Annotated in this window: 52 protein-coding genes and 1 other annotated feature (1 of these 53 running past the window's edge); of the genes, 3 read left to right on the top strand and 49 right to left on the bottom strand. The window is 56.3% G+C overall.

Going from position 1 to position 57671, the window contains the following annotated elements:
• From PT964_RS07075 to PT964_RS06940, 28 genes are all read right to left on the bottom strand, one after another.
• On the bottom strand, positions 1 to 1983 hold the 5' portion of the coding sequence (locus PT964_RS07075) for a SpoIID/LytB domain-containing protein (protein WP_274362643.1). 150 nt of this gene lie to the left of the window's left edge; 1983 of the gene's 2133 nt are visible here — the first part of the coding sequence; it begins with the start codon at positions 1981 to 1983; its stop codon lies beyond the left edge, outside the window.
• Positions 1980 to 2993 carry a Holliday junction branch migration DNA helicase RuvB gene (gene ruvB, locus PT964_RS07070; protein WP_274362642.1) on the bottom strand — a complete coding sequence of 338 codons (1014 nt, stop codon included), beginning with the start codon at positions 2991 to 2993 and terminating at the stop codon, positions 1980 to 1982. The genes PT964_RS07075 and ruvB overlap by 4 nt, the downstream gene beginning before the upstream one ends.
• Positions 2994 to 3013: 20 nt before the next feature.
• A complete protein-coding gene (ruvA, locus tag PT964_RS07065; RefSeq protein ID WP_274362641.1) occupies positions 3014 to 3667 on the bottom strand; it encodes a Holliday junction branch migration protein RuvA in 654 nt (217 codons plus the stop codon).
• Positions 3664 to 4167, bottom strand: a complete 504-nt coding sequence (gene ruvC / locus PT964_RS07060; protein ID WP_274362640.1) for a crossover junction endodeoxyribonuclease RuvC — start codon at positions 4165 to 4167, stop codon at positions 3664 to 3666. Before ruvC ends, ruvA begins: the two co-directional genes overlap by 4 nt.
• A 356-nt stretch (positions 4168 to 4523) precedes the next feature.
• Positions 4524 to 5159, bottom strand: a complete 636-nt coding sequence (locus tag PT964_RS07055; RefSeq protein ID WP_274362639.1) for a BofC C-terminal domain-containing protein — start codon at positions 5157 to 5159, stop codon at positions 4524 to 4526.
• 166 nt (positions 5160 to 5325) lie between these two features.
• Positions 5326 to 7719: a LysM peptidoglycan-binding domain-containing protein gene (locus tag PT964_RS07050; protein ID WP_274362638.1), complete on the bottom strand. Its 2394-nt coding sequence runs from the start codon at positions 7717 to 7719 to the stop codon at positions 5326 to 5328.
• A gap of 158 nt (positions 7720 to 7877) precedes the next feature.
• Complete coding sequence (gene pheA / locus PT964_RS07045; RefSeq protein ID WP_274362637.1) at positions 7878 to 8783, bottom strand: prephenate dehydratase; 906 nt, start codon at positions 8781 to 8783, stop codon at positions 7878 to 7880.
• Positions 8777 to 9772, bottom strand: coding sequence for a homoserine kinase (thrB, locus tag PT964_RS07040; protein WP_274362636.1), 996 nt, complete (start codon positions 9770 to 9772; stop codon positions 8777 to 8779). Before thrB ends, pheA begins: the two co-directional genes overlap by 7 nt.
• Positions 9765 to 10841, bottom strand: a complete 1077-nt coding sequence (thrC, locus tag PT964_RS07035) for a threonine synthase (RefSeq protein ID WP_274362635.1) — start codon at positions 10839 to 10841, stop codon at positions 9765 to 9767. Before thrC ends, thrB begins: the two co-directional genes overlap by 8 nt.
• A gap of 31 nt (positions 10842 to 10872) precedes the next feature.
• Positions 10873 to 12159, bottom strand: a complete 1287-nt coding sequence (locus PT964_RS07030; protein WP_274362634.1) for a homoserine dehydrogenase — start codon at positions 12157 to 12159, stop codon at positions 10873 to 10875.
• 104 nt (positions 12160 to 12263) lie between these two features.
• Entirely contained in the window at positions 12264 to 12731 is a 468-nt protein-coding gene (locus PT964_RS07025; protein ID WP_274362633.1) for an ACT domain-containing protein, read from the bottom strand.
• 181 nt (positions 12732 to 12912) lie between these two features.
• Complete coding sequence (gene obgE / locus PT964_RS07020; RefSeq protein ID WP_274362632.1) at positions 12913 to 14220, bottom strand: GTPase ObgE; 1308 nt, start codon at positions 14218 to 14220, stop codon at positions 12913 to 12915.
• Between the two features lie 45 nt (positions 14221 to 14265).
• Complete coding sequence (locus PT964_RS07015; RefSeq protein ID WP_274362631.1) at positions 14266 to 14901, bottom strand: Spo0B domain-containing protein; 636 nt, start codon at positions 14899 to 14901, stop codon at positions 14266 to 14268.
• Between the two features lie 503 nt (positions 14902 to 15404).
• Positions 15405 to 15716 carry a 50S ribosomal protein L27 gene (rpmA, locus tag PT964_RS07010; RefSeq protein ID WP_274362630.1) on the bottom strand — a complete coding sequence of 104 codons (312 nt, stop codon included), beginning with the start codon at positions 15714 to 15716 and terminating at the stop codon, positions 15405 to 15407.
• Between the two features lie 32 nt (positions 15717 to 15748).
• Entirely contained in the window at positions 15749 to 16075 is a 327-nt protein-coding gene (locus PT964_RS07005) for a ribosomal-processing cysteine protease Prp (RefSeq protein ID WP_337995011.1), read from the bottom strand.
• A 24-nt stretch (positions 16076 to 16099) separates the two neighbouring features.
• Positions 16100 to 16411, bottom strand: coding sequence for a 50S ribosomal protein L21 (rplU, locus tag PT964_RS07000; protein ID WP_274362628.1), 312 nt, complete (start codon positions 16409 to 16411; stop codon positions 16100 to 16102).
• Between the two features lie 169 nt (positions 16412 to 16580).
• Complete coding sequence (locus PT964_RS06995) at positions 16581 to 17822, bottom strand: Rne/Rng family ribonuclease (RefSeq protein ID WP_274362627.1); 1242 nt, start codon at positions 17820 to 17822, stop codon at positions 16581 to 16583.
• Between the two features lie 42 nt (positions 17823 to 17864).
• Entirely contained in the window at positions 17865 to 18737 is an 873-nt protein-coding gene (locus PT964_RS06990; RefSeq protein WP_274362626.1) for a site-2 protease family protein, read from the bottom strand.
• Positions 18730 to 19605, bottom strand: coding sequence for a M23 family metallopeptidase (locus PT964_RS06985; protein WP_274362625.1), 876 nt, complete (start codon positions 19603 to 19605; stop codon positions 18730 to 18732). Before PT964_RS06985 ends, PT964_RS06990 begins: the two co-directional genes overlap by 8 nt.
• Positions 19606 to 19768: 163 nt before the next feature.
• Positions 19769 to 20923, bottom strand: coding sequence for an FtsW/RodA/SpoVE family cell cycle protein (locus PT964_RS06980; protein WP_274362624.1), 1155 nt, complete (start codon positions 20921 to 20923; stop codon positions 19769 to 19771).
• Between the two features lie 10 nt (positions 20924 to 20933).
• Positions 20934 to 21725 carry a septum site-determining protein MinD gene (minD, locus tag PT964_RS06975; protein WP_274362623.1) on the bottom strand — a complete coding sequence of 264 codons (792 nt, stop codon included), beginning with the start codon at positions 21723 to 21725 and terminating at the stop codon, positions 20934 to 20936.
• Positions 21726 to 21731: 6 nt separating this feature from the next.
• A complete protein-coding gene (minC, locus tag PT964_RS06970) occupies positions 21732 to 22412 on the bottom strand; it encodes a septum site-determining protein MinC (protein WP_274362622.1) in 681 nt (226 codons plus the stop codon).
• Between the two features lie 87 nt (positions 22413 to 22499).
• Positions 22500 to 23033 carry a rod shape-determining protein MreD gene (gene mreD / locus PT964_RS06965; RefSeq protein WP_274362621.1) on the bottom strand — a complete coding sequence of 178 codons (534 nt, stop codon included), beginning with the start codon at positions 23031 to 23033 and terminating at the stop codon, positions 22500 to 22502.
• An 11-nt stretch (positions 23034 to 23044) separates the two neighbouring features.
• Positions 23045 to 23905, bottom strand: a complete 861-nt coding sequence (gene mreC, locus PT964_RS06960; protein ID WP_274362620.1) for a rod shape-determining protein MreC — start codon at positions 23903 to 23905, stop codon at positions 23045 to 23047.
• Between the two features lie 51 nt (positions 23906 to 23956).
• A complete protein-coding gene (locus PT964_RS06955; RefSeq protein WP_274362619.1) occupies positions 23957 to 24994 on the bottom strand; it encodes a rod shape-determining protein in 1038 nt (345 codons plus the stop codon).
• Positions 24995 to 26014: 1020 nt separating this feature from the next.
• Complete coding sequence (gene radC / locus PT964_RS06950; protein WP_274362618.1) at positions 26015 to 26704, bottom strand: RadC family protein; 690 nt, start codon at positions 26702 to 26704, stop codon at positions 26015 to 26017.
• A 121-nt stretch (positions 26705 to 26825) separates the two neighbouring features.
• Positions 26826 to 27425: a Maf family protein gene (locus PT964_RS06945; protein WP_274362617.1), complete on the bottom strand. Its 600-nt coding sequence runs from the start codon at positions 27423 to 27425 to the stop codon at positions 26826 to 26828.
• Between the two features lie 71 nt (positions 27426 to 27496).
• On the bottom strand, positions 27497 to 27739 hold the full coding sequence (locus tag PT964_RS06940) for a DUF4321 domain-containing protein (RefSeq protein ID WP_274362616.1): 243 nt from the start codon (positions 27737 to 27739) through the stop codon (positions 27497 to 27499).
• Positions 27740 to 27949: 210 nt separating this feature from the next.
• Here PT964_RS06940 and PT964_RS06935 point away from each other — a divergent pair, with 210 nt between their 5' ends.
• Positions 27950 to 29314, top strand: a complete 1365-nt coding sequence (locus PT964_RS06935; protein WP_274362615.1) for an N-acetylmuramoyl-L-alanine amidase — start codon at positions 27950 to 27952, stop codon at positions 29312 to 29314.
• Positions 29315 to 29372: 58 nt separating this feature from the next.
• On the opposite strand, the gene PT964_RS06930 is transcribed toward PT964_RS06935, so the two are convergent.
• The 4 genes from PT964_RS06930 to PT964_RS06915 all read right to left on the bottom strand — a co-directional run bounded on the left by PT964_RS06930 (position 29373) and on the right by PT964_RS06915 (position 36316).
• Entirely contained in the window at positions 29373 to 30809 is a 1437-nt protein-coding gene (locus PT964_RS06930; RefSeq protein ID WP_274362614.1) for an SPOR domain-containing protein, read from the bottom strand.
• A gap of 93 nt (positions 30810 to 30902) precedes the next feature.
• Positions 30903 to 32288 carry a UDP-N-acetylmuramate--L-alanine ligase gene (murC, locus tag PT964_RS06925; protein WP_274362613.1) on the bottom strand — a complete coding sequence of 462 codons (1386 nt, stop codon included), beginning with the start codon at positions 32286 to 32288 and terminating at the stop codon, positions 30903 to 30905.
• Between the two features lie 7 nt (positions 32289 to 32295).
• On the bottom strand, positions 32296 to 33636 hold the full coding sequence (locus PT964_RS06920; RefSeq protein WP_274362612.1) for a bifunctional folylpolyglutamate synthase/dihydrofolate synthase: 1341 nt from the start codon (positions 33634 to 33636) through the stop codon (positions 32296 to 32298).
• A gap of 7 nt (positions 33637 to 33643) precedes the next feature.
• Positions 33644 to 36316, bottom strand: coding sequence for a valine--tRNA ligase (locus PT964_RS06915; protein WP_274362611.1), 2673 nt, complete (start codon positions 36314 to 36316; stop codon positions 33644 to 33646).
• 51 nt (positions 36317 to 36367) lie between these two features.
• Positions 36368 to 36606 (bottom strand) — a binding site (T-box leader).
• Between the two features lie 125 nt (positions 36607 to 36731).
• On the opposite strand from PT964_RS06915, the gene PT964_RS06910 reads away from it, so the two are divergent.
• Complete coding sequence (locus PT964_RS06910; protein ID WP_274362610.1) at positions 36732 to 36896, top strand: hypothetical protein; 165 nt, start codon at positions 36732 to 36734, stop codon at positions 36894 to 36896.
• Between the two features lie 52 nt (positions 36897 to 36948).
• Here the strand turns inward: PT964_RS06910 and PT964_RS06905 are convergent, their stop codons facing one another.
• A complete protein-coding gene (locus PT964_RS06905; RefSeq protein ID WP_274362609.1) occupies positions 36949 to 38025 on the bottom strand; it encodes a LysM peptidoglycan-binding domain-containing protein in 1077 nt (358 codons plus the stop codon).
• A 107-nt stretch (positions 38026 to 38132) separates the two neighbouring features.
• Positions 38133 to 39440 carry a glutamate-1-semialdehyde 2,1-aminomutase gene (hemL, locus tag PT964_RS06900; RefSeq protein ID WP_274362608.1) on the bottom strand — a complete coding sequence of 436 codons (1308 nt, stop codon included), beginning with the start codon at positions 39438 to 39440 and terminating at the stop codon, positions 38133 to 38135.
• Positions 39441 to 39518: 78 nt separating this feature from the next.
• Here hemL and PT964_RS06895 point away from each other — a divergent pair, with 78 nt between their 5' ends.
• Complete coding sequence (locus PT964_RS06895) at positions 39519 to 40178, top strand: Crp/Fnr family transcriptional regulator (protein ID WP_274362777.1); 660 nt, start codon at positions 39519 to 39521, stop codon at positions 40176 to 40178.
• Here the strand turns inward: PT964_RS06895 and hemG are convergent.
• The 15 genes from hemG to lonB all read right to left on the bottom strand — a co-directional run bounded on the left by hemG (position 40150) and on the right by lonB (position 57515).
• The gene (gene hemG, locus PT964_RS06890; RefSeq protein WP_274362607.1) at positions 40150 to 41619 is read right to left on the bottom strand and encodes a protoporphyrinogen oxidase; all 1470 of its coding nucleotides are present in this window, start codon (positions 41617 to 41619) and stop codon (positions 40150 to 40152) included. The two genes, PT964_RS06895 and hemG, sit on opposite strands and share 29 nt — an antisense overlap.
• Positions 41616 to 42575 carry a ferrochelatase gene (gene hemH / locus PT964_RS06885; RefSeq protein ID WP_274362606.1) on the bottom strand — a complete coding sequence of 320 codons (960 nt, stop codon included), beginning with the start codon at positions 42573 to 42575 and terminating at the stop codon, positions 41616 to 41618. Before hemH ends, hemG begins: the two co-directional genes overlap by 4 nt.
• Entirely contained in the window at positions 42572 to 43651 is a 1080-nt protein-coding gene (gene hemE, locus PT964_RS06880; protein WP_274362605.1) for a uroporphyrinogen decarboxylase, read from the bottom strand. Before hemE ends, hemH begins: the two co-directional genes overlap by 4 nt.
• Positions 43652 to 43787: 136 nt before the next feature.
• The gene (hemB, locus tag PT964_RS06875) at positions 43788 to 44783 is read right to left on the bottom strand and encodes a porphobilinogen synthase (RefSeq protein WP_274362604.1); all 996 of its coding nucleotides are present in this window, start codon (positions 44781 to 44783) and stop codon (positions 43788 to 43790) included.
• Positions 44784 to 44787: 4 nt separating this feature from the next.
• Positions 44788 to 46344: a uroporphyrinogen-III C-methyltransferase gene (gene cobA / locus PT964_RS06870; protein ID WP_274362603.1), complete on the bottom strand. Its 1557-nt coding sequence runs from the start codon at positions 46342 to 46344 to the stop codon at positions 44788 to 44790.
• Positions 46341 to 47297: a hydroxymethylbilane synthase gene (gene hemC, locus PT964_RS06865; protein WP_274362602.1), complete on the bottom strand. Its 957-nt coding sequence runs from the start codon at positions 47295 to 47297 to the stop codon at positions 46341 to 46343. The genes cobA and hemC overlap by 4 nt, the downstream gene beginning before the upstream one ends.
• A gap of 87 nt (positions 47298 to 47384) precedes the next feature.
• Entirely contained in the window at positions 47385 to 48032 is a 648-nt protein-coding gene (locus PT964_RS06860) for a precorrin-2 dehydrogenase/sirohydrochlorin ferrochelatase family protein (RefSeq protein ID WP_274362601.1), read from the bottom strand.
• Positions 48033 to 48063: 31 nt separating this feature from the next.
• Positions 48064 to 48897 (bottom strand): cytochrome C assembly family protein, encoded by an 834-nt coding sequence (locus PT964_RS06855; RefSeq protein ID WP_274362600.1) that lies wholly within the window; start codon positions 48895 to 48897, stop codon positions 48064 to 48066.
• A gap of 21 nt (positions 48898 to 48918) precedes the next feature.
• Entirely contained in the window at positions 48919 to 50292 is a 1374-nt protein-coding gene (gene hemA, locus PT964_RS06850; RefSeq protein WP_274362599.1) for a glutamyl-tRNA reductase, read from the bottom strand.
• 190 nt (positions 50293 to 50482) lie between these two features.
• A complete protein-coding gene (locus PT964_RS06845; protein WP_274362598.1) occupies positions 50483 to 51004 on the bottom strand; it encodes an S-adenosylmethionine decarboxylase in 522 nt (173 codons plus the stop codon).
• Between the two features lie 103 nt (positions 51005 to 51107).
• On the bottom strand, positions 51108 to 51509 hold the full coding sequence (gene speD / locus PT964_RS06840) for an adenosylmethionine decarboxylase (protein WP_274362597.1): 402 nt from the start codon (positions 51507 to 51509) through the stop codon (positions 51108 to 51110).
• Positions 51510 to 51880: 371 nt separating this feature from the next.
• Positions 51881 to 52468 (bottom strand): non-ribosomal peptide synthetase module, encoded by a 588-nt coding sequence (locus PT964_RS06835; protein ID WP_274362596.1) that lies wholly within the window; start codon positions 52466 to 52468, stop codon positions 51881 to 51883.
• Between the two features lie 310 nt (positions 52469 to 52778).
• The gene (gene yihA, locus PT964_RS06830; RefSeq protein ID WP_274362595.1) at positions 52779 to 53363 is read right to left on the bottom strand and encodes a ribosome biogenesis GTP-binding protein YihA/YsxC; all 585 of its coding nucleotides are present in this window, start codon (positions 53361 to 53363) and stop codon (positions 52779 to 52781) included.
• Positions 53364 to 53388: 25 nt separating this feature from the next.
• On the bottom strand, positions 53389 to 55707 hold the full coding sequence (gene lon / locus PT964_RS06825; protein WP_274362594.1) for an endopeptidase La: 2319 nt from the start codon (positions 55705 to 55707) through the stop codon (positions 53389 to 53391).
• 95 nt (positions 55708 to 55802) lie between these two features.
• Entirely contained in the window at positions 55803 to 57515 is a 1713-nt protein-coding gene (gene lonB / locus PT964_RS06820; protein WP_274362593.1) for an ATP-dependent protease LonB, read from the bottom strand.
• Positions 57516 to 57671: the final 156 nt, after the last annotated feature.

The raw sequence follows: 57671 nt of genomic DNA, 5'->3' as shown, positions 1-57671 counted from the left end.
CGTAGCATATCTGGCGGTACCGTCGCCGGTTGTAATCAAATACCCGTCCGTATTTACCGTGTTCTTGCGCCCTCCGGCTCCGATCACGGTAACCGCCGCTTCGCCGTTCGGGCTCGGGAGTGACGTTAGCTTGCCGCCTGCCCCCAGCACGGTTACCTTGGACGTTTCCTCCACCTCGAACCTTGTGCTTGGCATATTCAGGAGCGTTCGATAATTTTCCGGCCGTTGAACCGGTATAAGCGTATCGTTGGCGGTCATGGCGGTCACTCTGCCTGTCGTGCTTCCTCTGCCGGTAATCTCCAGCTCCCGCAAGCTTGCCATGCCGGAAATGACGGTTGATCCGAGACCGCTCGCTTTCATCAAGCGCAGCAGCTGATCGGCGGAAATCGGCCCGCGAATCCATTGATAAGCGGTGGATTCCATGTCCCGCCCGATGACGGTCACCTTCTCGGAGGCGCTTAAGGTGCCTACCGGACCGTTCGTCTCATTATTAACGTAAGGCGCCGGCCTTACGTTCACGCCGCTCTCCGTCGCCGTCCCGAGGGGCAGCCCTGCGCCGTTCGTCTCCCCGGTAAGCCGAATGTAGTCGGACCGGACGTAGCCGATCTTCGAGCCTCCGAACACAATGCGATACCATAGCAGCCTTCCGCGCTCGGCGCGGTTGTCGAGGCTGGCAACGGACGACATGCCCTCAACGCTCATGCCCCATACTTCCATCGGATCGGCGGTCATATTGCCCGCATTGCTATGATAGAACGCATCGAGCAGCTTCCCGCTGGGCGCAACGAGCACCTCGCCCGCCGTCGCCCGAGCGGCGTCCTGAGCAACGGGGAATTCCCTTTCGATGCCCTTGTACGCTTGGTCCGCCGTTCCGTCGGCGACGTTCGCGATGCCGTACTTCAAGCCTTGCTTCACGACGTAAGTACGGGCAGCGACAGCCTGCGCCTTCAGCACCTCTACCGGCCAGGCGGCGTCCAGCTCGGAGCCGACCACGGAAGCGACGTATGACTCGATCGGCAGCTGATTGACAACGGCTAGCGCATTGTTGTATTTCGACAGCTCTATGACGCCGCGGTACGCCTGATTCGACTTTTCCTTCACGCGGATGCCGGCGGTCGCTTGGAGCGGCTCAGCGATCACTTTGTGCCCTTCGCCCGCAATGATATAGTGAGCTGTTGCCGCCCCTAAGCCTGAAGCGCCGGTACGGTCCGTTCTGCGGATAAGGTGCGGCGCCGCCGGGTCCACCGCCGCCGGCGCGATGCCGGGAGCCTTCTGAACCGCTTGGCTGACCGCCTGCTGCAGCTGCGCATCGGAGGCAGCCTCGCCGATCCATACATAATACTTTTTGTTCCCCGCTTCATCGATTCCAAGCGCGACCTCCGCAAACACCCCTGCGTCCAGCAGCGCTGAAGCGGCCTTTACGGCGTCCGCCTCCGCCGCATGAGCGGACGCGGCGGCATAGAGCGGCCCGGTCAGCTTCCATCCGCTCGCTGAGGCTTGCGCTCCCAAGGCGCTGTTGCCTGCGAGAGCGGTGCGCGCCGCCTCCGCCTGCGCAAGAGTGCCGTACGGGCCCGCATAGACGCGATAAATCGGCTTCCCTTTTACCGTATATTCAAATATCGAAGCTTGCTGTTTGGCGTTCTGAAGCTCCTTCTGGACCGCGGCGGCCTTCGCCGCATCGCTTGTTTCCAGCAGCAACAAGCGAAAGCCGATCGCAGAAAGCCTCGTTTCGCCGGATCCCGCCGTCTCGAGCCAAGGAGCGGAGCTTCCGTCCGGCAGCAGCCGGTTTAGACGCAATCCTCCGTCGGATGACAAGGTTGCCGCGGCGGCCGGCGCGGAATATTTATCGGTTACGATAAACAGCGCCACCCTGACCTCTTGGGGAACGGCGAACGTTCCGGTGTCCGCGGAAGCGGCGTTCGGAAGCAGCAGGCCGAGCGTCAGCAGCACATAAACAATCGAGCGTACAATCTTCGTTTTCATTCGCCTTCCGTTCCTTTCGGCAGAGGTAATCCGAGATGGCGATAAGCGCTCGGCGTCACCGTTCGGCCTCTCGGGGTTCGTTGCAGAAAGCCGAGCTGCAGCAAATACGGCTCATATACGTCTTCGATCGTCTGGCTTTCCTCGCCGATCGTCGCCGCAATCGTATCGAGCCCGACCGGTCCGCCGTTAAAGCTCGTAATGATCGAACGAAGCATCTTGTGGTCAATGGAGTCGAGGCCGAGTCCGTCCACCTGAAGCATTTGCAGCGCCGTACACGCCACATCCTTGGTAATGACGCCGTCGCTGCGAACCTGAGCGTAATCCCTCACGCGCTTCAGCAGCCGATTCGCGATTCTCGGCGTGCCTCTGGAGCGAAGAGCGATTTCCTCAGCCGCCTCGCCAACGATCTGCACGCCGAGAATGTCGGAGGCGCGCGAGACGATATAAGCAAGCTGGTCTACGGAATATAGCTCCAGCCGGCAAACAACGCCGAACCGGTCGCGAAGCGGCGCGGACAGCAGTCCCGCTCTCGTCGTCGCTCCGACGAGCGTGAACGGGGGCAAGTCCAAGCGGACGGAGCGCGCGCTCGGCCCCTTGCCGATAATAATATCGAGTGCGAAATCCTCCATCGCCGGGTAAAGCACTTCTTCCACCGTCCGGTGAAGCCGGTGGATTTCGTCGATAAACAGCACGTCGCCCTCTTGCAGATTGGTCAAAATCGCCGCCAAATCGCCAGGCCGTTCGATTGCAGGCCCCGACGTCGTCCTTAAGTTTACGCCGAGCTCGTTGGCGATAATGTTCGAAAGCGTCGTCTTGCCGAGCCCGGGAGGCCCGTACAGCAATACGTGATCCAAGCTTTCCCGCCGCAGCTTCGCCGCTTCTATGTAAATTTTCAGGTTTTCCTTTACCTGCTCCTGTCCGATATATTCGGACAAATACCGGGGACGAAGACTGTACTCGACTTGACTGTCCTCCATCATCAAGTGAGCGGAAATGATGCGATCCTCCATATGAAGCTCCCTCTCCCGTGTTACTTCCCTTGATACAATGCTTGCAGAGCAAGCTTAATCATAGCGTCGGCGCCGGTTCCTTCCTGAACCTTGCCCCTGATGTCCTTCCACGCGCGTTCGGTTTCGGCGTCGGTGTACCCGAGCGCCTGGAGCGCTTCCTTCGCTTCGCGCCAGACGGCGGCCGTCGATGCCGTGGTGCCCGCAGGGACGCTTCCGCTTACCCCGGGATCGTCCTCCGCACGGGCGCCTGCCGGAACGGATACCGCCCCTCCGAGTCCATCCAGCTTGTCCTTCAAATCAAGCACGATGCGCTGCGCCGTCTTCTTCCCGATTCCGGGCAATCGCGTCAGGAAGGTCAAATCTTCATCCTGTACGGCCCGGACGATCGTTTCCGGCGTGCCGCCGGACAATATGCCGAGCGCCACCCTCGGCCCGATGCCCGTCACGTCGAGCAGCTTGCGAAACAGCGCCTGCTCCTCGCGGGTTGCGAAGCCGAACAACTGAATGGCGTCCTCGCGGACATGGTGATGGATGTACAGCGTAACCGCGGCTTCGCCTTTGCCCGCAAAGGCGTAAGGGTTTGGGCAAAATACCCGGTACCCGACATCGCGGACGTCAAGCACCACAAAATCCGAATCAATGAAAACGGGCTTGCCCCGTAAAAAATCGATCATGGTTTCCGAACCTCTTTAATTTTGTCAAGTAGTGTGGATGAGTGCGCATGGCAAATCGCGATCGCAAGCGCGTCCGCCACGTCGTCGGGTTTCGGCACGGCAACGAGGTTCAGCAGCATCCGAACCATCTCCTGCACCTGCTTTTTCTCGGCTTTGCCGTAGCCGACGACGGCTTGCTTTACTTGCAGCGGCGTATATTCGGCAACCGGAAGCCCCCGCTGCACGGCTGCCAAAATAATGACGCCTCTCGCTTGTCCGACGGTAAGTGCCGTCGTGACGTTCTTGTTAAAATAAAGCTTTTCGACTGCAACCGCATCGGGCTTGTATTTGTCGATCAGAGCGAGCATCGAATCATAAATCGTCTTCAGCCGTTCGCCTGAGTCGGTATCCGCCTCGGTCTGAATGGCTCCGTATTGAATCGGCAGCATGCGGCTGCCTTGTTTGTCCACGAAACCAAAGCCGACGATCGCAAGCCCCGGGTCGATTCCCAATATTCGCATTGCAGCCTCTCCCTTTATATGCGAACATATGTAGTCTATTTTGTTAATCATATCAAAGGAAGACCGGAGCGTCCATCTTCCGTTATTCTCTTTTTTCCCCCCACGTAAGAAAAACGCCTGACGGATCCTTTGAATTCGAGCTCGAACGGACATGGATGCAGTTATTCCGCTTTTTGAACGGAGTTTGCAGTTTTAACGGACACCACAGCAGTTATTGCCTCGAAAAAGCAGGGATCAGCGCCAAAAATCGGGGGTTAACGTCTGTGGTGTCCGTTAGCTCCGCAACTTCAACAGAAAAAGACCTCCTTCGTGGGGCCCGAAAGAGGTCTGTGCCGCTTGCTTTATTGCTTGATCGCCTACTGAGGCTTCATCACTTTTTCCGTCTCGTCCACCGCAAAATCGCTGAATGTGGACAGCACGCTGTTATATTCTGCAAGATCGCGGATCCGAATGCCTCGCCTTAAATCTTCAACCGCTTCCTGCGGCAGGCTGCTTTCCAGATGCTCTACATTGAGCTGAAAAAAGGTTTTGACCGCTCGCTGCTCCTGCGGAGGACCGTCGAACAGCGTCAAGTTCCCGAGCGTGTCGATCCCAATATAGGAATTTAGTTTGCATTGATCGGACAAGTCGTCGACAACCGTTTCGAACGTAATTTTGCCGCCGGCCGCCCCGGTCATCTGCCACTGGGGATGCTCGTCCATCATGCGCTGAATTTCCGCAGGCGTATGGACGCCCAAAGAAGTCAGCTCCTCGCCGCAGACGTAGATTTTGTGAAGCAATACTTCTGTATTTTTATGAACGGGTACGGTTCGTGCAGGCTGCGGCTCCAGCTCTTGGAACGTCCTGACGGCGGTATCGGTGCTTTGGGATTCCGCGGCCGCGTACCAAGCCAGGCTGCAGACAACTACAAGCCATGCCCCAAGCGAAAGCCAACGCCGCTTCAGCCTCATCCGCTTTTTCAATTGTCTTTTAAACGCGCCGAAAAAGCCCATCGCTACTCCCTCACCCCTGTCTAAATTGTAAGCAAGCCGAAAGCATGAACGATATTAGCCATGAAATGTCTGGTATGCTTGCTTACTATTTTAGCCAGCGGGCTTGAGGGATATACGCTGCGAGGTGCGGCGACGGGCTTTTTCCATTTGATTCCTGATCAGAGAATCAGTTATATATCCAAGGTCTGTTTTCCCGGCGTACCGGTTTGCTCTTCGTCTTTCTGGTGCTTAAAAACTTGCGAACCGTCTCCCGGCGGTGCGATACGGACGCATCCTTTCTCGCTTTCGGGTTATTCGCCTTCTTCTCGTCTTCTTTGGACTCGGCTTTCGTTTCTTCGGCGCGGCTCTCAGCGGGAAAACCGTCTACGCTCGCCGTCTCCCGCGTCCCGTCATCGGAACGGGGGAGCGCATAAGGAAGCGGCGGACGTGTGCTGATGCGCATGCCTCCGCAGCCGCAGTCATGCAACGGCATTCCGTAAGCATGGTACGGCATCGCTCCCGGGTATGCAGCGGGATATGCGGGAAATCCGCCGGCAGCCGGCATTAGCGGCGCGGTAGGAACAACGCCGAACTGCGATGCGGCCTGCCCCGGGTATGCGCCCTGCTCAACCGGTCCCATTCCTGCCGGAAACGGCGGATACGGCTGACCGAACGGAGCGGCCGAGGGAACCCCCGGGAATGCGCCGAACGGGTTCATATAGCCGCCCGCTTCCACCGCCGGCGCAGGGAACTGGGCAAACGGATGGACGGCTTCTTCTTCCACCCCCGGCACATTGACATGAAGCGGGGAATAGGCCGATTGCTTCATATTCGTCTTGAAGGCGGACGCGGGCTGTTCCGCGGCGGCGAGTACCGGATTTTCGTTCGGAATCGGCATCATCGGCATATTATTCATCGGCATTTGGCTCAGCGGCATCATCTGGTTCATCGGCATTTGGCTCAGCGGCATCATCTGGTTCATCGGCATTTGACCCATCGGCATCATATGTTCCATCGGCATTTGGCCCATCGGCATCATATGTTCCATCGGCATTTGACCCATCGGCATCATATGTTCCATCGGCATTTGACCCATCGGCATCATATGTTCCATCGGCATTTGACCCATCGGCATCATATGTTCCATCGGCATTTGACCCATCGGCATCATATGTTCCATCGGCATTTGACCCATCGGCATCATATGTTCCATCGGCATTTGACCCATCGGCATCATATGTTCCATCGGCATTTGACCCATCGGCATCATATGTTCCATCGGCATTTGACCCATCGGCATCATATGTTCCATCGGCATTTGACCCATCGGCATCATATGTTCCATCGGCATTTGACCCATCGGCATCATATGTTCCATCGGCATTTGACCCATCGGCATCATATGTTCCATCGGCATTTGACCCATCGGCATCATATGTTCCATCGGCATTTGACCCATCGGCATCATATGTTCCATCGGCATTTGACCCATCGGCATCATATGTTCCATCGGCATTTGACCCATCGGCATCATATGTTCCATCGGCATTTGACCCATCGGCATCATATGTTCCATCGGCATTTGACCCATCGGCATCATATGTTCCATCGGCATTTGACCCATCGGCATCATATGTTCCATCGGCATTTGACCCATCGGCATCATATGTTCCATCGGCATTTGACCCATCGGCATCATATGTTCCATCGGCATTTGACCCATCGGCATCATATGTTCCATCGGCATTTGACCCATCGGCATCATATGTTCCATCGGCATTTGACCCATCGGCATCATATGTTCCATCGGCATTTGGCCCATCGGCATCATATGTTCCATCGGCATTTGACCCATCGGCATCATATGTTCCATCGGCATTTGACCCATGGGCTTCATATGTTCCATCGGCATTTGGCCCATGGGCTTCATATGTTCCATCGGCATTTGGCCCATGGGCATCATCTGGTTCTTCGGCATCGTTTCGGCCATCGGCATCATGTGCTCCATATTCGGCGGTAAGTATGGGGCGCTGGGAAGCGACGACAGCGGGAGCGCCGAAGACGGAGAAGGAACGTTGCCGAAAGGAGCCGGCGGTTCCGCAAGCGGCGACATGCTGGGCATCGGCGAGAAATTGACCATTGGCATCGCGGCGCTTTCCATCGGCTTCTTTTTCGCCTCGGCCGCCTCCGGCATATTCGGCATCGGTGCCGAAAAAACTTCAGGTGCCTTCACAGCCGGCTGGCTAAGCGGCGAATACGTTTCCGCTTCAAAATCCGTCTTCGGCTTTTTCTCGGCAGCCGCTTCCATCTTCTGTTTTTCCGCGGCGGCCTCCACTTTCGGCTTTTCCGCGGCGGCCTCCACCTTCGGCTTTTCCGCGGCAGCCTCAACTTTCGGTTTTTCCGCCATCGCCTCTACCTTCGGCGCCACCGGCCCCGTCGGCACCTTCACCTTCGCTCCAGGCTCAACGCGCATCGGATCCGCAATGTGCGGGTTTGCCGCAACGATTTTATCGACCTCAACGCTGTATCTTTGCGACAGGGAATATAAACTATCCCCTTCCTTTGCGATATGGATTTTCATACGCTCCCTCCTAAGAATCAAAGTCCGTACGGCGGACAGACAAGTGCGTCTGTGCGAACGCCTAATGCACTACATCTTATGCAGGGAGACGGCATTTGACATCATAAAATTTCACAAAAAAAAAGGAAGCCCTTAAAGACTCCCTTCCCGATCGTTTGTTACGCTTTGTCCGATGCTGCGGCGTACGTATAGCTGGGGTACGAGCCCATAATTCTTACCTGGCAGCCGACGGCTTTTATTTCCTCGACGGCTCCTTGCAGCAGCACCGAATCGAGCGAGGCTTGAACATCGATATAAAAATAATAGGTTCCCAGCTTTCGTTTGGTCGGCCGGGATTCGATCTTCGACAAATTGAGGCGCCTCCAAGCGAACGCCGACAGCAGCTGGTGCAGTCCGCCCGGAAAATCTTCGTCGGGCATGAGCAGCAGCGTCGTCTTGTGCTCGACGGGCTTAAGACCCATCGGACCGCTTTGGCCGATGCCCGGAAGCGGCTTCGCTCCGGCCAATACGAACCGCGTAAAATTATTTTGATTGTCCTGAATGCTCGTAGCCAATAGCTCCAGTCCGTACCGGTTCGCCGCCGCCGCGGCGCCGACGGCCGCCGAATGCTTGTCGCCCGATTCCTTCAGCAGCCTGACGGCTTCGGAAGTGGAAGCGGCCTGCTCCTGCTCCGCCCAAGGCAGATGCTCCGCCAAAAATTTTCTGCACTGCGCGAGCGCCACCGGGTGAGAGATCACCTTGCGGATCGATCGCAGCCGCTCTTCTCGTAAACCCGTATGCTCCGCATCCGGAAATGCGATCAAATTGACGGCGATCGGATACGTCCATTCCGCTTGAATCGGGAGCTCCACGTCATGCACGAGCCAATCGATATGCAGCGAGACCGAGCCTTCGATCGTGTTCTCGATCGGAACGACGCTGTAATCCGTTCTCCCCGAAGCGCTTGCTTCAAAAACTTCGGCGATCGTCTTACACGGCAGCAGCTCGCACGAAAGATGCTGCAAAAACCATTCCGCCGACTCCTCAGAGTACGTGTTCGGGCCTAAAACCGCTACCTTCAGCATGGCGCACCTGCTTTCCGAATTACATTCGCGAGCGGTTCTTCCGCCGAAATCACTTCAAGTCCTGCAGAAGACGGCTTCAGCCAAAGCATGTCTGCGGTAACGCCATGCTCCTGCAGCGTCGCCCTCATGAACGTCTCCAGCTCGCCCTTTCGCTCCGATTGTGCGTCAACAAGCGCAAGCAGCGTCGGGCCCGCTCCGCTTAATGCAGCGCCGAGCGCTCCTTGGTCGGCGGCTTGAAGCAAACACTGCTCCATCCCGGGGACTAACGGCGCACGATACGGCTGATGTATCCGGTCCGACATCGCTTCCCGGATCGCCTCCAGGTTCCCCGTCGCCAGCGCCGCGATCAGCATCGAAGCGTGTCCGATATTGTACACGGCATCCGCCCTGCTGACCCGATCCGGCAATACGGTGCGCGCTTTTCCCGTAGACAGCTCGAACGCGGGAATGGCGACAAGCGCTTCGAGGCGAGGATGCGGCTCGATCCGCACGTGCGAAGCCTTCCCGCCGTCCCATACGGCCGCGATGATGCCGCCGAACAAAGACGCTCCGACGTTGTCCGGGTGCCCTTCGATCTCCGTTGCCCATTGGAACAATTCATTCATCCCGAAGGGACTGCCGATCAACGCATTGGCCGCGCCCAGCGCGCCGACGATCGCCGATGCGCTGCTGCCGAGCCCCCTCGTAAGCGGGATCTCGCTGTACATGGTGATGTTCAGTTCTTTCGGCCCTGTTCCGGCCGCCGCAAAAACGCGCTGCGCGATCGTATACAATAAATTCGATTTATCCGTCGGCAGCCCGCTCACGTGCTCTCCGAGCAGCGTGAAGGACGTCGAGTCGGAGGGAGACATTTCGATCCAGCCGTACAAGTTCAGCGCCATGCCGAGCGCATCGAAGCCGGGCCCTAAATTGGCGGAGGATGCGGGCACCTTTACCCGCACCGCCCCCGCGCCGGCCGAAACTTGCATTCGATCTTCGCCGTTACGCATGCCGCCCAGCCTCTTCCGCCTTCGCGATCGCTTCCATCACGGCCTCTTCCGTGTCCGGAACGACGATCGGGTCTCCCGCAACGGTCTTGATCGCAATGTTCGGATCCTTCAAGCCGTGGCCGGTCAATACGCATACTACCGTAGCGCCCGCAGCCAGCGTGCCTTCGCGATGCTGCTTCATAATGCCCGCGATGGAGGCGGCGGATGCCGGCTCGGCAAAGATGCCCTCCGTTGCGGCAATCGTCTTATACGCGTGCAAGATTTCTTCATCGGTTACCGAATAAATGCCCCCGCCCGATTCCGTTTTGGCGTTTACGGCCGTATTCCACGACGCCGGGTTGCCGATGCGGATCGCGGTTGCAACGGTTTCCGGATTCGGGAACGGTTCGCCGGTAACGAGCGGGCTGGCACCCTCCGCTTGAAAGCCGATCATCTTCGGCAGGTTTGCGGAGCGGCCCGCAGCGTGATATTCCTTGAAGCCTTTCCAGTACGCCGATATATTTCCCGCGTTCCCTACCGGAATCGCTAAAATGTCGGGTGCGCGGCCCAAAGCGTCCACGATTTCGAACGCCGCCGTCTTCTGGCCTTCGATCCGATACGGATTGACCGAGTTCACAAGCGTAATCGGATGCTTGGACGTAATGTCGCGGACAATGGAAAGCGCGCGGTCGAAGTTGCCGTCGATCGCGATGACCTTCGCGCCGTAAGCGAACGCTTGCGCAAGCTTGCCTAGCGCAATGTTGCCGTTCGGAATGAGCACGATGCAGCTTAAGCCGCCGCGTGCGGCATAAGCGGCCGCCGCCGCCGACGTGTTTCCCGTCGAGGCGCACATAATGGTGCGGCTGCCTTCCTCCATCGCCTTGGCGACCGCCATGACCATGCCCCGATCCTTGAAGGAGCCGGTCGGGTTCATGCCTTCGAATTTAAAATACAAGTCGATGCCGAGCCGCTCCGACAGCCGGTCGGCGCGCACAAGCGGCGTATTTCCTTCATGCAACGTCAGCATCGGCGTCTTTTCGGTGACAGGCAGCAAGTCGCGGTAACGATCGATCAATCCCATGTATCTCATAGCTTGGATTCCTCTCCCTTTAACGTTGTTGTTATCCGATTACGCGATATACGCTCTTTATTTTGTTGACGACGTCAAGCGTTTCAAATTCGCGGACGACCTTCTTCATGCTCGCTTGATCGGCGTCATGCGTAATGATGATAATTTCGGCGCTCGGATTCGCATCGTTCGGATGCTGGAGCACCGACTCCAAGCTAACGTCGTACGCCGCGAACACCTGCGTAATTTTCGCGAGCACGCCCGCTTTATCCTCCACATGCAGCAGCAGAAAATGCTTCCCGCGGATCGATTCGTCCGGCTGCAGGCGCTTCTCTTTGTAAGCGACGCTGAGCCGCTTGCCGTTCACCTTCAATTTCATATTTTTTACGACCGAAACCAAGTCGGCTACAACGGAGGTCGCCGTCGGCAAAGCTCCCGCTCCCTGCCCGTAGAACATCGTTTCGCCGACCGCTTCGCCGTACACGTACACGGCATTGAACACGCCGTTGACCGAAGCGAGCGGGTGCGTGCGCCGTACCATCGCCGGCTGTACGCTCACCGACACCGATTCGCCTTCGCGCTCAGCGACTCCAAGCAGCTTGACCTCGTAGCCCAGCTTTTGGCCGTACGTAATATCTTCTTTGGAAATGCCGGTAATGCCCTTCACTTCCACGTCGGACAACGCCACGTTCATCCGGAAGCCGAGCGTCGCGAGAATGGCCATTTTGCGGGCGGCATCCAGCCCCTCCACGTCCGAGGTCGGGTCCGCTTCCGCATAGCCGAGCGCTTGCGCTTCTTTCAGCACTTCTTCGTAAGACGCGCCCTCCAGGCTCATTTTGGTCAAAATAAAGTTCGTCGTTCCGTTCACAATGCCGAGCATCCGCGTAATGCGGTCGGAGGAAAAGCTTTCGGTCAGCGCCCGTATAATCGGAATGCCTCCCGCCACGCTCGCCTCGTAATAAATATCGCAGCCGTGCTCCGCAGCGACGGAAAGCAGCTCGGCGCCGTGCAGCGCCATTAAATCCTTGTTAGCGGTCACGACGTGCTTTCCGCTTCGCAGCGCCTTCGTAAGCAGCGGCTTCGTCTGCTCGACCCCGCCCATCACTTCGACGACGACGTCGATGTCGGGATTGCCCACGATTTGTTCCGGGTCCGTCGTCAGCAAGGCGGCGTCTACCTCCACGCCTCTCAACTTATCCGTGGACTGTACCAATACTTTACTGATCTCTATGTTCGATCCGGTCTGGCGCTGCAAATCGTCCTGATGGTTTTCCAGAATTTTAACCACGCCGGAGCCGACGGTTCCAAGCCCCATTAACCCAATGCGTATGGTATTCATAACAACGCTCTCCTCTTCCTGTCATAGCATTCTTGCACGTTTTCCGGCTTCGGCCGAATTGTGCTTTTATCGTCTTACCCTGTTTGCTCCTTGCCTGTTCGCCATTACCCTTGCCCGATCAGACTCGCCCTGCGAACCCCGTCCTCCGATCGGATCGCCTGCATTAAAGCTTCCAGCGTCTCGCCCGCGCCGCTCGTTTCGATCGACAATACGACGTTGGCGAGTCCCTGCAGCGGAATCGTCTGATGAATCGTCAGCACGTTTCCTTCGAAGGAGGCGACGAGAGCCAGCACCCTCGACAGCACGCCGGAACGGTGCTCCAGATCGATCGAGACGGTGACGATCCGCTCTCGTTCGATTCGGTTTAACGGAAAAATGCCGTCTTTATACTTGTAGTATGCGCTGCGGCTTAAGCCGATCTTCTCGGCCGCTTCGCCGACGGTTGCGTACTCTCCCCGAAGAATCGACTCTTTCATTTGCAATGTTTTGAGCAGCGCTTCCGGCAAAATGTCTTCACGGACGAGATAAAACGGCGCCTGCTTGGCCAGCTTGGCGGAATGAGATTCGGACACGCCTTTCGTCCTCCATGAGTAGACTATTGTTCACGTATGAAGGACATTATATCTCATCCCATACCGTTGTTCAATTGTTTTTCATATTAAAGTTTTCACTTCCCGACAAGCAAAAAATCCCCGATCGGCAAAAAGCGCGCTTCCGCCCGGGGACGTCCGTTCTATATTGCGTTATTGTTTGTTATTCATGTTCAACGAATTCGAATTCATAATCGCCGATGCGCACGAAATTGCCGTCCACGGCTCCCCGCTTGCGGAGCTCCGCGTAGACGCCCATCTTACGCAACATATGCGAGAATCGCTGCATCGCGTCATACGTGTTTAACTGGATCCGGCGGGTAAACCGCTCGATCGAAACGCCTTCGACGACGAACGTGTCGTTCTCCCGGCGGATCGTAAAATCGTCGTCGCGCTTCCGGCCTTCGTATGTGTACACCTTCCGCTCCTCGATCTCCGGCGTTTCCTCGACCAGCGGGGCGACAGGCATCGATTCGACCAAATCGGCCAGGCGATACAGCAGCTCCTGGATGCCTTGCCGCGTCGCCGCCGAAATCGGTATGATTTCCATTTCCGGATGGCCGTTTTCCTTCAGCATTTCTTTAAACAGCTCAAGGTTGTCGTGCGCCTCGGGAATATCCATCTTGTTGGCGACGATAATTTGCGGACGTTCTGCCAGCTTCTCGTTATAAAGCCTTAACTCCGCATTGATCGCCACCCAATCGGCATACGGGTCGCGACCTTCGGAGCCCGACATGTCCACGACATGAGCGATGACCCTCGTCCGCTCCACATGCCTCAAAAACTCATGGCCTAATCCGACGCCCTCGTGCGCGCCTTCGATGAGCCCCGGCAAATCGGCCATGACGAACGATCTGCCTTCTTCCACGTCGACAACGCCTAAATTCGGCGTCAGCGTTGTGAAGTGATACGCGCCGATTTTCGGCTGCGCGGCTGAGACGACCGAAAGCAACGTCGATTTTCCGACGCTCGGAAACCCGACGAGCCCGACGTCGGCCATCACTTTCAGCTCGAGGATGACCCAGCGCTCTTCTCCTTCTTCGCCCTTCTCTGCAATATAAGGAGCCGGATTGACGGCCGTCGCGAACCGCATGTTCCCTTTGCCGCCTTTGCCGCCTTTAGCCACGACCACCTCTTGTCCGTGGCGAGTCAAATCGGCGATGACCTCCTTCGAGTCCTCGTCAATGACTACCGTTCCCGGAGGAACGCGGACGATCATATCCTCCGCATTCGGGGCGTGCTGGCTTTTAGGTCTTCCTTTCTCGCCGCGCGGGCCTTTAAAGTGTTTCTGGTACCGGAAATCCATAAGGGTACGAAGGCCTTCGTCGACGCGAAAAATCACGTCGCCGCCGTCGCCGCCGTCGCCGCCGGCAGGTCCTCCCTCCGGCACATACAGCTCGCGCCGAAACGCGATCAGCCCGTCACCGCCGTCGCCTCCCTTTACAAATATCTTTGCTACATCCACGAACATAGGGTAACCTCCATCTTATCCCAATGACTAAACGAATTAATATGATTATTCCCGGTCCTTAAGTCTCGTCTCTGCGGAAGCGAAAGGGAACCGCAGCCATAGCCTTGCGGTACGCTCCTCAAACTCGGCGGAAATGCCGGCCTTAACCGTTGACAGCTCCGGAACCGAACAAAGCCGCTCGACCGCCCGCTTCAACTCCGGCTTGCCGTAAGAGCCTTGAAACGCAAAATCGACGGCGCACCCGTCCGACGTACGGACGAACCTGCAGCGGAGGATGTTTTCCTCCCCCGTTTCGCTCATTTGAGCCGACTGCTCGAAAGCCGTCAGCGAGCTCCTTACCGCCGATTCCACCGCATCGCCGGACGGAATGCACGCCCGGATGTCCATCGCTTCGTCCACCATCAGCTCGAACCGGTACGGATGCGGACGGGACCGGTATGTATAAAGCAGCTCGATCAAGCCGAGATGTCCGAGCCGGGATGCTCGGCTTTCTTCGGCCAGCCTTTGTTTTAGCATATCCACGTAACCGGACAGTTTATCAACCTTTTTCATTTGAACATAGCCCATAAGCAGCTGCAGATCGTTGAGCCAATCATGGCGCAGGTGGTTCATCGTTTCAATCCACAACATTCGATGCTCGTCCAACGCAGCCTGGTGCAAAGAAACCTTTTTACGCGTCATGATTTTTCCCCGTTTCCGTTTGCCTCGTCAAAAAACCCTAAAACATGAAGCGTGTTGCACTAGTATACCAAAGATTACCGTCATCCGACAGCAAGAAAACCCTGACGACATCCTTAAGGTTATAACACGTCTGCAAAAGCCGCTCCATCGGCATATCCTGCACCCGTCCCACTTTTAAGGGCGGGTTCGGAAACGCTGCCGATCGCTCGCCGGTTGCTTTGCCCTTCATGCCGGCAAACCTATCAAATTGGAATGACGGCTCGCTCTAACGGACAGGGATGCAGTTATTCAGCGTTTTAAATGGAGTTTACAGTTTTAACGGACACCACTGCAGTTATTGCCTCGAAAAAGCAAGGATATGCGTCAAAAATCAGGGTTTAGCGTCCGTGGCGACCGTTAGCGAGATGACGGCGGGCAAATCGGTGTTATAACGTCTGTGGTGTCCGTTAACAAAAAAGAAAGCCTCGGCATATAGCAGCCAAGGCTTTCTTAACGAGCGTTAATTACCGTTCCATCGTTGCCGCTACCGGAGCGACTTCAGCAGGGTATACGCTAACTTTCTTACGGTCGCGGCCCAAGCGCTCAAACTTCACGACGCCTTCAACCAATGCGAAAAGCGTGTCGTCGGAGCCTTTGCCCACGTTGTTGCCCGGGTGAATCTTCGTGCCGCGTTGGCGTACGAGGATGCTTCCCGCCGTTACCGCTTGACCGTCGGCACGCTTAACGCCAAGGCGCTTCGCAATGCTGTCGCGGCCGTTCTTTGTGGAACCTACACCCTTCTTGGAAGCGAATAACTGAAGGTTTAATTTCAACATGTCCGTCAACCTCCTTGCTTTCTTAGTAGTAATTACTCATACTGCTTAGTCAAACGTATATATTCACCGTACGAATCTTCAATCGACTCCAGCATGACAACCATGCTTTCCAGCACAATTTGCAACGCTTTTTCCCGCTCCTCCGAAAGTTTTTCGGGCACGGCGACGTGCAGCTTGCCTTCTTCCATCAACGCGTCAAGCTCTACGCCCGCAACCGCTTCAGCGGCGTTGACGGTGCCGACCGTCACGGCCGACACGCCGGCACAGACGATATCCTGCCCGGCATTGGCAAACAGCGCATGTCCGTCTACCTCGAAACCTCGAATCGCTTCCGTTGCGCGGTCTCTGCGTATGTTCACATGTATCAAGACAATTCCTCAGCCTTAGCCTTGAATTTTCTCAATTGTCACTTTCGTGTACGGCTGGCGATGACCTTGCTTACGGCGATAGTTTTTCTTCGGCTTATACTTGAACACGATAATTTTTTGGCCCTTGCCGTGTTTTTCGACTTTGCCGGTAACCGACGCGCCTTCAACGTAAGGAGCTCCCGCCTTCAAGCCTTCGCCTCCGGAAACTGCGAGCACCCGGTCGAACGTCACTTGTCCGCCTTCCGCCGCTTCGAGCTTCTCGATGTAGATGACATCGCCCTCTTGCACTTTGTACTGCTTGCCGCCAGTTTCGATAATTGCGTACATTCTATGCACCTCCCTCGTAATGGTAAGACTCGCCTCAAGCAGGTGGCCCGACCGTTCGAACGGTCCGACTCTTTCGATCAATACCTGTCAAGCGCGGTGGTCGTTAGACGACGCACTTGAATATAGTATCACAATATAGACGAATCGTGCAAGCTTTCATTTCTTGCAATTAAAGGGGATGCGTCTGTATTTTTCCGCGTCCTCCGCAAGCCTTGCAAGGCTCGAAATACAATATGTCCTTATTTTCTCTCACCTTTTTCCTCGTCATCTCGAGCAGCCCGAGCTTCGTCCAGCCGATAATGTGCGTTTTCGTCCGATCGCCTCGAACGGCTTCTCCCAACGTCTCGATGATGCGTTTGCGGTTTTCTTCCAATTCCATATCGATAAAATCTATTATGATAATTCCTCCGATATCCCTTAGTCGAAGCAGACGGGCAATTTCCCACACCGCTTCGATATTCGTCGCAAATACGGTTTCCTCCAGGCTGCTCTCGCCGGTATACTTCCCGGTATTAACGTCAATGACGGTCAGCGCCTCGGTTTGATCGATGACCAAATAGCCGCCGCTCTCCAGCCAAAGCTTCGGCTGAAACGCTTGTTCCAACTGCTTGCGCACGTTATACGCCTCGTTGATCGGCTCCTGCCCGGAGTGCAGCAACAGCCTTTCCTTCAGCCTGGGAGCGATCGTGTCCAATATTTGCTCCGCCTCGATCAGCTGCTCTTCGTTATCGACAATAAACTGATCGGTTTCATCCGAGAAGATGTCGCGGATTAGTCTTGGGACGAGCTCCACGTCGTGAAACAGCTCGCGCGGCGCCTTGGAGCGTTCGCCGCTCTTGACGATGCGCTGCCACCGCTCGCGCAGCACCCGCATGTCCATCTCGAGCGACTGCTCGGACTCGCCTTCGGCGACCGTACGCAGAATAACGCCTTCTCCTTGAAGGCAAAGCCGTTCTCCGATCGCTTTCAGCCGGCGGCGCTCTTCTTCCGATTCGATTTTTTTCGATAGGGCGCAATACCCCGCTTCCGGCATATAAACGAGCCATCGTCCCGTCAGCGCGTAATGCGTAGTCACTCGCGCTCCTTTATTGCCGACAGGCTCCCGCACGATTTGCACGAGCAGCTCGTCTCCGGGCTTTACCAGCGTTTCGATGGGCGGCTTCACTTCGGGCTGCTTGTCGAGATGGGCCGGGAGCAGATCGTCCACGTACAAAAACGCGTTTTTCCCGATTCCGATATCGACGAACGCCGCGCCCATGCCGGGCAGCACGTTTCCGACCCGCCCCTTATATATGTTCCCTACTAATTTACGGACACTCGGCCGCTCTACATAAAATTCGGACAGCTTTCCGTCTTCGAGCAATGCTACTGTCGTTTCTTCGCTATGGCTATGTACAACGATTTGCTTCAAGGCAACACTTCGCCTCTTTTCATGTAATTAATTTCCTCTATTTTACATGAAAAGTTCAATCACTGCACTGTCCTTCTTTTTCTCCAAATAATGGGCGGTGCATTTCTCCTCGGGAATTGCACCCAGAAGCTTCCCTTGCTTGTCCAGTACAAGGACGATGTGAAGCCGCTCGCGCATAAACTTTGTGACGACGTCAGGAAGCTGCGTCTTTACGCCTGCCATGATCGGCTTCGCGGCTGCGCCTTGACGAACCCATTCGGGCACGCGCAGGCTGCGGCTCATCAAAAACCGAAGAAAGCGATAATGGAGCGATCTCCATTCGTGCCAATTCGAATAAAGCAGAAACGCTCCGATCATCGCGAGGTTCAGCTCCAGCGTGTATTTTCCGACGCGGCTGAAGGCGATGCCCAGCATAAGAGCGCTTAGGACCAAGGATGCTGCGGCGCCGAGCTTCATCGTGAAGTGGTAAGGCAATAGGAGGCTTAACCCGGCTTGCAGCAGCTTGCCTCCGTCCAAGGGCAGCACCGGCAGCAGGTTGAAAAGCATCAGCAGCCCATTGGCATGGATCCAGTAGCTCACCCAAGCTTCCGTCCATAAGCCGGATAGCTGCATGGCGTACGCAAAGCCGATCATGATCAGATTCATCGCCGGCCCGCACGCGGCGACGATCGCTTCCTCCCGCGCCGGGATCGAGCCCGCATCGTCAACGACGGCCACGCCGCCGAAGGGCGTCAATTGAATTTCTCTGAATCTCCATCCGAAATGCTTCGCCGCCGCGACATGTCCCAATTCATGAATGAACACGATGCCGAATAACGTAATCAACTCTATAAAATGTCCCGTAAACGCAGACAATATCAACACGATAGTCAGCAGCGGATGAAGCTTCAGCCGGACGCCCAGCAGCTTACTCAAGCGGGACCACATCCTGCGGATCGACAAAGCCGCCGCTTCGGTTGACCGCAAAGTACAGCATCCCGTCCTTGCCTTGCGTTCCGACTCCTTTAACGGTTCCGATCGCCTCTCCCGCTTCTACCCATTCGTCTTTCTTGACGTTGACTTGCTCCAGCCTTCCGTACACTGTCTGCACGCCGCCCGGATGTCTCACTACGACGGTCTTCCCGGTATCCGCCGTTTCCCCCGCAAAGGTGACCAAGCCCGTATCCATCGCGCTGACCTCCGCCCCCGAGCCGGTACGGATAATGATCCCCGCGCCCGCCCTAACGCTTCCGAACGGCTCTACAACGGTACCGGCGGCGGGAATTACATATTCTCTCGCTTGCTTCGCATTCGCGCTTCTCGCTTCCTCGCTTGTCCGGTTCAACGCCGGAATGAACGACGGGGCGCTCCCCAAGTGCTCTTTATACCATGCCGCGTATCGATCCATCGGAAGCTCTTCGGTAAGCGCGGAGCTTATGAACGATTGACTGCCCGCGAGCGCCGGGTGGTTCCATTGAAATAAAGCCCATATGGCCGCAAACAATACGACGGAAACGGTCGCTTGAATCCGCAGCGTTCTTTCCAATCCCGACGGCCGATGCTTCCACGGATTTATTTTGTAGTTCCATTCGTATTCCGGGTCTTCTCGAAGCTTCCGTTCATGCTCGTAGTAAGGATCCCGCATGTTGTCGTCGTCGCGGCCTTGGTAATCGTACCGGTTATTACGATCATACCGGTCGTGCCCATCGTATTGGTCGTATCGGTCGTGCCTGCCCCCTTCGCCGCTAAGGATATGCTCAATCCGTCTTTCGCGCCGCTTGCGCAGATCGTCCATTCGGTCCATCGTGTGTCGCATCCCCTCTCGTGCGTCCGTTCCGGAAATTGAATTACTACCATCCTATGAGTTGTCCACCCGAAATATGTGACGGTTTGTCCCTTCGGCGATGGATCCGAAGGTCAAAAAAGCGCCCGGACGCATGGTCCGAGCGCTTGGAATGAGCCGGCTGTTACTCTTCCGCCGGTTCGTTGCCGTAAATTCGTATGCTGATGGCAAGCCCGATCGACAGCATATTGATTAGCAAGGAAGATCCGCCGTACGAAATAAACGGAAGCGTAATGCCGGTAAGCGGCAAAATTTTAAGAAACATACCGATATTCTGAAAAATTTGAAAGACGAACATCGAAACGATCCCGATGATGATGTAGGAGCCGTTGTGGTCCGTACATTGAATGGAAATGAGTATAAGCCGGTATATGAGCAAAAAGTAAAGCAGCAGCAGCACGGAAGAACCGAAAAATCCGAATTCCTCCCCAACTACGACGAAGATCGAATCGGAGTACGTGTAAGGGATGAACCCCTTTTGTACCGAGTCGCCCTTCATGAAGCCTTCTCCGAACAACGCGCCGGAGCCGATCGCGAGATAGGAATTTTCCACTTGGTACGTATCGTCCTTCGAAGCGTTCTCGGGGTCGAGAAATGCGTCGATCCGGTCCATCCAATGGCCTGAACCGTGATCTTTCAGAAATGCGGTGATCGGATCATGATAGGTCGTGACTAAATAAACGATTCCGGCAATACAAGCTACGGCCAGCGATGTGCCGATCAGCACGTGTATAAATTTGATATTGGCGATCCACAGCATACCCAGTAATATGACAATGTAAATAATCGCGTTGCCGAGGTCCGGCATAAGGATGACCAATAGGAAAGGCAGTATCACAATGATGCCTGCCGGAACGACGTCCCGGATGAGTCTCAGCGGCTCGCCGCCTTTGCGCGCCAAAAAGTAAGCCACCATAATAATAAGGAACAGCTTCACCAGCTCGGCCGGCTGCACGTCCATACCGATCCCCGGCAGCGTAAACCATCCCTTCGCGCCGTTCTTCTCCCCGCCGAAAAAATAGACGGCGGCGAGCAGAGCAACTCCGAAGCTGTAAAGATACGGGGCCGCCTTTACAAGCAACCTGTAATTCAGAAGCGATGACAGGACAAGCACCGCAAAACCTAATGCATAGTTCATGATATGACGAGTGTGAATGCCGGAGAACGTCTTGCTGTTGACGGTTGCGCTGTAGATGATCAACGTGCTGGCCGCCATGAAGAGAACAAGGATGATGATGATCGGCCAATCCACCCGCTTGAGCTTATCGAGAAATCTCATCTTTTACCGGTTATCCCGCGAAAAATTTTTTCAGCTTCGCAAACATGCCGGCCTTCTCTTCCAGCGGCATGAGCGGCACCGTATCGCCCAAAATGCGGCGGGCCACATTGCGGTATGCGATCGCGGCGCGCGAATTCGGGTTCATAACGGTCGGTTCCCCGTTATTGGCCGCTTTGATGACGTGCTCATCGTCCGGCACAAGACCGAGCAGATCGACGGCTAGAACGGCGCAAATCTCGTCGATATCCAGCATGTCCCCGCGTTTCATCATGCCCGGACGAATGCGGTTGATGATCAGCTTCGGCGAATCGACGTCTTCCTTCTCCAGCAAGCCGATGATTCGGTCCGCATCGCGAACCGCGGACTTCTCCGGCGTCGTCACGACAATCGCCTTGTCGGCGCCCGCTACCGCATTCTTAAAACCCTGCTCGATTCCGGCGGGGCAGTCGATGATGACGAAATCGTGATCCTTCTTCAGCTCATGGACGATGTCCCTGATCTGTTCGGGAGACACCGCGTGCTTATCCTTCGTTTGGGCCGCAGGCAGCAAATACAGCTCTTCGAACCGCTTATCCTTGATGAGCGCTTGCGGCAAACGGCAGCGGCCTTCCACTGCATCAACAAGATCATAGATGATGCGGTTTTCGAGTCCCATGACGACATCCAAATTTCTTAGACCGATATCCGTATCTACCATGACTACCTTTTTGCCCAACAATGCCAGTGCCGTACCGACATTCGCCGAAGTCGTCGTCTTGCCGACTCCGCCTTTACCCGAAGTGACAACGATCGCCTCTCCCATTCTCGCTCACTCTCCTTTACGTTCTGCCAAGTGCGGTTTCATACGAAATAAATGGTGCATCTTTTCTATTTCCATTACGCCTTCGCGCAGATAAGCGAATTCCATGAACGCTTCTTGAAAACCCCATTCGTCCGGAGGACGGGAAACGACACCGGCGATACGCAGCTGAGTCGGCCTCAGATGGGAGGCGGCGATCACCGCTTCTTCGTCTCCGTTCGCGCCCGCATGCGCCATTCCGCGCAAAGAGCCGAGAATAAATATGTTCCCGGCAGAAATAACGGTTCCGCCCGGGTTAACGTCCCCGAGCAGGAGCACATCGCCGTCCTGTTGCAGCGTCTGTCCCGATCTTACGATACCGGCGATCGTTTTGACAGCAGGAAATTGAAGGGCGGCTTGCTCGCCCGCTTTCGAGCCGGCTTCCGGATCCCCGGTGATGGATTGTACAAGCAGGTTTCCTCTCTGCGAAAAGCCTTGCCGAATGCTGATCTCCACGTCATCGGATAAGGGCCGTCTGCCGGTCTTTACGTAAATATGAACGAGCGGTCCGTGTAAGAAATGACTATGCGTATGCTCCAATTTATGCTGCAGATCGCCGAGCACCTCATCCAAAGGAGCGAGATCGTCAAGCACAAAGAGGAGGCCTTCTTTAATTCCTTTGATTGTCACAAGCGATTTTGTCGTAGACATATGTGTCGAAACGTCTCCTCCCCGCTTAAGCCTAACCATTCGGCTTGCTTGCGCTAAAATCCTGCTTGGCTCCTAAAAATTCAAGGGTCAATTTTCTTCGGATTCCCGGGCTCTCTTGGGCGGTTCGAGCCATTTGCGAGCCGGAATATACAGGATTAGGGCAAAGAGGAGTCCTACCAGCAAGCTCGGAAGCATTCCCTTTAAAAACGCCCATGAAAAATCCAAATCGGTAACGCTGAACAACCGATACAAACCGTATAAAGACAGCTCATATAATAGCAGCGCGGAAATTTGCGCCATAAAGATCGAAAACAAATTGTGCGGAACGCTGCGAAGCAGCAGTCCCGCCGCATAAGCGGCAAGCGCAAACGTAAAGGCGTTCACGCCGAGCATATGCCCGTAAAAAAGCACGTCCTGCATCAAACCGAAAGCGACCCCGAGGACGGCCCCCGCATGCCTGTTTGTAAGGATGCCGACATAAATAATGCCGACAAGCATCAATTTGGGATATAGCTGAATATCGGTCCGCCATTCCACGGGAATAATCCATGGAAACAGCGACGATTCCACAACGAAAAACAGCAGCAGCACTACAATTACGCCGGTCCATTTGCTAATCATACCGTCACCCGTCAAAGCCCCGGCACTTCAACGATAAATACCTCGCGCAGCTTCGCAAACTTGGCCGCGGGCTTCACCATTGCCGTGTGGGTTAATCCGAATTCCCCGACCTGTCGCGACTCCACCGTGCCGATTACAAGCCCTGCGGGAAACAGCTCTCCGAGCCCCGAGGTGATGACGGTGTCGCCTTTCTTGAGCTTGTCGGTCTGGTCGATTTTGGTCATGACGAGGTAGCCTTGTTCCCGGTCATATCGCTCAATGATGCCGAAAGATTCGGTCTCCAAGTTTTTCACCGTGGCGGAAATCGCCTTAGCTCCGCTCTCCGTTCCGTTCATGTCGGTTATTAATTGAACGTTGGAGCTGAAAGGCGTCGTAGAGACGATCCGCCCGATCAAGCCGTCCACCGTTACAACGGCCATATCTGGCTTGATTCCGTCCTTCTCTCCGAGGTTGACTTTCACGACTTTGTTGTACGGATCGGGGCTGACGGAAATGACCTCCGCAATATGGTAGCGATAGTTATTGGCGTTCTTCTGGCGCTCCGTAAACTGAAGCCCTTCCTTCAAGCGTTCGTTCTGCGCCTCCAGGTCGTTCAGCCGCGCCGTATCCCGCGCATACTGCGCAAGCGTGGCGCGAAGCGCCTCGTTCTCCTCGTAAATCATCTTGAGCCTGCGGGCATCCTCAAAAAAACCGGCCACGGATTGCGCCGGTTTATAGAAGAGGCCTTGCACGAACGAGACGGTATCGCTGACGAATTTCTCTGGCCAGCTCAATTGGCCTCGGCCTCCGAGCGTAAAACCCATCAAAGCGATAAAAACGATAATGGCAGCCAGCAAAATGAACAGCCTTTTATTCCCCATAAGCTTGAACATCTAAACTTTCACCCTCTCACCGCGGCGCGATGAAGCGCTGGACCAAAGCTCCTACCGGCTCGCACGGCTGGCAGGACCGCCTTTTGTTTTAAACAAATGAATATTTTCCAGTGCCTTGCCCGTGCCGATCGCTACGCAATCCAGCGGATTTTCCGCTACGACGACAGGCATTCCCGTCTCTCTGGACAGCAGCTTATCCAAGTTGCGAAGCAGCGCTCCGCCTCCGGTCAATACGATGCCGCGGTCCATAATATCCGCCGACAGCTCGGGCGGGCACTTCTCAAGCGTTACTTTCACGGCGTCGACAATGGCGTTTACCGTATCCGCAAGCGCTTCGGTCACTTCGTCAGCGGAGACGGTAATCGTCTTAGGCAAGCCCGATACGAGATCGCGGCCGCGAATTTCGACGCCTTGCTTCGTTTCCGAAGGAATGGCCGAACCGATATCCATCTTCAGCTGTTCTGCGGTTCGTTCGCCGATCATTAAATTATAGTTCCGCTTAATATATTGAATGATTGCGTCGTCCATCTCGTCGCCTGCCACTCGAATCGAGCGGCTCGTAACGATCCCTCCAAGCGAAATGACGGCTACTTCCGTCGTTCCGCCGCCGATGTCGACGACCATGCTGCCGGTCGGCTCCCATACGGGCAAATTCGCACCGATGGCTGCAGCGAACGGCTCTTCGATCGTATACGCATCCTTCGCACCCGCTTGGCGCGTCGCATCCTCGACCGCGCGCTTTTCTACGGCGGTGATGCCTGACGGAACGCATACCATTACGTACGGATGCTTCGGGAACAAGGAGCGCTGCTTTTGCGCCTGCTTGATGAAATATTTGATCATCGTCGCCGTCGTGTCGAAATCCGCAATGACCCCGTCCTTCATCGGCCGAACGGCGCGAATGTTCCCGGGGGTTCTTCCGATCATTCTCTTGGCCTGTTCTCCAACCGCTTCTATTGTTTTCGTATCGGTGCGCAGAGCGACCACGGACGGCTCTCTGACGGCTATTCCTTTGCCTTTTACGTATACAAGCGTATTCGCGGTACCAAGGTCGATGCCGAGGTCTCTTGTGCTCAAACCGCCGAACATAAAAAAACTCCCTTCTATGTCAAAAACGATCGTTTTCATTATTGTTAGTAAATTGGGACAAGCTTATTTATTATAACATTAGAGACAGGAAGTTAAAAACCAAAAACGCCGTTTGGCTAATCTTTCATGGAAACCTTCCTTACATCGAAGGAAGAACGGCTTTTTTGTGCGGTTTTTTGCGTTCTATTACGGTTTGGTCGATCGAGGTTTACTCCGGGTCCATAGCCACGGGTGAAACAGATAAATAAGAAAGTGAAACTTCACTATTTTATCGGTTTGCTGGCGAAATCTTAAAATAGTGCGGTAAAACTTCGCTATTCTCAGTGCTAACCCCACCATCCGACCGCCGCACGATCGACTTAGCACCAAAATGTGGTACTAACTCCGCCACTTGACCGCCGCATGATCGACTTAGCACCAAATCGCTTTGGCGCTAACGGAACCGGATGTCCGCTAATTTTGTCGAAACCGGGTAAAAGGGCTGATTAGCGGAACCGGATGTCCGTTAATTTGCTTGAATCGCCGGTAATTGGCGGTTTTGGGGCGATTAGCGGACAACTTGTTCCGTTAATTCGCAGCTTTCAGGGGTGAGGCGGTTTTTAGCGGACATTTCGTTCCGTTAACTTCGGCGGCGCAAACCGGATAACGGGGACGCCCCGTGGGCAGCCTGCCCAGCCGGAGTCAGCACCAATATTTTTGAGGAAGAGGGTCTTATTACGCCGAAAACGTATCCGTGCCTAACCCACACTTAAACCACATATTCGTATAAATGTGTTACTAACACTGCCACTTGACCACCGTACGATCGACTTAGCACCAAAATGTGGTGCTAACATCGCCGTCCGACCGCCGCACGATCGACTTAGCTCCAAAATGTGTTACTCAACCCCGCCATTTGACCGCCGCATGATCCACTTAGCACCAAAATGTGGCGCTAACCCGCCGCACAACCGCCGCATGATCGACTTAGCACCAAAATGCGGCGCTAACCGCGCAACGCGACGCGCGTAGCTACAACGACTACAAATGCCCCTGCTCCTTCAAGCTTACATAGCGGTTATCGCCGATGACCACATGATCGAGCACATCGATGCCGATAATGCTTCCGGCTTCGGAGAGCCGGTTCGTCAGCTCGATGTCTTCCTTGCTCGGCGTCGGGTCGCCGCTCGGATGGTTATGTACGCAAATGACGGCCGCCGCGCTGCGCTTGATGGCCGCCCGGAACAGCTCGCGAGGATGAACGATCGCCGAATTCAAGCTGCCGACCGACAGCGTCTCTTTGCCGATGACATGATTCTTCGTATTCAGAAACAAACAGACGAAATGTTCCTGCTTCAAATAGCGAAGCTCCTCCGTCACAAGCCTGGCGACGTCTTGCGGCGAACGGATCGCCGGCGTCTCCTCCTGCACCGACCGTGCCAGCCGCCGCCCCAGCTCGAGCGCGGCGTGGATTTGCAGCGCTTTGGCCGTTCCGATTCCGCGCATTTGCCGAAGCTGGTCCACGCTCATATCGACCAGCCCCCGCAAACCGCCGCACTCCTTCAACACCCGGGCGGCGAGTGCGGTCGCCGGCTCGTTGCGCGTGCCGGTCCGAAGCAAAATCGCAAGCAGCTCGCTGTTGCTGACGCTCCCCGCTCCGTGCGCGGCCATCCGCTCCCTGGGCCGGTCTTCGGCCGGAAGCTCGCGAAGCATGATATTGCTGATAGACATCATTTCCCCTCTTTCGCTCGGTTCGTGTTTCCCCATTATAAGGGAGCAAAAGAAGGGGGGCAACGGTCGAGCGGGTATAAGAGAAATCTTTACCGCTAATCTACAGAGCCGGTAATCCCCGTTACAATATTCGCACGCCGAACGCCTTGAGCATGTCCGAAACTAACGCCAGCGGCAGTCCGACGACATTGAAGTAATCTCCTTCGATGCGCTCGACGAGGGTGGCCCCGATGCCCTGAATCGCATACGACCCCGCTTTATCGTTCGGCTCCCCGGTCGTTATGTACCTCCGAATCGTTTCTTCGTCCATCGGCTTCATCCAGACGCGGGTTACACGGTGCGAAACCGCCTTTTCCCCGCTTTCCGCATCAATCAGCGCAACGCCGCTGTACACTTCGTGATCCCGGCCTTGCAGCGCGGAAAGCATGCGTGCCGCGTCCCGCTCGTTCACCGGTTTCCCCAGCACCTGCCCGTCCAGCACGACGATCGTGTCCGAACCGACGACGATGCCGGCGCGTTCGCCTTCCCGGACAAGTCCGTCATATACGGCCGAAGCCTTCCGGTCCGCCAGCGTCTCTACGATGTCCGCCGGGGCCAGCTCGCCTTCGATCGTTTCATCCACATCGCTCGGTCTGATGCGAACCGGAAGCCCCAGCGAACGAATCAGCTCTTGCCGCCTCGGCGACGACGACGCCAATATCAAGAGCGGTTTTTCTTCCATCACAATTCCTCCTTCCGCACCTTCGCCTTCCTGTGAGGACGCTTGCGTGATTGCGTGATTGCGTGACTGCGTTACATTTTTCGATACAACCAGACAGCTAACGCCATCCCGATCATACCGGCCAAATTTAGTTTAACCGCAAACTTCAAATCGTACTGCACCACCTGCAAATCCGCCTTCGGCTCCCACCGGATTTCCGCGGATTTCGTCAAAAACGACAGCGCCGGAGCCCCCGAAAGCAGCTCCGCCAGCACCGAGCCTAACAGTAGCCCGGCTAACAAAACGATTACGAGCGTCCAATTGTTTTTCTTCATTTCTATGATCTCCCGCTTGACGACTTGAGGGTGATGCCCGCCGTTGACCAATCGCTTTCCAACTACTTTCTAGCAACTATTGTATAGAAATCTACTCGACATGTACAACGGGGTTTCAGTCGAAAACTGTCGAAAGCACCAACGAATTAGTACAACTTACCTGATTACTTCTCTATCCTCACCTAGTAAAATGATTTCGGGAGGGGTAATATGAGAGGAATTTTACTAGTTTTAGCCATGATGATCGGCTTCTGTTCGTCACCATACATAGGTTACGCCGCCAAGGTCGTCATAGACCCGGGGCACGGCGGCGCCGATCCGGGAGCGATCGGCGTCAACGGACTGTACGAAAAAACCTCCAATTCGGAGATCGCATACGATTTGAGAGATATTTTGCAGTCAAAAGGGTACGAGGTCGTCATGACGCGCAGCAAAGATACAACGTTAACGCTGCAGCAGCGGGTGCAAACCGCAAAAAGCTCGGGAGCCGATCTGTTCGTATCGATTCATGCCAACTCGCATCCGTCCTCTTCCATCCGCGGCACGATGGTGCTGTACTATGACAACGCCCATCCGAATCCGCAATATCCCGCGAGCAGCGAGATGAAGAAGCTGACGCCTCAAAGCAGGAAGCTTGCCCAGTTGGTGCTGAACGCCGTGCTGGAGGCGGTCCCCAATACGAACCGCGGACTTGTGCCGAGCTCGGCTTACGTCGTGCGTATGGGCAATATTCCCAGCATTCTGGTCGAGACGGCGTTTCTTTCGAACGGGCAGGATGTTCAGCTCCTGTCTACGTCGGAAGGCCGGTATAAGTACGCGCAAGGCATCGCGAACGGCATTCTGGCGTATTTGCCGCCGATCTTTAAAGACATCGGGGGGCATTGGGCGAAGGACTCGATTCTCCGCTTGAACGAACTGGGGATCGCTCAGGGCGATAACGGAAAGTTTTATCCGAATCGGGAATTGACCCGTGCCGAGCTTGTCGCCTTTGTCGACAAAGCGTTCGGGCTGGAAAAACAAGTCGTTCCCGCTTCCGTCGATACGGTTGCGGATCCGGAAATCGGCATCGAAGCGCAACACGACCCGTCCGTAACGGAGCAAGTGTACGGGGAACCGTCGAATTCCGAGGAACAGCCGGGATCCGGCGGAACCGGGCAGCCTGCCCCTGCGGCGCCTGTCTTTTCCGATTTATCGGCCTCCCACTGGTCTTACGGCTCCATGACCGCGGCGATCGAATCGGGCATTATCCGCGGCTATCCGGACGGAACGGTTCGGCCGAACCAGCCGGTGACAAGAGCGGAAGTCGCTGCGGTACTGAGCCGCTTAGCCGAAGTGAAAACCGGCGCCGGAGAAGTCGAAACCGCATCCGTCCTGAAATTCAGCGATGTTTCCGCCGATTACTGGGCGTATGACGCGATCATGAAGCTGGCGGACGAAGGCATTATTAGAGGCGTCGAAGAAGGCGTTTATGCGCCGCAGCGCCTCGTGACGCGCGCCGAGATGGCGACGATGCTGGATCGCCGGCTCGGTCCCGTCACAGCGCCGGGCAAGCCCGAAACCGGTGTCGAGCCTTAACGGCAACACAACAACAAAACGGCCGGAAAACCTGCGAGGCTTTCCGGCCGTTTTTCCGTTATTCCACGGCGATCGACGTCAGCAGCTGCTTCTCCGCGATAACGTAGTCCATGACCGCGCTTTGCGCGCTCCACAGATACGCCGGATCCGGGTTTGCCGCATACTCCCGCACCGCCGTGACAGCCGTCGTTACCGCCGTATCCATGCGCTTGATCATCGGCTGCGCATCGGCGGGCAGCCCGGCTGCCGCCTCTGCGGACGATTTCGTAAGCGCCCGGTGCTCGGCACTCAGCTTATCCATCGTCGACGGCACCGGCGCGGTAGCCTCGCCGCCGTCGAGATGGACGAGCGTCAAATCTCCGATCATTTGCACCATCTTGCTGCCCTGATCCAAATACGAAGCGAGAGCCGCCGCTTCGGCGTCGCCCGCCCAGCGGATTTGCTTCACCGCAGGCAGCGTGTATTTGTTGATGTACACCTCGACATCGTCCTTCTGAAGCTGCCGGCTGATCCGAAGCGCGGCGTCCCTGTCCGAGGTTACGCCGGCGTATACCCAGAAGAAGCTTCCGTTCTCCTCGATGGTCGCCGCAAGCCCTTTGCCCTTCAGCTGCTCGGCGAGCGTTCTCGCATTTTCAAGCGTGCTGAATTTGCCGTTTTGCAGCAAATACAAATCTTTCGAAGGAATCGAGATTGCTGCGTAATCCGCGGCCGATTCCGCCGCAGCCGGCTCCGCGCCGTTCGCCGCCTCGGGCAGCTGCTGCGCCGGATCCGAGCCCTGCGGAACGGACTGTTCCCCCTGAATCGAGTCGATTACGGCATTCTCTCCCGGATCTCCGGTAAACATCGATAAGACGAAGGAACCGAACAGCACGCCCGTGGCGATGGCGCCGACGATCGAAGCGCCCATTTTCCACCAGGAGCCCCCGCCGCTATGCCTCGCCGGCTCGGACGCTCCGGCATAGGTCCGCTCGCTTCGAGGGCGCCAATATCCGGTTTCCCCAAAATCATCGTCCTCCTCCGGAAGCGGCTCCCGGTCGTTACGCACCGCGTCGCGCTCCGGCGTCCGTCTTCTCGGCGCCTCATCGGTAGAGCGGATAATTTGCTCCAGCCGGTCGATCTCTTCGGCGGTCGTCCCGCTCCATGCACCGTAGTCGTACGGATAAGATTGCAGCGCCGACGGATCGGAAACGCGCGGCGGACGGTCCTCCTCCGGCTGTTCGTCCCTTAGCCGTTCCGCCGTCCGCGTATCCTTCGGCCCGCGAAGCGGTTCCGGCAATTCCCGCTCCAGCACGATCGTATCGTCGGTCAGCCGGAATTCGTCGTGCCGCAGCGGAATGACGTTGCCGCGGGCTTGCTTTTCCTCCGCGGCAGGGGCATGGTCTGCATTGCTTTGTATCGTACGTTGAACCTTCAATTCGGCCGGTCCGTTCTCGGCGGCTTGTCCCGCCGCCCGGCGCGCCGATTCGAAGCGATAAGTAATCCTTGCTTTGCTCATTCGTCTCGCTCCCTTGTCCATTCTTTTCCCTATCAACCTATGATAGAGGGAGCGAGATTATGCGAGCTTTTTGTTTCGGCGCTTATGTTCCCGTTACCCTTTCACTCTGTTCTCCAGCGCGGCGGCAAGGTTTTTGGCCACCTTCCAAATATCGCCCGCACCCATCGTGATGACGAGATCGCCGCTTTGGACATGGTCCTCTAAATATTCCAGCACTTGTTCCTTCGTCGAAATATGACGTACGTTGGCGTTGCTGTTTTTCCGAATGAGGTCCGACAGCTTCGCGGCGGAGACGCCTTCGATCTGCTTCTCGCCCGCCGGCGAGTATATATCGACGATGATCACCTCGTCCGCCTCCGGGAACGCGCGGCTGAACTGCTCCAGCAGGAAGAAGGTGCGGGTGTACCGCTGCGGCTGGAACACGGCGATAATCCGCTTCCCCGTCGTCTTCGCCGCGGCGATCGTCGCTACGATTTCCGTCGGATGGTGCGCATAATCGTCGATAATGAGCACGCCGTCCACATCGCCAAGCACCTGAAACCGCCGTTTCGCGCCGCGGAACTCCTTGAGCGCGGCCGCGGCGTCGGCAAACGGCGCTCCGGCTTCCAGCGCGACAATCATCGTCGCGAGCGCATTGTAAATGTTATGTTTGCCGGGAACGGACAACTCGACTCGTCCCAACGCTTCTCCGCCGCGCACCATCGTGAAGGCCGCCTTGCGGTCTCCGAGCTCGATGCCGGAAGCCTTGTAGTAGGCATCGGAATCGATTCCGTACGTAACAACGTTCGCCTTTACGGAAGGAAGCAGCTCGGCAATGACGGAGTCGTCCGAACAGACGACGGCCTTCCCGTCCTCCTTCACCTGCGAAAGGAACCTCGCGTACGCCGTTTTCAGCTTCTCGAAGCTCCCGTCATAATTTTCAAGATGGTCCGCCTCGATGTTGGTAACTACCGCAACCGCCGGATAATACTGCAGGAACGAGCCGTCGCTCTCGTCCGCTTCGGCCACCACATAATCGCCGGTGCCCGCCTTTGCGTTGCTGCCGACGTTCATGATTTCTCCGCCGATAATATAGGTCGGATCCAAACCGCATTGCTCCATAACGAGCGCGATCATCGACGAAGTCGTCGTCTTTCCGTGCGCTCCGGCAACGGCGACGCCTTTCTTGGCGTTCAGTAATCTTGCAAGCATCTGGGACCGGTGAATGACCGGAATATTAAGCGCTTCGGCGGCCTGCTTTTCCACATCGTCGCTGGCAATCGCCGTAGAGTAAACGACCAAATCCGCGCCGTTCACATGCGACGCCTCGTGTCCGATATATACTTTCGCGCCCATGGCGGCCAATTTTTCCGTCAGCTCCTGCTGCGCCACGTCGGATCCTGAAACGCGATACCCCATTTGAAGCAATACGCGGGCAATGGCGCTCATTCCGTAACCGCCGATGCCGATGAAATGCACATGTTGTTCGGTTGTGCTCACCAGTCCATCACCAACCTTTTTCGCTATCGGTCTCATTAAGGATCCAGGAACGCGCATCGGACAAAAAGTACAGGGAGCCGGATACGACGATCAAATCGTCCGGCGCCGCCAGCGCTTTTGCCCGCTCCAAAGCGTCTTTCCAGTTCGGTTCGAGAATGTTTTCAAAGGAGCCTTCATGCTCCCGCTTCCATTCGTCCACCGCCAAAGCGAGATCGGCTGCGTTCGCTTTTTTGAAAAAATCCGGTTCCGTTACGATTACAGTATCCACAATAGGTAGTATATGCCGTAAATATTCGCGATGATTCTTATTCCGCACCATCCCGAGCACAAAATGAAGCTTCCGGTACTTATATACGTCATTCAGCGCCGCCGCAAGCGCTTTGGCGCCGTCGGCGTTATGCGCGCCGTCGAGCAATATGCGCGGACGCTCCGAGACGATTTCCAGCCGCCCCTTCCATGCGGCTTGCCGCATCCCTTCATACAGCTGCTCCTCTTCGACGACAAGCGCGTAAAACTGTCTCAGCACCTCGATCGTCATCAGCGCGGTTGCGGCGTTCGTTTGCTGGTGGGCTCCGTCCATCGTAATGTTTACGCCCGTCATACTGCGGAACGGACCGTGGAAATCGAACGATTGACTCCCTTCACGGACCTCCCTCGTCTCATAGCGGAAGTGCTCGCCGAGAGTGTACATCGAGCATTTCTTCGCCTTTGCGGCGTCCCGGATCGTTTCGAGCGCTTCCCCTTCCGCGGCCGTAATGACGGGAACGCCGGCCTTGATAATGCCCGCCTTGTGGCCGGCGATGTCGGCGATCTTCTCACCCAGCGCGTCCGTATGATCCAATCCGACATTCGTAATGACCGAAGCGATCGGATATACGATATTCGTCGAATCGAGCGTTCCGCCCATGCCCGTCTCCCAGACGACATAGTCCGGAAAACATACCTTGGCGAAATACAATATGGCGATCGCCACCGAAATTTCAAACATCGACAAGGCGCCGTGCTCGCCTTCCAGCTCGTCGGCGAGCGGCTTCACTTGATTCGCCAGCGAGACCAGCGTCTCCTCGGGAATGTCTCGGCCGTTATATTGGATCCGGTTCGTATATTTCTCAAGATAAGGCGAAGTAAACACCCCGACGTCATATCCAGCAGACCGAATGACCGAATCGAGAAACGCGCAGGTGGACCCTTTGCCGTTCGTACCGGCCACATGAATAAACTTCAGCCGCCGGTGCGGATTGCCGAGCCGCTCCATCAGCGCTTCGATGCGGGCGAGTCCCGGCTTGATGCCTTGCTGCTTCATCAGCTTCGTAATCCAGCCGACCGCCTCTTCATAAGTTTGAAACATATGCTATTTACCCCTTCAGCTCCGCAATGCGAGCAATCACTTTGTCGCGCTTGTCGGCATAATCCTGCATCTTCGCCCGTTCTTCTTCTATGACGTTAGCCGGCGCCTTCGCCATAAAGCCGGCGTTGCCCAGCTTCTTCTCGATCCGCTCGACCTCGGCGTGCAGCGTCTTCAGTTCTTTCTCAAGACGCGCGATTTCCTGCTCGATGTCGATGAGGCCGGCGAGCGGCAAAAACAGCTCCGCCCCTGTAACGATGGCCGACATCGCTTTGTCCGGCGCGGAAATATCCGCAGCGATCGCAAGCGCAGACGTATTGCAGAAGCGCTGCACGTAATCGCGGTTGCGCTCGAGAATGCGAGCCGTCTCCTCGGAGGCCGGCTTGACGATCAGCTCGATTTTTTTGCCGAGCGACACGTTCACCTCGGCGCGAACGTTGCGGACCGCGCGGATGATGCCCATGAGCAGTTCCATCTCGGCCACTTCGTTCGGCGCTTCCCATTTCGCTTCAGGGACAGGCCAAGCGGCAAGCGTGATCGTCTCCCCCTCTTTCGGCAGATGCGACCAAATTTCCTCCGTAATGAACGGCATGAACGGATGCAGCAGCCGCAGCGTATTGTCGAGCACGTAGGCAAGAACGCTCTGCGTTCGCCGCTTCGCCTCCGGATCGGCGCCGTACAGCGTCAGCTTGGCAAACTCGATATACCAGTCGCACAGATCGTCCCAAATAAAGTCATAGAGCGTGCGGCCGGACTCGCCGAAATCATAGTTGTCGAGCAGGCGGGTGACGTCTCCTGCCGTCTGATTCAACCGGTGCAAAATCCAGCGGTCGGCCGTCGTCAGCTTGGCGAGCGTATCCCCTTCCAGCGCCAGCGGCTCGTAGTCTTCCAGGTTCATTAACGTAAAGCGGGATGCGTTCCAAATTTTATTGGCAAAGTTGCGGGCCTGCTCCACGCGTTCCCAGCGGAAGCGGATGTCCTGTCCCGGCGTAATGCCGGTGGACAGCATGTAGCGCATCGCGTCGGCGCCGTATTTCTCGATGACCTCCAGCGGATCGACGCCGTTGCCGAGCGATTTGGACATCTTTTGCCCGTCCGCGGCGCGTACGAGCCCGTGAATGAGCACGTCCTTGAACGGATTGCGGTCCGTAAACTCAAGCGCCGTAAAAATCATTCTCGCAACCCAGAAGAAAATAATGTCGTAGCCCGTTACGAGCACGTCGGTCGGATAATACCGCTTGAAATCGTCCGACTGCTCATCCGGCCAGCCGAGCGTCGAGAACGGCCACAAGCCGGAAGAGAACCACGTATCGAGCACGTCGTCGTCCTGCTTCAGCGACGTGCCGCCGCAATGCGCGCAATGAGCCGGCGCATGCGATGCGACGGTTTCCTTCCCGCAATCCCCGCAATACCACGCCGGGATGCGGTGCCCCCACCAGAGCTGGCGGGAGATGCACCAGTCGCGGATGTTTTCGATCCAGTTCAAGTACGTCCGCTCGAACCGCTCCGGCACGAAATGAACGCCTTCCCCGGACTTCTGCTGATGGATGGCCCGTTCGGCCAGCGGCTGCATGCGGACGAACCACTGCGTCGACAAGTACGGTTCCACGACCGCTCCCGTCCGCTCGCTGTGCCCGACTTGGTGCGTGTGCTCTTCGATGCGAAGCAGCACGCCGGACTCCTTCATGTCGGCCACGATTTGCTTGCGGCACTCGAAGCGGTCCATACCGGCATATTTGCCCGCATTCTCATTCATCGTGCCGGTTTCGTCCATGACGAGAATTTGCGGCAAATCGTGGCGCGCCCCGACCTCGAAATCGTTCGGGTCGTGCGCCGGCGTAATTTTTACGGCGCCGCTGCCGAACTCCTTCTCGACGTATTCGTCGCCGATAATCGGAATTTCCCGGCCGATGATCGGAAGCACGAGCGTGCTTCCGATCAAATGCTTATATCTGTCGTCCTCCGGATGAACGGCAACCGCCGTGTCGCCGAGCATCGTTTCCGGACGCGTCGTTGCGACCGTAATATAGCCGGAGTTGTCTTTCAACGGGTATTTCAAATGATAAAGCGCGCCTTGAACTTCTTTATACTCTACTTCAATATCCGACAATGCGGTACGGGCCTCCGGGTCCCAATTTATAATCTTTTTGCCCCGGTAAATAAGCCCCTTCTCATACAGCCGGACGAAAACTTCTCGTACTGCTCTGGACAAGCCCTCGTCCATCGTAAACCGTTCGCGCGAATAGTCGAGCGAAAGCCCGATTTTCCCCCACTGCGTTCGGATCGTTCCGGCGGATATTTCTTTCCATTCCCAAACCTTCTCCAAAAATTTCTCGCGGCCCAAGTCGTGCCGGCTCATCCCTTCTTTCCGGAGGTTGCTTTCCACTCTCGCTTGAGTGGCGATCCCCGCATGATCGGTTCCCGGGAGCCAAAGCGCGTCATAGCCCTGCATCCGCTTGGCGCGAATGAGAATGTCCTGAAGCGTGAAATCGAGCGCGTGTCCGATATGAAGCACGCCGGTGACGTTCGGCGGCGGAATGACGATCGTGTAGGGCTTCGCGTCTTTGTTACGCCCGGCCGTAAAATACCCTTTCTCGATCCACCGGTCGTACCATTTGCCCTCCGTCGACTTCGGATCGTATGTCGTCGGCATGCTAAGATCTTGCTTTTGTTGTTCCGTCATACTTCCTTACCTCCTACTCAAAATAAGCAACAAAAAAACCTTCCGTCCGAAAAAAAGGACGAAAGGTTCATTACATCTTCCGCGGTACCACCTTCATTCCAAAGAGCGCAAACTCTCCTTGGCGCTTGGAGCGTCAGATAACGGCTGGCACCGGCCCGAACTACTGCTGCACGTTCGTAAGGGCGACTCCGGGGCGACTTCGGCAATGCGCGGCCTGCGAAACCTCTCAGCTACATAAGCTTCGCTCTCTGAAGGGGCTCTTGCCTACTACTCCCGTTCAACGTCTTTACTCATCATCATAACCTGTTTTGAAGCATATATTCCTTATGATACCCGTAACAAATCGAAAAAGTCAATCCTGGCCAATAGCCCGGCGGCAATCGGAACATTCGCGATTCGAAGGGGGGTGAACGGCATGCCCAGGTGGTGGTGGAAAGTTCGGTACGGCATCAAGACGATGATGTTTCCCTTAATCTGCATTCAATTTGTCCGAACGCTCATTTTGCCAAACCCGCTTGATGTGTTCATCCTGTTTGTGTTCTTTATGATCTTTCTCGGATTTCTGTTTAACTATTATTGAACGGACAAAAAGAAGAGAGGCGCGCGAGCCTCTCTTCTTTCGTGAATAAACATTACGGAATATAAACCACTTGGCCTTCCTGCAGGTACTGATCGTTCAGCCGGTTGTGCAGCATCAATTCCCTCGCGTTTTTCTTATAACGCTCCGCGATCGCTTCAATGGTATCCTCTTTTTGAGCGATAACCATTTTTACGCGCCGGAATTGGGGAGCGTCGCCGGTCTTGTTAAGGAACAGCTTCTTCCACTCGAGCCGGTCCCGGTTTTCCGATTCGCTTCTTTGCTCGGCCTGCGGCGCTTCCGCAGCAGTGTCCGCGGGCGCGTCGCTTCGTACGGCTTCGGGTGCGGGAGAGGAAATGAAAGCGTTTAGAGGGCCAAGCGGCTCGGAATTTAACGGTTCCTCGGTTTTTCCGGCAAACGCGATTTTGATTTCCTTCTTTTCCTCCGCCGCAGGAGCCGGCTCGTACTCCTCCGCGGCTTCCTCCAACGGTTCGTTCTCGAACAAGGACGGCTCGAACACCTCGTTCGCAGGCACGAATTCGGGCTCGTTCGCCGGTTCGACCGCTTCTTTAGCGGCTTGCGCCTTCGTTTTCTCCGTACGATCCGTCTGTTCGGCGTTCGGCCCCGCTTCAAAGACGATCGCTTCCGCGGCTTCTGCAGCTTGCGCTGCGGCCGCCCAAGGCGTGGACGGCGCAGGCGCCTCCTCTTCGGCGCGGTGCGTAAACACGACCTCTTCCTTCTCGTTCCAATCGGCTGCCGAATAGGTCGCAACCTCGATTCCGTGCAGCGAGAGCACGCCCGTTACATTCAAGCATCTGGCGGAAAGCAGATCGATGTCGAAATTTTCGATCTCCACATTGATGTCTTCCACGCTTCGGATCCGGTACGACGGCAGTGTGATCTCAACCGGAATCCGGTGAGTCAGCTGCCCCTCCACCCCCGGATCCTCCGCGCTTGTATAAGAGCCGGACAAGAACAAGTGACCCTTCAGCACCGCTTGATCGCCTTCATATTCCACTGTAATTTCGGGCGTAAGCTCAATGCTTGTCAATTCTCTCATTCCGGCCCCGTCCTCCGGCAAATACACTCTTTCGTAAATATCAAAACGCAGTCCGGACGTTTGTTGGGCCACGGCAAAATCCTCCCTTCGCATAAATGGCTCATTTTCATGTATATGGGTCAAGCGCCGACCGCATGCATGCAAAATGCGAAAGGGAGGACGATGAAGTTCATTCTTCTTTATTTGAGTTCGAGCTTAAGCGCCTCGTAGTGGGCCCGAATCGTATGCTCGATGTCTTCGTCGGAATGAGCCGTCGAAACGAACAGACCCTCGAACTGGGACGGTGCGATACTGACACCGCGATCCAGCAGACGGTCGAACACCCGGCTGAACCTGCCGATGTCCGATGTTTTCGCGGATGCATAATCGATGACCGGTACGTCGGTAAAGAAAGGGCAAATCATCGAGCCGACCCGGTTGATCGTACAAGGAATGCCGAGCTCCTTCGCATTTTGCGTGAAGCCTTCTTCCAGACGCGACGATTTTCTCTCCAGCTCCTCATAGACGCCCGGCTTGCCCAGCAAGCGCAGCGTCGCGAGGCCGGCCGCCATGGCGAGCGGATTGCCCGACAGCGTGCCCGCTTGATAGATCGGACCGGCCGGCGCGATCATCTCCATAATGTCTCTGCGGCCTCCGTAAGCGCCTACCGGCAGTCCGCCGCCGATCACCTTGCCCATGCAGGTCAAATCCGGCGTAATGCCGTACAAGCCCTGTGCGCTGTTGATGTGGACTCTGAAGCCGGTCATCACCTCGTCGAAAATGAGCAACGCGCCGTACTGCTTCGTCATGTCGCGCACCGACTGCAAATATCCCGGCAGCGGCGGAACGACGCCCATATTGCCTCCGATCGGCTCGATAATGACGGCGGCGATCTGCTCTCCCCAACGCTCGAAGGTCAGCCGCAGCGCCTCCGGGTCGTTAAACGGCACGGTAATCGTATGCTCGGCTAGACCCGGGAGCACGCCCGGACTGTCCGGCAGTCCGAGCGTGGCGACCCCCGAGCCGGCTTTAATGAGCAGGGCGTCGGCATGCCCGTGATACGAGCCCTCGAATTTCACGATTTTGGGACGGTTCGTAAAACCGCGCGCGAGCCGCAAAGCGCTCATCGTCGCTTCCGTGCCGGAGTTTACCATCCGGACAACCTCGACCGACGGCATTCTTTCGCACACAAGCTCCGCCATCTCCGTTTCCAGCTCGGTCGGCGCGCCGAAGCTCGTTCCCTTCGCCGCGGCTTCGGATATCGCTTGCAGCACCTCGGGATGGGCGTGCCCCACAATGAGCGGGCCCCAAGAGCCGACATAGTCTATATAGCCGTTCCCGTCGATATCGTAAATGCGGGAGCCTTGGCCGCGGTCGACGAAGAACGGCGTTCCGCCCACCGATTTGAATGCGCGCACGGGTGAGTTTACGCCGCCCGGAATGATGCGCTTCGCTTTTTCGAATGCTTCCTTTGATTTCAAATTCGTTCTGGTGTGTTCACCGCTCATGGGTTTGCACCTATCCTTCCGTTTACTCTATATGGTAAAATGGAAAAGAACTCTAGGAAACGAGGTCGGTCCGTTTTGATGCAGCAATTTTTGCAGAAGGTGTCTCTTTTTCAAGGCTTGAACGAAGACCAAATCGTTAAAATTTCAGAAATTACGACCCGCAAAGGTTTTAGAGCCGGCACCGTGCTGTTTCAACAAAATGAAATCGGCAACGTCTTTTATATCGTCTTGACGGGGTCGGTCAAAATATATACTTCCAACGCCGCAGGCGAAGAGAAAATACTGTCCACCTTTAAGGCCGGCGACAGCTTCGGCGAGCTCGCGCTTATTGACGGCAAGCCGCGTTCCGCCTCAGCCCAAACGCTGGAGGACAGCACCTTCCTCACCATCAGCGGAAACGATTTTCTCAAGCTGCTTCAAACTCACTTCGATATTTCGCTAGCGATTATGCAGGAGCTCTGCACGCGGCTGCGCGACACGAACCAGCACGTGTACGATTTGACGTTCCTCGACGCCAGAACCCGCGTCATCAAAAATTTAATTACGCTTGCCAACAAGAACGGCATCCGAAGCGGAAACACGATCTATATTAAGCTGGCGCTCAATTACGACGAGCTTTCGCGGATGGCCGGCGTAACGAAAAACGTGCTCATGCAGGTCATCCGCGATTTCGAGGAGCGCCAAATTATTAAAGCGACGCCTATGGATTTTACGCTCGACCTGTCGAAGCTCCGGTAATCCGCTCAAGCGCCGACTTCACGGCTTCCTTCGCCTGATGAATGCAATCCGGCAGCCCCAGCCCGTCGTACGACGCTCCCGCAGCGTATACGCCGGGCATTTTTGCGCGCAATGCCTCCCGTAACGCACGAACCCGCTCTACATGCCCCACGCGATATTGAGGCATCGACCCGGTCAACCGGTTCATGTCGACGAATTCCGGCTCGGCACGTATGCCGGTCAGCTCCGCGATATCCCGTTTCACGCCCGCAATGACCTCTTCCTCGCTCAGTTCGAGCCAGCGCCTGTCATGCGCCCGTCCGACATAGCAGCGTATGATGGCGTACTCCTCCGGCGCCGTATGCGGCCATTTCGACGATGTCCACGTGCACGCCGTTATGAAGCGCCCCTCGACGTTCGGCACCAGAAAGCCCGATCCGTCCAAATCGTTCTCAAGCCCGTCCCTCTTATATACAAGCACGATGTTCGCAACGGACGCGTATTGCATCTCCTTAAACGGCTGCGCTTCGCTAAGCTCGGGAAGCATTTTCGCCGTAACCGGCGCCGGCGTCGTCACAACGACCGCATCGGCCGCTATCGGCGATCCGTCCGCCAGCACGACCTCGTTGCGTCCGTCCGCGTGCCGGATTTCATGCACCGCGGTTTCCGTCCGCACGTTCACATGCAGCTCGTCCAGCGCCGCCGTAAGCGCCTCGATCAGCGTCGTCAGCCCTTTGCGGTAGCTAAGGAAGGCGCTGCCTTTAAGGTGCTCCGGAATGAGCCCCTCCGCGGACGGACCGCTGCGGGTCGCGCCCGCGCCGCGGCTCATGCCGGCGATCAAGCTCCCGTATTTATTCTCAATAGCGCGGAACTGCGGGAACGTGGCCAGCAGGCTGAGATTGTCCGCGTCGCCGCCGTAAATGCCGGACAGCAGCGGCTCCGCCACCCGCTCGACGACCTCCCGTCCCAGACGGCGGGTCAGAAAGCCTCCGAGCGTTTCGTCTTCGGTCTTTTTCGCTCCGGGGAGAACCAAATCGAGAGCCGCTCTCAGCTTCCCCGGAAGCGAAATCAATCCGGTCGCGACGAACGGCTGCCACTGCGTCGGAACGCCAAGGACGAATCCTGGAGGGATGCGGTGTAGCTTCCCGTTGTGCAAAATATACGTTTTTTTGGCTCTCGGGCCTTGACGGACGAGCTCGCCCTCGATCCCCAAATCGCGCGTCAGCTCAAGCGTCGCCGGCTTGCGGGCTAGGAACGAATCGGGTCCGCGTTCGATGACGAACCCGTCCCGCCGAAGCGTCTTCACCTTGCCGCCGAGCCGCGCGGAGCTTTCAAGCAGTGTAACCTCCGCCTCGCAGCCGGCTTCCTTCAGCCCCTTTGCAGCGTAGTATGCCGCGCTCAGTCCCGTAATGCCGCCGCCGATCACGACGACGGACCGTCTCTTCGCTTGCTCCTCCGTCATTCGTGCCGCACCCCTTGAAGCGCGGGCACACCCGCTTGAATGACTTCCGCCAGCGTCTCCATATATAACGGTTCGGTATTCAACATTTCGGTACGCTCGAGATGCATGCCCAGCTTTCTTGCGATCGACTGGGCTTCGATGTCCAAATCGTACAGCACCTCCAGGTGATCGGATACGAAGCCGATCGGGCTGATCAGCGCATAATCGACCCCTTCGTCCGAATGAATCCGCTCCAGCTCCTCCAGAATGTCGGGCCCGAGCCAAGCTTCCCCCGTACGGCCGGCGCTCTGCCAAGCAAATTGCCAATCGGCGACGCCGGCGCTTTCCGCCGTCGCCTTCGCGGTTTCGAGCAGCTGGCGCGGATACGGATCGTTCATCTGCAATATCCGCTCCGGCAAACTGTGCGCCGTAAACAGCACCCGCACCTCTTCCGGATCGACCTCGGTAAACCGGTTCAAAGCCCGCTTCACGCGTACGGATAAAGCTTCGATCAGCTTCGGGTGCAGATGATAGCTTTCTACGAACGCCATCTTAACGCCGGCTTCTTCTGCCGCAGCTTGCGCCCGCTTGATGTAGCCGCCGACGCTCATAACGGAATAATGCGGGGCCAGCACGACGCCGATCGCCTGACGAATGCCGTCCGCTGCCATGCGGCTCACCCCGTCCTCGATGAACGGGCTCGCATGCTTCAGCCCCTGATAACAAATGAATTGCGTATCCGGATAAAGCCGGTTCAGCGTATCCTGCAGAGCGGATACTTGATTGTCCGTATTTCGCCGAAGCGGAAAGAAACCGCCTACGATCGACTCGTAGCGGTTTTGCAAATCCGTAAGCTGCTCCGGCGCAGGCGGCTTCCCCCGCCGGATATGGGTGTAATACGCTTCGATCTGGTCGAGGCTTTCGGGCGTTCCGTACGACATGACGAGTACGCCGATTGCGTTTGCTTTATTGCTCATGCTCCCGACACCCTTTCGCTTGCTATCGCGCTTTTGCCCGACAACTTCATCTCCGAATGCCGGTGCGCAAAATCCGTAAGCTCCTTCAGCTTATCGAGCGAAGCTTCCGGAAACAGTCCGTGGCCCAGATTGAAAATATAGCCGTTCTCGGATATGCCTTGATCGATGATCGCGGCCGCCTGCTCCTTCACAACATCCATCGGAGCGGTCAAAATGTACGGATCGAGATTTCCCTGTACGGCGAACGCGCCGCCGAGCCGCCTTCTGCCTTCATTGATCGAAACTCTCCAATCGAGGCCGATGACGTCGGCTTTAACGCCCTGGAGCAGAGGAAGCAGTTCGCCGGAGGCGACCCCCGGGAAGTAAATTTTCGGCTGATCGTAATCCGACAGCGCCGCGAAGATGCGTTCGATCGTAGGCAGCACGTACGCGGCGTAATCCCGCGGCGAAAGCGCCCCTACCCAGCTGTCGAACAGCTGCACGGCTTTGCTTCCGCTTGCGAACTGAGCCTTAATGTACGCGATGACCATGTCGCCAAGCTTATTCATGAGCGAATGCCATACTTCGGGCTCCGAATACATCATCGTCTTGGTCAAAATGTAGCTCTTGGACGGCTTTCCTTCGATCAAGTAGCTGGCAATCGTAAACGGCGCCCCGGCGAACGTAATGAGCGGCACGTCGAGCTCTTTATCCAAAATGCGGATCGTCTCCAAAATATGCGGCAAATCGCCCTCGACGTCGATCGGCTTCAGCCGTTCCACGTCGGCGCGGGTGCGAACCGGATTGTGGATGACCGGCCCGATGTTTTTGACGATGTCGAAGTCGATGCCGATCGAGGCGACGGGATTCATAATGTCCGAATACAAAATCGCCGCGTCGACGCCCAGCTTCTTGACCGGCATCAGCGTCACTTCCGCCGCCAGCTCGGGCTGCGAGCATATTTCAAGTAGCGAATATTTTTCTTTGATTTTGCGGTAATCCGGGTCGTACCGACCCGCTTGGCGCATGTACCATACCGGAACCCGTTCTACCGGCTCCCTGCGGCACGCTCTCAAAAACAAATCGTTATAACTCATGGCTTCTCCCGTCTATCCGATAAAGTAGTGCCGAACGTAATAATCAAGCGTTTCAAGCAACGGTTACCACCCATTATGCCCTAAACGATCGCCCTGCAACAACCGACAAAGCAGGCGAATGTTCGACAAATTGATGTCAGTCTCCGCGCAGCCACTTGGCGGCGTCCTTGGCGTGATACGTAATAATGATGTCCGCGCCCGCGCGAACCATTCCCGTCAGCGTCTCCAAGACGATGTCGCGCTCGTTGATCCAGCCGTTCATCGCCGCAGCTTTCACCATCGCGTATTCGGCGCTCGTATTGTACGCGACGAGCGGAAGCTCGAATTGCTCGCGCAGCGCGCGGACGACGTCCAAATACGCCAGAGCCGGCTTGACCATCAGGAAGTCGGCGCCCTCCATCACGTCGGCCTCCGCCTCCCGCATCGCCTCGCGCACGTTCGCCGGATCCATCTGATACGTCTTCCGGTCGCCGAATTGCGGGGCGGAATGCGCGGCATCGCGGAACGGGCCGTAATAGGCGGAGGCGTATTTCACCGAGTAGGACATAATCGGCACGTGCTCGAGGCCTGCCGCGTCCAAGCCGCTGCGGATCGCCGTTACGAAGCCGTCCATCATGTTCGACGGAGCGATGACGTCCGCTCCCGCCATCGCCTGGGAAACGGCAGTTTTGACGTGCAGCTCGAGCGAAGGATCGTTGAGCACTTCGGCGCGCTTCGTATGCGGGTGGTGCTCGACGATGCCGCAATGCCCGTGACTCGTATATTGGCAGACGCACGTGTCCGCGACGACCAGCAGCTCGTTATCGAGCTCTTTAATGCGCCGGATCGCTTGCTGCACGATGCCGTTGTCGTCATAGGCGGAGGAAGCAACCTCATCCTTATGATCCGGCACGCCGAACAACAGAATCGCGCGGATGCCCAGCTGCTTCAGCTCCTTGATTTCATCCTCCAACAAATCCAGAGACAAATGATATACGCCCGGCATCGACGGAATTTCGTGCTTCACGTTCTCCCCGGTCGTGACGAACAACGGATAAATCAATTGATCGGCCGAAACTCTTGTTTCTCTTACTAACGCGCGAATCGCGCTTGAACCGCGCAATCTTCTATTTCGAACCGCAGGAAAACTCATCGTTCTATTCCTCCCTTGATAAATGACGAATCAGTTCTTCGATCAGCGAAGCGATGCTCGCTTCCCTGGCGACGGCCGTAACGCGCAGTCCCATCTGCCGGGCCGTCTTCTCGGTCACCGGGCCAATGCAAAACACGGGAACGTTCTCCAGAAGTACGGCCGGGTTGCCGCCGCCGTGCTTCTCGAGCGCCTCCAGCAAATTCCGCACGGTCGACGAGCTCGTGAACGTGACGGCGTGAATCCGCCCTTCCCGCAGCAGCTCCAGCGCTTCCTCCACCCCATCGTCGGATGGAAGCGTCTCGTAACAAACCGCCTCGGTAACGTCCGCACCGGCCGCTCTCAGAATGGAAGGCACGTCCTCCTTGGCGAGATTACCTCTAGGAAGCAGCACCTTCTCGCCGGGAGCAAGCTCGTGCGCCAAGCTCGCCGCCCATACGTCGCCTTGGAAAATTTCGGGCAGCGGCTCGCCGATCAAGCCTCGCAAGCGCAGCGCTTCGTCCGTCTTCGGACCGACCGCGCCGATTTTCGCCTTGTGCAGCCGCCTGATGTCGATGCCCCGCTCCAAGCACGCTTGAAAAAAAAACTCGACCCCGTTCACGCTCGTAAACAACACCCGGTCGTATTGATCGATTTGCTCCAAAGCCCGATCCAGCGCCGCCGCGGCCTCGGGACCGCCGACCGCTTGCGTCCGAATGACGGGACATTCGACCGCATCTCCGCCCAGCTCGTCGATTTTGTCGACCAGCTCGCTCGCTTGCGCTCTTGCGCGGGTCACCAATATTCTTCGGCCGAAGAGCGGCCTTTTTTCAAACCACGATATTTTATCCCGAAGCTTCACGACGTCGCCGACGATAATGACTGCAGGCGAAGAAAAGCCGCTGCTTTTCACTTTGTCCGCAATGTCGCTTAAGCTCCCGGTCAACGTCTCCTGCTCCATCCACGTTCCCCAGCGGATCAATGCGACGGGCGTGCTTTGTTTCATTCCGCCGGATATGAGCTCCGCCGTAATGTTGCCGATATTCGCGACGCCCATGAGAAAGATCAACGTTCCCGACGCCTTGGCCAAATGATCCCAATCGACCCGATTGTACGTTTTGTTCGGATATTCGTGTCCGGTCACGATCGAGAAAGAAGATGTGAAATCCCGATGCGTTACGGGAATGCCCGCATAGGCGGGAACGGCGATCGACGACGTAATGCCCGGAATAATTTCGAATTCGATGCCGGCGGCCGCCAGCGTCTCCGCTTCCTCGCCGACGCGCCCGAAGACGGACGGATCGCCGCCCTTCAGCCGGGCCACCGTCTTCCCTTCTTCGGCCAGACGAACGAGCAGGCGGTTAATGTCCTCCTGCTTCATCATGTGCTTGTCCGGCAGCTTGCCGACAAACACCTTCTCCGCTCCCGGCTTCATATGAAGCAGCAGCTTCGGGCTCGCCAGCCGGTCGTACACGATCACATCCGCTTTTTTTACGGCCTCCAGACCTCTCACGGTGATCAGCTTCGGATCGCCCGGACCGGCCCCGACCAAATATACTTTTCCTTTACGCTCCCCGTCGTTCACACCGATTCGCTCCTCGCCTCGGCAAGAATCTCCTCCGCACCCATGCCGAGCAGCTTGTCCCCGAGCCGTCTTCCGAGCTCCTCGGGATCCGTGCCTTGCATCGTTTCCTTAAGCAGCACCGAGCCGTCGGGTCGTCCGACGATGCCGGTCAGCGTAATGGCCTCCGCTCCGCCGCCGTCCGTGCCGATGCTCGCATGCGCGCCGATCGGCACCTGGCAGCCGCCGTTCAGCGTGCCGAGGAACGACCGCTCCGCCGCCACGGCCGCCGCGGTCCGCTCATCGTTGTACAAGCGCAGGAAGTCCCGCAGCTCGGCGTCATCTTCGCGGCACTCGATCGCAAGCGCCCCTTGCCCGACCGCGGGGACGCATACGTCGGCCGGCATGTACTCGGTAATTTTATGCTCCCAGCCCATCCGGTGAAGCCCGGCTGCCGCGAGCAGGATGGCGTCGTACCTCCCGTCCTCCAGCTTCTTCAGCCGGGAGTCGATATTGCCGCGCAGCGACTCGACGACAAAGTCCGGGCGGGCATACTGCAGCTGGCTGCTTCGCCGCAGACTGCTTGTCCCGACCACGGCGCCTTGAGGAAGCTGCGCAAGGGGCAAGCCGCCTCTCGTAATCAACGCGTCCCGCGGATCTTCCCGCTTCGGCACACAGCCGATAATCAAGCCTTCGGGCAGCTCGGCCGGCATGTCCTTCATGCTGTGAACGGCAAGGTCGATTTCCTTATCGAACATCGCTTGCTCGATTTCTTTTACGAACAGCCCTTTGCCTCCGACCTTGGACAACGTGACATCTAAAATCCGGTCGCCTTTCGTGACTATTTTTTTGACCGCAAAATCGTAATCGAGCCCATGCCTCTCGGCGATCGCTTTCAAATCCGCGATCACCTGCTGCGTCTGAGTGAGCGCCAAAGCGCTTTGTCTCGATCCTACCACCCACGTACGTTTCGACAATCCCGTCACCGCTTTCGTGTTACGGTCCGCTGACGCGAACCTATCGTTCTAGTTTTTTTACGAGTGTAACATATGTAGTACATTCATTCACAAAATGAGCGCATCCCATGCATCTTTCTCCGCATCCTCCACCGAACCGCCCGCCCGCAGCTTTGCCGGCAAGTCCAAGTCCAGCAGCCGCTCCAATAGCGCGTAACGCTTCTTCGCATCCGGCACCTCGACCTGCAGCCGCTTCCGCAGTCTCATGAGCAGCTCGGTGTACGCTTCATATTCCGAACCGTAGCTTTCCTTCAGCTCGCTTGCGATCCGTTTCGCCAGCTTCGGGCTTGCGCCTCCCGTCGATACGGACAGCGTCAAGCTTCCCCGCCGTACGACGGACGGAACGTAAAAGTCGCAGCTCGCGCTGTCGTTTGCCGCCGATAGGAGCACCCCGCAGCGGCGCGCCTCCTCGGCCACCGCGGCGTTCACCGCGTCGCCTTCGGCTGCGGCGAACGCCAGCAGCGCCCCGTCCAAATCGCCGCTTCGGTACGGGCGCCGATGCCACTCGAGCAGCCCTTGCGCCGCCGCCGCCGCAAGCTCGGCCGTCCCCTCCGGTGCGATGACGACAACCGAAGCCCCGGCCGCAAGCAGCCCTTCCGCCCTTCTCCAGCCGACCCGGCCTCCGCCTACGACGACGCAGCGTTTGCCGCCGAGCAGCAGCATGACCGGATATAGAGCTTGCCCGTTCCTATTCATCGCAGCGTCACCCCTTTTCCGTTTGTTCCGATCAAGTGCCCGGCGAGGACCAGTAATGAAACGACGAAACAAAGTTCGACAATCCGAAGTTGGCCAGAAGCACCGCAAAGCATGCCAAATTCCAAACGGCCAAACGGTTGCCCGGCGCTTTATATTTTTTCTTCAGCGTCAGCAGCCATCCGTAAGAAGCCAGCACAAGCATTGTGGCGTATACTTTAAAGTCCGAAAATACTGCAAAAACCGAATCGTAAGTAATGATCGACCACACAAAGCCGATCGACAAAGACAAGATGAGCACCGGTATGCCGGCCATCGCCAGAAGCGCGCTTTGCCGCTCCATACTGTCAAGGCTCGGAATGCGTTTCAGGACAAACGACCATTTCTTGCTTTTCAGCCGCCCGTACAGAAACAAGTATAACCCCGACAACACGGCGGACAACGAGAAGGCGGCATAGCTGAAAATAGCAAGCGCGACATGCAGCATCAGCAGCTCGCCGGACGACTCGGATAAAGGCGCTCCTCCCGGGTCCGAGAGCAGGTTGATGACCAAAATCGTGAAGCCGAACACATTCACAAAAAATACGACGAAGCCCATCGATATGAACCGGCTGGCCACAAGCGACGCCGTCACCAGAAGCCACGAGAAAAAAAACAGCACCTCGAACATCGTCAGCACCGGAATATATCGATGCTCATACATACGAATAAAGAAGAATAGAGTCTGCAATATCCAAACAAAAACAAGGAGCCCTGCGCCCATCCGCTTCGCTCCGTCGTTCTTGGACACGATGTCGGAGAAGTAAAACAGTAGGCTCAGGGCATATATATAAATGATCACATCGTACAGCCAATTTTCCGTTATCATCGGCGGCACCTCATAAGGAGCTTATGCCAAAGAGTATGAGCCTCGGCCCCCGGCCGCGCTCGCGGCCTTCTCCTCAGCCCCCGCTCTGGACTGCTCCGTCTCCCGTTCTTTATGGCGTTGTTTGACGATCGATTCCTCCAGCGCAAATAGTTCGACGAACCGCTCGATCGCCTCATCGCCGCGGCGGCCCGGCGCCAGCTCCTTCACCCGCAAAATCGGATCGTGCGTCAGCTGGTTCAGCATGCTCTTCGTCAGCTTGCTGATTACCTTCCATTCCCTGTCCGTCAAATCCGGAAGCTTCTTGCGCATGTCGGCCAGCGTTTCCTCGTGAATGGCGGAGGCTTTGTCCTGAAGAGCGCGAATGACCGGCCCTACGCCGAGCGTTCGATACCACTGATGGAAGTCCGCAATGCCTTCGTCAATAAGCGATTCGATTTTCGCCGCTTCCTGTCTCCGAAGCTCCATATTCGCTTCGACAATGCCTTCCAAATCGTCGATATCGTATAAATACACGTTCTGCACGTCGTGAATGGCAGGATCCAAATCGCGGGGAACCGCGATGTCGATCATAAACAGCGGGCGGGACGGGCGCGCCCGCATCGCCGCTTCGACGTCGCTTTTCGTCAGCACGAGCCCGTCCGAGCCGGTGGACGAAATGACGACGTCCGAATCCGCCAGCAGCTCCGGCAGCCGTTCAAGCGAATGTGCGGAGCCGCCGAACTTCGACGCCAGCTCCTCGGCGCGGGAGAGGGTGCGATTGACGACGCTGACGCTCACCGCTCCTCCGGCGTGCAAATGCTTCGCCGTCAGCTCGCTCATCTTGCCCGCCCCTAAAATCAGCACTTTCTTCTTGGCGAAGGAGCCGAAAATCCGCTTTCCGAGCTCGACCGCAGCATACGATACGGAGACGGCGTTCTCGCCGATCGCCGTCTCCGAGTGCGCCCGCTTCGCAACGGTCACTGCCTGTTTGAACAACGAATTAAAGATCGTGCCGGTCGCCCGTTCGCTTTGGGAAAGCAAGAAAGCGTCGCGAACCTGGCCTAAAATTTGCGTTTCGCCCAGCACCATCGAATCCAAACCGCAAGTAACGTTAAAAAGATGCCGTAGCGCGGCATCGTCTTCATGCACGTACAAATACGGCGAGTACTCCCCGCGCGGCACCCCGAACCACGCTTCAATAAAAGCGCGGATATATTGACCGCACCATTTGCTTCGATCAACTACCGCATATATTTCCGTCCGGTTGCAGGTGCCTACGATAACACATTCGAGTATGCTTTTCGTGCCCTTCAGCTCCCTCAACGCCTGCGGAAGCTTCTCCGGCGCAAACGCAAACCGTTCCCGAACTTCAACCGGGGCCGTCTTGTAATTTAAACCGACGACGACAATGTGCATCGAATTCACCGCCTTCTAGAAGTCATATCCTCTATAATCGCTATCAATCGTTCAAAAAAAGCATAATGACATTATAACATAAATCGACAAATGTCAGGCCCGACAAAAATTGACGAAATCATGAACCGTTCCGCCTATGTATGTCTCGTATTATTGGCGAAAAGGCGATTGCCTATACCGCCGCATAACGCTATCGAAATTGCTCGGAAAGCAGCTCGGCAATGTGCCGGTCCGCTTCCTTGAGCTTGTCGACGGAGGATCCTACGATACGCCCGTCTTTGTTCACCATATGCGAATATGCGTCGTAAAGCTCCTGAAAATAAGGCGAGACGTTGACAAGCATCTCTTGCTCCTCCTGCGTCAGCGCCCTGTCCCCGCCGATCTGCATGCGTACGATCCACTCCACCGCCTTCGAAGGCGACGAAAGAGAAGGCACCGCAGAGCCCCAGGCTTCCGCCAGCTTTTCGTGCGTGTACGCCGCAGAGAAGGCGGCTTGTTTCAGCCCTTGCAAATCCTGCGTCGTTCGCGCCTTGCCGCTCTCTCCGGCGGAGCTGCTTAGCAGTTCTGTTTGAAACAGCGAAGCCTCGTAAAGCAATAGACGCGCATCCTTAGGCGAATCGCTGTGACGCAGCGTTCCGAGGAGCTGCCCGAACGTCCATATTCCGAAAATCAGCACGGCAATAATGATCGCGGTACGCGGAAGCTTTCGCATGATTTAGGTTTCCCCCCGCTATTAATGATTTGTACAATCCTATGAGCGGGAATAAAATAAATGACCATGGAACGAATCCGCTCCATGGCCAATCTCATTGTCGTTATTTAACGGATACCGCCGTTTTCATCTCGGCTTCCACTACCTTAAGCTCGCCGAGGCCGCGGATCAATTTCTTCGCATGCGTCGTCTCAGGCTTCAAAACATCCACCAAATAATCGATCGCCAGCTGCGGGTCAACCGTTTCACCGCAGGTGTAGCAATCAATAGCGGCGAAGCCTTTCTCAGGATACGTGTGAATCGAGAGATGGCTCTCGGACAAGAGAACCAAAACCGTAGCGCCTTGAGGCTCAAATTGCTTGGATTGAACCGATAATACTGTTGCTCCGCTGACTTCTGCTGCTTCGACTAATTGGGATTGAAGCCACTCGGCGTTGTTCAATTTGTCAAAGTCTACGCCCCAAGTATCAACGGCGACATGTCTTCCGAAAGTTGAATATTCCACCCTTCGGTTCCCCCTTCCTAGGAATAAAATGTGTGAAACAAATTTCATCCGCTAGGACCTACGTCATTCACTTCTCTAGGGGATCAATCTCGCGATCATCCGAGTCCTGAGTGAATCCTGGTTCCTATTAATTTTTTCAACGATGTTAAAAGTAACATCATTTGACCGGAAATGCAACTGTTTTTTTCAAACAACCCGCAGGCGATTGATTCAGGCGGATGTCAAGGCGCGAAAACCTCGGTTCTCCCTGTTTTCCGCCATTCATACCGTATGCGCGAACGATGGAAAATGCGGCTTGGCTGCCTTCCGCAAAAAAAAAATTGTGCCGCCCAAAAAGGACGGCACTTCTTCCGTAAGCTTCGTTCGTTATGTCATGCCTCGAGCGCAAACATCCGGCGGGTTAACCGCTTCAATTCGGCGTCGATTCGCTCAAGCTCCGATGCGTCTTTGCATCGGTTCCGGCGGTCGAGCCACTCATCGATTCCTAGTTTAATCGCCACGATTTGATGTTCTACGTCGGATCTTTCGAACAGCTCTCTCAGCTGTCCGATCGTATCTTGGTAGGCGTAGATGATTCGTTCTCCGCGTCCGCTCCGCTCGGTAATCCGAATGACGGATCCGCTCCGGTATTGATATTCGATCGTATAAGCTTCGTAAATCCGGTTCACGACGGCATCGCCCTTGAATTCCGAGACGGCTTTGCGCATAATGTTCGCAAGCGTCGCGCTTGTAAACCGGCACGGTCCTTCAAGGATATACCGTCCGGATTTCCTTGCGAAAGTAAGAACAAGCTCCGAACCGGCTGCGTCTTCCACCGCAATTTCCTGATCGCCGTTGTCCAGAACTTTCACCTTGAAAGCTAAGTCGTGCATTTGAAACATCTGAATGAATTGCATTAGTTCGGCTTCCGTTAAGACTAGGCAGGTTTTGACGTATTCGGTCGCTAACCGCTGAGCCATAAAAAAATCTCCCTCAATTCTGTAAGGTTAGGAAACACTTTGTTTCGGTCCCACAATCATTATACTACAAACCGCCGCCCCTCTGCCTACGCCCAAACCTTGGTTTTTCGCCAAAAACGTAAATATTTTCGCATTTTTTCGGCGGGATAGGAAAAAAAACCATGTATCCTCCTTTTCCTGCCGCAAGTGCTCCGAATCCCTGCAACGGTTTACAACAATGCATGTCCTCTGCATAAAAATTCGTCCGTCCGCAAAAAAAACCGGCCGAGGCTGTCGTCAAAGACATGCCTCGCTGCCGGCTACCGTTTACTTATTGTATGTAAGATTGAATAATGCTCCATAGCTCGTCTTTCCCAAGCCCTTCCTCCGAAGAGAACATGACGAACGGATCGCCGGGCCTCATGCCGAGATTTTGTTTGATAACCTTTGCATGAGCGGCGCGCTTCCCTTTGGGAATCTTATCCGCCTTCGTAGCGATGACGCATACCGGGAGCTCGTAATGCGTCAGCCATTCGTACATCGATATGTCGTCGGCCGTCGGCGGATGCCGCAGATCGACGAGGTGAAGGACAGCCCGCAGCTCCTCGCGCTTCGTCAAATAATTTTCGATCATCCTTCCCCATTGCGCCCTTGTTTCCTTTGAAACCTTGGCAAAGCCGTAGCCCGGCAAATCGACAAAATACATCATTTGATTAATGCGGTAATAATTGAGCGTTTGCGTCTTTCCCGGCTGTGAGCTCGTTCTGGCTAAATTTTTACGGTTGATCAATCGGTTGATCAGCGATGACTTCCCCACATTGGAACGCCCTGCCAGAGCGATCTCCGGCAAGGCGTCGTCAGGGTATTGTTCAGGCTTCACCGCGCTAATGACAAATTCTGTCGAAGTAATCTTCATCGGTAAAGAACCGCCCTTCCGGCGCTTAGGTCAGCGCATGCTCCAGCACCGTATCCATATGCTGCACCGGCACGAACGTGACGTCTTCCTTCACGCTGTCCGGAATTTCCTTCAAATCCTTCTCGTTGTCGGCCGGAAACAAAATTTTCTTGATCCCCGCGCGATGCGCCGCCAGCGCTTTTTCCTTGAGGCCCCCGATCGGAAGCACGCGGCCGCGCAAAGTAATTTCTCCGGTCATGGCGACCTCGCGGCGGACCGGTCTTTCCGTCAAAGCGGATATAAGCGCCGTCGCCATCGTGATGCCCGCCGACGGTCCGTCCTTCGGGATGGCGCCCTCGGGGATATGAATATGGATGTCGTTCTTCTCGTGGAAATCGAGCGGAATGTTCAGCTCCTTCGCGCGCGAACGGGCGTAGCTGAAGGCGGCTTGCGCCGATTCCTTCATGACGTCGCCGAGCTTTCCGGTCAGCGTAAGCTTGCCGCTGCCCGGAAGCACCGTCACCTCGATGAGGAGCGTGTCTCCGCCGACCTCTGTCCAGGCCAGGCCGCATACGACGCCCACTTGGTCTTCTTCTTCCGCAAGCCCGTAACGGAATCTCGGCGGACCCAAATAGTCCGGAATGTTTTCCGCCGCGATCGTTACGCCGGTCTCAGGTTCGGATACGATCATCTTCGCTGCTTTCCGGCATAACGAAGCGATCTGCTGCTCCAGATTGCGGACGCCGGACTCTCTCGTATACTCGCGGATGACTCGCAGCGTCGCGTCCGAATCGATCGTCAGCTTGCCGTCCTCCAGACCGTGATCCTTTTTCTGCTTCGGAACCAAGTGATTCTCGGCGATATGCAGCTTCTCGATCTCCGTATATCCGGGTATATACAGCACTTCCATCCGGTCCAAAAGCGGGCGCGGGATGTTATGCAGCGCGTTGGCCGTCGTCACGAACATCACCTTCGATAAATCGAAGGGCACCTCGATATAGTGGTCGCTGAAGGAGTTGTTTTGCTCGGGATCGAGCACCTCAAGCAGCGCGGACGCCGGGTCGCCGCGGAAATCCATCGCCATCTTGTCGATCTCGTCAAGCAGGAATACCGGATTGTTCGTACCCGCCGTCTTCAGGCCTTGGACGATCCGGCCCGGCATCGCGCCGACATACGTCCGGCGGTGCCCGCGAATTTCCGCTTCATCGCGCACGCCGCCGAGCGACACGCGCACAAACTCGCGACCGAGCGATTTCGCGATCGATTTGGCGAGCGACGTTTTGCCGACTCCCGGCGGACCGGCGAAGCAAAGGATCGGGCCTTTGAGCTTTTTGACCAGCTGCTGCACCGCCAAATATTCCAGCACCCGCTCCTTCGGCTTTTCGAGTCCGAAATGCTCGGCGTTCAAAATTTGCTCCGCCTTGGCCAAATCCAAATCGTCTTCGGTCTGTTTGTTCCACGGCAGCGACAATAACCAATCGACATAAGTGCGGATGACTCCGCCTTCCGCGGAGGTGGCCGGCATTTTCTCGAGCCGTTCGATTTCCTTCTCAATCTTCTCGGCGACCTTCTCCGGAACATTGGCTTCCTTCAGCTGCGAGCGGAGCTCGTCAACCTCGCCCGCACGCCCTTCTTTATCGCCAAGCTCCTTCTGAATCGCCTTCATCTGTTCGCGAAGGTAATACTCCTTCTGCGTCTTTTCCATTTGCTTCTTGACGCGCTGGCTGATCTTGCGCTCCAGCTCCAGCACTTCCCGTTCGTTGTTCAAAAACGACAGCAGCTTCTCGAGCCGTGCGCGTACGTCGATCGTTTCGAGAATATCTTGTTTATCCTTAATTTTTAAGGGAAGATGACTGCAAATGACGTCCGCCAAACGGCCGGGCTCGTCGATGTCGGCGACCGCGGTTAACGTCTCCGGGGTTACCTTTTTGGACAAATTGATGTAATGCTCGAATTGATTCAGAACGGTGCGCATCAGCGCGTCAATTTCCGGATCGTCCATTTCCCGCTCCGGCAGCTCTCGAACCATGACCTCATAATACTCCGAATTCGGCACGTATTCCGTTACCTCGGCGCGCATCACGCCCTCTACCAGCACCCGGATCGTGCCGTTCGGCAGCTTGAGCATTTGACGCACCCGCGAAATGGTGCCGATTCGGAATATATCGTCCTGGGTCGGTTCCTCGATACTTACCTCCGATTGTGTACAGAGCAGGATCATGCTATCTTCAACCATCGCTTTTTCCAAAGCTTTGACCGATTTTTCTCGCCCCACGTCGAGATGGAGCACCATGCTCGGATACACTAAGAGCCCCCGTAAAGGCAGCAGCGGCAGGCGCCGTCCTTTAGGTTTGTTTAAGCCCATCCTGTGGCACCTCCAGAGAACTCTTGCTTGATGTCTTTTTGACCGTACTTCATTCTATCAAAATTGGCAGAAAAACACCAATGAGCCCGCTCGCATCAGCAGTCGGTCTTCGCTTCCGCATGCAGCACCGATACGTTGGACAGATGCGTCTCCCCCGTCAGCGCCGGCGTCGTTTCCGCAGGCAGCGAACGGCGAATATCGAACAGCTCGAGGAACAGCTCGTCGATCGTATCCACCGGCACGACCTTTAGTCCGCCTTGCAGGTCGGCGAACAATGCGTTCCAATTTTCTTTCGGGATATACACCGTCGTAGCTCCCGCCTGAAACGCCGCCTCTACCTTGGTCACCGTGCCTCCCACCGGCTTCACTTTGCCGTGGATGCTCACTTCGCCGGTCATCGCGATTTTGTTGTCCACCGGAATGTTCAAAAGCGAGGAAGTTACAGCCGTCGCCATCGCCACGCCGGCCGACGGACCGTCGATCGGAACGCCTCCCGGGAAGTTGACGTGCAGATCGTAATCGTTCGGGGTTAGTCCGAATTTGCGGAGCACCGTCAAGACGTTCTCCACCGAGCCGCGCGCCATGCTTTTGCGGCGCAGCGTCTTCGAACCGCCGCCGAGCTCTTCCTCGTCGACGACGCCGGTAATCGTCAGCTTGCCGGTGCCGGGCCGCTCTGCGGGAATCGACGTCACCTCGATTTCCAGCAGCGTGCCCATATTCGGGCCGTATACAGCCAGACCGTTGACCAAGCCGACTCCGGGCTCCGCCGGAATTTTTTTCTCGGGACGCGGAGACATTTGGCTGCTGCTCACGACCCATTCTACGTCGGCGGCGCTAATTTCGCTCCTCTTTTCCGTCATGGCGACGCCGGCGGCCAGCTGAACGATATTGACCGCTTCACGGCCGTTCGTCGCATATTTTTTGACGACCTCCACCGCTTCCTCCTTCGGCTCCATCCCGACCTTCGTCATGGCGTTCGCCGCGATTTCCCCGATTTCATCCGGCAGCAGCGGACGGAAAAAAATTTCCATACAGCGGGAGCGAAGGGCGGGCGGAAGCTCCTGCGGCGTCCGTGTAGTAGCTCCTACGAGGCGGAAGTCCGCCGGAAGCCCGTTCTGAAAAATATCATGAATATAGCTTGGGATGTGCGTGTCTTCAGAGCTGTAATACGCGCTCTCAAGAAATACTTTGCGGTCCTCGAGAACCTTCAGCAGCTTGTTCATTTGGATCGGGTGCAGCTCTCCGATTTCGTCGATAAACAAAATTCCGCCGTGCGCTTTGCTTACGGCGCCGGGCTTCGGCTGCGGAATGCCCGCGACCCCCATGGCGCCCGCCCCCTGATAGATCGGGTCATGGACGGAGCCGATCAGCGGATCGGCGATGCCGCGCTCGTCGAACCGGGCGGTCGTCGCATCGATTTCCGTGAATTTCGCTTCCTGCCGGAACGGGGAATCCGCATTTTTCTTCGCCTCCTCAAGCACGACGCGCGCAGCCGCCGTCTTGCCGACGCCCGGAGGGCCGTAGACGATCACATGCTGCGGATTCGGCCCGCACAAGGCCGCTTTAAGCGCACGAATGCCTTCCTTTTGCCCTACGATTTCGTTCATCGTTGTCGGTCTCGTTTTTTCTGCAAGCGGCTTCGTCAACGATATGGAGCGCAGCTTGCGCAGCTTCTCCATCTCCTTCTTCGATTCTCGGTCGACCGCCACCTTATTCGTTTGTTGATTTCGGAGCAAATTCCAAAAATACAAGCCGATTACGACGGCAAAAAACACTTGAACCAGCATGAGCACAAGACTCAGCGTCATCTGCGGTTCCCTCCTCGCTTATTTCATCCGTTATGTGTTGCCGGAGTATGCCCTAATACCTTTCAGTATTGCCTTGACATGGGCCGTTCATCCGGTCAAATCCAATCGAATAAAATCGAGTAGATAGGGGCGGCTAGCCCCTGACCTCTCACACCA

Source organism: Paenibacillus thermotolerans (genome assembly GCF_028745515.1).
Classification (GTDB): Bacteria; Bacillota; Bacilli; order Paenibacillales; family YIM-B00363; genus Paenibacillus_AE; species Paenibacillus_AE thermotolerans.
This window is presented reverse-complemented; position numbering and strand designations above follow the sequence as displayed.

What these genes read in the sequence shown, in the direction of transcription:
- ruvB (WP_274362642.1), bottom strand. Translation starts at nt 2,993, where the DNA reads ATGGAGGATCGCATCATTTCCGCTCACTTGATGATGGAGGACAGTCAA.
- ruvA (WP_274362641.1), bottom strand. Translation starts at nt 3,667, where the DNA reads ATGATCGATTTTTTACGGGGCAAGCCCGTTTTCATTGATTCGGATTTT.
- ruvC (WP_274362640.1), bottom strand. Translation starts at nt 4,167, where the DNA reads ATGCGAATATTGGGAATCGACCCGGGGCTTGCGATCGTCGGCTTTGGT.
- PT964_RS07055 (WP_274362639.1), bottom strand. Translation starts at nt 5,159, where the DNA reads ATGGGCTTTTTCGGCGCGTTTAAAAGACAATTGAAAAAGCGGATGAGG.
- PT964_RS07050 (WP_274362638.1), bottom strand. Translation starts at nt 7,719, where the DNA reads ATGAAAATCCATATCGCAAAGGAAGGGGATAGTTTATATTCCCTGTCG.
- pheA (WP_274362637.1), bottom strand. Translation starts at nt 8,783, where the DNA reads ATGCTGAAGGTAGCGGTTTTAGGCCCGAACACGTACTCTGAGGAGTCG.
- thrB (WP_274362636.1), bottom strand. Translation starts at nt 9,772, where the DNA reads ATGCGTAACGGCGAAGATCGAATGCAAGTTTCGGCCGGCGCGGGGGCG.
- thrC (WP_274362635.1), bottom strand. Translation starts at nt 10,841, where the DNA reads ATGAGATACATGGGATTGATCGATCGTTACCGCGACTTGCTGCCTGTC.
- PT964_RS07030 (WP_274362634.1), bottom strand. Translation starts at nt 12,159, where the DNA reads ATGAATACCATACGCATTGGGTTAATGGGGCTTGGAACCGTCGGCTCC.
- obgE (WP_274362632.1), bottom strand. Translation starts at nt 14,220, where the DNA reads ATGTTCGTGGATGTAGCAAAGATATTTGTAAAGGGAGGCGACGGCGGT.
- PT964_RS07015 (WP_274362631.1), bottom strand. Translation starts at nt 14,901, where the DNA reads ATGACGCGTAAAAAGGTTTCTTTGCACCAGGCTGCGTTGGACGAGCAT.
- rpmA (WP_274362630.1), bottom strand. Translation starts at nt 15,716, where the DNA reads ATGTTGAAATTAAACCTTCAGTTATTCGCTTCCAAGAAGGGTGTAGGT.
- rplU (WP_274362628.1), bottom strand. Translation starts at nt 16,411, where the DNA reads ATGTACGCAATTATCGAAACTGGCGGCAAGCAGTACAAAGTGCAAGAG.
- PT964_RS06985 (WP_274362625.1), bottom strand. Translation starts at nt 19,605, where the DNA reads ATGGACCGAATGGACGATCTGCGCAAGCGGCGCGAAAGACGGATTGAG.
- PT964_RS06980 (WP_274362624.1), bottom strand. Translation starts at nt 20,923, where the DNA reads ATGAGATTTCTCGATAAGCTCAAGCGGGTGGATTGGCCGATCATCATC.
- minD (WP_274362623.1), bottom strand. Translation starts at nt 21,725, where the DNA reads ATGGGAGAGGCGATCGTTGTCACTTCGGGTAAAGGCGGAGTCGGCAAG.
- minC (WP_274362622.1), bottom strand. Translation starts at nt 22,412, where the DNA reads ATGTCTACGACAAAATCGCTTGTGACAATCAAAGGAATTAAAGAAGGC.
- mreD (WP_274362621.1), bottom strand. Translation starts at nt 23,033, where the DNA reads ATGATTAGCAAATGGACCGGCGTAATTGTAGTGCTGCTGCTGTTTTTC.
- mreC (WP_274362620.1), bottom strand. Translation starts at nt 23,905, where the DNA reads ATGTTCAAGCTTATGGGGAATAAAAGGCTGTTCATTTTGCTGGCTGCC.
- PT964_RS06955 (WP_274362619.1), bottom strand. Translation starts at nt 24,994, where the DNA reads ATGTTCGGCGGTTTGAGCACAAGAGACCTCGGCATCGACCTTGGTACC.
- radC (WP_274362618.1), bottom strand. Translation starts at nt 26,704, where the DNA reads ATGTCTATCAGCAATATCATGCTTCGCGAGCTTCCGGCCGAAGACCGG.
- PT964_RS06945 (WP_274362617.1), bottom strand. Translation starts at nt 27,425, where the DNA reads ATGGAAGAAAAACCGCTCTTGATATTGGCGTCGTCGTCGCCGAGGCGG.
- PT964_RS06940 (WP_274362616.1), bottom strand. Translation starts at nt 27,739, where the DNA reads ATGAAGAAAAACAATTGGACGCTCGTAATCGTTTTGTTAGCCGGGCTA.
- PT964_RS06935 (WP_274362615.1), top strand. Translation starts at nt 27,950, where the DNA reads ATGAGAGGAATTTTACTAGTTTTAGCCATGATGATCGGCTTCTGTTCG.
- PT964_RS06930 (WP_274362614.1), bottom strand. Translation starts at nt 30,809, where the DNA reads ATGAGCAAAGCAAGGATTACTTATCGCTTCGAATCGGCGCGCCGGGCG.
- PT964_RS06920 (WP_274362612.1), bottom strand. Translation starts at nt 33,636, where the DNA reads ATGTTTCAAACTTATGAAGAGGCGGTCGGCTGGATTACGAAGCTGATG.
- PT964_RS06915 (WP_274362611.1), bottom strand. Translation starts at nt 36,316, where the DNA reads ATGACGGAACAACAAAAGCAAGATCTTAGCATGCCGACGACATACGAT.
- PT964_RS06910 (WP_274362610.1), top strand. Translation starts at nt 36,732, where the DNA reads ATGCCCAGGTGGTGGTGGAAAGTTCGGTACGGCATCAAGACGATGATG.
- hemL (WP_274362608.1), bottom strand. Translation starts at nt 39,440, where the DNA reads ATGAGCGGTGAACACACCAGAACGAATTTGAAATCAAAGGAAGCATTC.
- PT964_RS06895 (WP_274362777.1), top strand. Translation starts at nt 39,519, where the DNA reads ATGCAGCAATTTTTGCAGAAGGTGTCTCTTTTTCAAGGCTTGAACGAA.
- hemG (WP_274362607.1), bottom strand. Translation starts at nt 41,619, where the DNA reads ATGACGGAGGAGCAAGCGAAGAGACGGTCCGTCGTCGTGATCGGCGGC.
- hemH (WP_274362606.1), bottom strand. Translation starts at nt 42,575, where the DNA reads ATGAGCAATAAAGCAAACGCAATCGGCGTACTCGTCATGTCGTACGGA.
- hemE (WP_274362605.1), bottom strand. Translation starts at nt 43,651, where the DNA reads ATGAGTTATAACGATTTGTTTTTGAGAGCGTGCCGCAGGGAGCCGGTA.
- hemB (WP_274362604.1), bottom strand. Translation starts at nt 44,783, where the DNA reads ATGAGTTTTCCTGCGGTTCGAAATAGAAGATTGCGCGGTTCAAGCGCG.
- PT964_RS06860 (WP_274362601.1), bottom strand. Translation starts at nt 48,032, where the DNA reads ATGAATAGGAACGGGCAAGCTCTATATCCGGTCATGCTGCTGCTCGGC.
- PT964_RS06855 (WP_274362600.1), bottom strand. Translation starts at nt 48,897, where the DNA reads ATGATAACGGAAAATTGGCTGTACGATGTGATCATTTATATATATGCC.
- hemA (WP_274362599.1), bottom strand. Translation starts at nt 50,292, where the DNA reads ATGCACATTGTCGTCGTCGGTTTAAATTACAAGACGGCCCCGGTTGAA.
- PT964_RS06845 (WP_274362598.1), bottom strand. Translation starts at nt 51,004, where the DNA reads ATGCGAAAGCTTCCGCGTACCGCGATCATTATTGCCGTGCTGATTTTC.
- PT964_RS06835 (WP_274362596.1), bottom strand. Translation starts at nt 52,468, where the DNA reads ATGGCTCAGCGGTTAGCGACCGAATACGTCAAAACCTGCCTAGTCTTA.
- yihA (WP_274362595.1), bottom strand. Translation starts at nt 53,363, where the DNA reads ATGAAGATTACTTCGACAGAATTTGTCATTAGCGCGGTGAAGCCTGAA.
- lon (WP_274362594.1), bottom strand. Translation starts at nt 55,707, where the DNA reads ATGGGCTTAAACAAACCTAAAGGACGGCGCCTGCCGCTGCTGCCTTTA.
- lonB (WP_274362593.1), bottom strand. Translation starts at nt 57,515, where the DNA reads ATGACGCTGAGTCTTGTGCTCATGCTGGTTCAAGTGTTTTTTGCCGTC.